This window comes from Brevibacillus sp., from assembly GCF_003521185.1.
Taxonomy (GTDB): Bacteria; Bacillota; Bacilli; order Brevibacillales; family Brevibacillaceae; genus Brevibacillus; species Brevibacillus parabrevis.
Genome location: NZ_DOTK01000060.1, coordinates 55,420 through 113,090, shown reverse-complemented (window position 1 = coordinate 113,090; position 57,671 = coordinate 55,420). Strand labels below are relative to the sequence as shown.

Here is a 57,671-nt window from a genome sequence, read left to right as displayed (position 1 = left end):
TCTCGTGAATGACTTGCACCGCTTCTCCGCCGATGTCGGTGAAAGTCGTGCGCAAGCTTTCGTGCCGCTCGATGATCGTTTGCAGACTGCGCTCCCATGCCCGGATGTTGAGCTGCCCTTGAATCCGTACGGCAGACGGGATGTTGTACAAGGCGCTGTCCGGCATCAGGCGATCCAGGAACCACAGCCTTTGCTGGGCGAAAGACAGCGGCAACTGTTTGTCCCGCGGTACAGGAACGAGCGGAATGCTGGTGACGCCTGATTGCTCCTCTAGCAGCCCGGCAAGCTTTTCGCTCATTCCGGCCACATCTGGATGTTCGAACAGCGTGCGCAGCGGGACATTGACGCCAAATGCTTCTTTTAAACGGGAGACGGCTTGCGTAGCCAAAAGCGAGTGTCCGCCCAGTTCAAAGAAATCATCGTAAACGCCGACGCGCTCTACAGAAAGCACTTGTGCCCAAATGTTCGCCACGATTTCTTCGATCGGCTTGCGCGGCGCCACGTACGCTTTGCCTGTCTCGGCATGTCCGTAGTCAGGAGCTGGAAGGGCGCGGCGATCCACTTTTCCGTTGACCGTGAGCGGAATTTTTTCCAGCCAGACGTAGCCTGCTGGCACCATGTATTCCGGCAAGGTCGACTTCAAGTAGCGGACAAGCTCTGCTTCATCCGGCTGCTGCCCGGTCGCGGCGACCAGATAAGCCGCCAGACGTTTGTCTCCCGCTCCCTCCTGCCGTGCGATCACGACGACATTTTGCACCGCTGGATGCTGTCTGAGCGCATTTTCGATTTCCCCCAGCTCGATGCGATAGCCGCGGATTTTCACCTGGTCGTCGATCCGGCCGAGAAATTCCAGCTCGCCGTTTTCCAAGTAACGCACCAGGTCGCCCGTCCGGTACAGTCGCTCGTCTGCTTGGCCGAACGGGTCCGCGATAAAGCGCTCTGCTGTAAGCTCGGGACGGTTCCAGTAACCTCTCGCTACCCCTTTTCCGCCGATGTACAGCTCACCTGGCACGCCGATTGGCACAGGTTGCAGATGAGCGTCCAGCACGTAGACCGTCGTATTGGCGATCGGGCGGCCGATTGGCGGATTTTTGCCGTCGTCCTGGCAATGCTTGAGCGTAGCCGTGACGGTTGTTTCGGTCGGTCCGTAGCAGTTGATGAATTGACGGCCTGTTGCGTAGCGGGCGACAAGCTCCCGGCTTGGCGCTTCCCCGCCGACAATGATCGTCCGCAAGTCTGGCAAATCTGCTTCTGGCAAGGCAGCCAGCACAGAGGAAACCATCGCGAAGGTCGTAATTCGTTGCTCCTGGAGCACCCGGATCAGCTCTGGCCCCGGCAAAAGCGACTCGCGATCCTCGATCACGAGTGTCGCTCCGGCGAGCAGGCTCATGACGATCTCCGAGACCGACACGTCGAAGCTGAACGAGATGAATTGCAGGACGCGGCTGGTCGCATCGATCTGGAAATGGCGGATCAAGTCATAGGCCAAATTGATCACGCTACGATGCTCGATCATTACGCCTTTTGGCAATCCGGTCGAGCCGGACGTATAGATCACGTAAGCGAGATTGTGCTCGCCGACGCTCGTTTCCGCGTTTGTGACAGGCTCGTTCGCCAATTCGTCGCTGTCCAGGCAAATGACCTGACGGGACGAAGCTGGCAGTCTGTCTGTAAGTGAAGCCTGCGTCAACAAAACGCTCGCCTGCGAATCCTCGATCATGTAGGCAATCCGTTCTTGCGGGTGCGCCGGGTCGAGCGGAACGTAAGCTGCCCCTGCTTTCATCACGCCGAGGAAAGCGACGATCATTTCCGGAGAACGCTCGACGCAAATGCCTACCAGCTCATCCGGTTTTACCCCTTCAGCAAGCAATCGGTGGGCCAACTGGTTTGCCCGCTCGTTCAACTCGGCATAGGTCAGTTCCACGTCCTTGTAGACGAGAGCAACGGCATCCGGCGTCTTTTCCACTTGCTGTTCAAACGCCTGATGGACGCATAGCTGCTGCGGGTAGGCCACGCTCGTCTCGTTCCAGTCGACCAAAACTTGCTGGCGCTCGCGCTCACTGATCATCGACACGTCCTGGAGACGTTGTTCCGGCTTTGCTGTCATGTCCTGAAGCAACTGAGACATCTGCTGCAACACGCGCTCGATTTGCTCAGGCGCAAAGCGGTTTTGCTCGTACTTGATTTTTACAATCAACTCTTCGCCCGGGCCGCAGACGACCGTAAGCGGATAGTTCGTCTGCTCGATCGTCTCCACGTCAGACAAGCGCAGCTGGTGCTGTTCGTCTTTCACCGACTCCCCGATCGGGTAATTTTCAAAAATGAAAATGCTTTCGAACAAGGCGGTGTTGCGCGTCATTTCACTCCAGCCCTGGATGTCGACCAATGGCGTGTACTCATACTGGCGAAGCTCCACTTGCTGCTCCTGCATGCCGCGCAGCCATTCCCGAACGGATTGGTTCGCATCCAAAGCAACGCGAATCGGCAAAGTGTTGATGAAAAGTCCCACCATGCTCTCTACGCCAGGCAGATCGGCGGGACGCCCGGACCCTGTCGCACCGAAGACGACGTCATCCGTTCCGCCGTAGCGGCCAAGCATCAGCGCCCACGCCCCTTGCACCAACGTATTCAGCGTCAACTGGTGCGTACGGACAAAAGCTTGCAAGCGGGCGGTCGCGTCTTTCGCCAGACGAATTTCTTGCTCCTCGTACCCTTTTGGCAAATCAGCCCGGCCGCCAGTGCTGTTGCCCATCGCCAGTGGAGTTGGCTCGTAAAAGCCTGCAAGCTGCTCACGCCAAAATTGTTCGGCGGCTTGCAAGTCTTGCCGCTGTACCCACTCTACGTAATGAGCGAACGGTTGAACAAAGCTGTGCGCGACTTCTTTTCCTTCTGCCAGAGACAAATAAGCGCTAAACCAGTCTTTCAGCACAATCGGGATGCTCCAGCCATCGAGCAAGACGTGGTGGAAGCTCCATGTGAAGCGATACGCACTCTCGCTCAACCGGAACAGCGTCCAGCGCATGAGTGGTGCCACAGCGATCTCGAAGCTGCGTCGGCGGTCAGCCGCCAAGTATTCGCTCAGCTCCGCTTTTTGCTGGTCAGGCGTCAGATGGCGCAGGTCGATTTTTTCCACGCACGCCTTCACTTGCTTGCGGACGACTTGATGCGGTTCCGTCAAGCCTTCCCATATAAACGAGGTGCGCAAAATCGAATGGCGATCCACGACTTTTTGCCACGCCTGCTCAAACGCTTCGACATCCAGTCCTTCCACCGTCATCGCCAGTTGAACGACGTAGTCTCCTCCCTCCTGCTCGTACAGAGAGTGGAACAACATGCCGCCTTGCAACGGACTTAGCGGATAGACGTTTTCGATCGAGCGATTTTGTCCCAAATACTTGTCGAGCGCGCGCTGATCCATCCGTGCAAGCGGGAAGTCAGATGGCGTATAGCCGCCTGCCGCTTCGGACTGGCCGTGCGCAATGATTTCACGCAGCGCTTCCAAATAGTTGTGGGCAAGCTGCTGGATCGTGGCTTCCTCGTGAATGTTTTCGCTGTACATCCACGTGACGTGGAGCTGCTCCCCTGCAATCACGCTGTTTACGTCGAGCAGGTGCTGGCGAATCGCCTGCTGCCCCACATTGGCGCCTCTCGCTTCTTGCGCCATCCCGAATTTCGACTCGGGTACAACTGCCTGATCAAACTGTCCGAGGTAGTTGAAGCTGATTTCTGCCTGCGCCTTTTCTGCCAGACGTTTTTGCAGTTCCGCATCCTCGCTCAAATAACGCAAAATGCCGTAACCGACGCCTTTGTTCGGAATGCTGCGCAACTGTTCCTTGACCGCTTTCAGCGTGTCTCCCCACGGCTTCGTCGGGTCGACCGAAAGCTGTACCGGGTACAGGCTCGTAAACCAGCCAACCGTCCGGGACAAGTCTGCGCCCTCGATCAACTCCTCGCGCCCATGCCCTTCCAGATGAATCGCGACTGTCTGCTCGCCTGTCCAGCGATGGAGCGCTTTGGTCAAAGCGGCAAGCAACACGTCATTGATTTGCAGACGATATGGCGAGAGCGTATCTTGCAGCAAGGCGCGAGTCTCTTCCGCGTTCAAGGAAAGCATGACTTGTTTAACGGTCGCTTCCGTGTTTTCGCTTGGCTCGAAGATGCGGTCAATCGGCAGCGGTTTTACCTCGTCCATTTGTTCCAGCCAAAATGCTTTTTCCTGACGAAGCGCTTCGGACGTCGCGTACAATCGCAATTGCTCGGCCCACGTCTTGAACGAGGTCGTCTTCGCCGCAAGCTGCACCGCTTGTCCTTTTGCCAATTGCTCGTAAGCGGTTTGCAAGTCTTCGAGCAAAATGCGCCAAGATACACCGTCTACCACAAGATGGTGAGCGACGATCAACAGACGGCCCGGCTGTTCGGCCCCTAGCTGGAAGTAAACCGCTTGGACAACAGGCCCCTCAGTCAGATCGAGGCTCGCTTGCACTTCGCTGGCTATTTCCTCCAGTCGCATCTCTTGCTCCGCCGTCGTCGGGAAGGCGGAAAGGTCGACGCTGCGGAAAGGAATTGTCTCGGGAAGTCCTTCAATCCGCTGTGTCCAGCCTTGCTCTGTCCGGCTATAGCGCATGCGCAATGCGTCATGATGAGCGAGCAGGCACTCGATGGTGCGCTCCAAAACAGCCAAATCCACAGGCTGCTGCACCGTCAAAAGCAAGGATTGATTCCAATGGTGCACAGACGGCTGTTCGGAGGCGAAGAACCACGTTTGAATCGGCGTGAGCGGCACGTCACCTGTCACGATGCCCTGTTCATTCGGCAGTTTTGTTGCTTCGCTTTCGTCCGTCACTGTAGCGACGCTTGCCAATTCCGCAATCGTCTGGTTTGCCAAAAGCTGTTTCGGCGTCAGGCGAATCCCCGCCTGGTTGGCCCGGGACACGATCTGGATGCTCAGAATCGAGTCGCCACCCAGTTCGAAAAAGTTATCGTGTATCCCAACATCCGCTAATCCAAGAACATTTTTCCATATATGCGCAAGCTTGATCTCCAGCTCGGTTGCCGGAGCTACATAAGTGCCGTCCGCCTCGCTATTGAACAGATCAGGCGCTGGCAATGCGCGGCGATCCACTTTGCCGTTCGGAGTCAGCGGCAGGTCAGCCATGAAGACAAAAGCCGCTGGCACCATGTACTCAGGCAACAGTTCCTTCAAGTAGCTGCGGAAGTCGCCTGCTTGAACGGCTTGTCCTTCCTGCCCTTCTCGCTGCACGATATAGGCGACAAGCCGCTTCATCCCCGGCATGTCTTCGCGAACGAGGACAATCGTTTCTTTGACCGCCGGGTGGCTGTACAGAGCCGTTTCGATTTCACCGAGTTCGACGCGGAAGCCGCGAATGCTCACCTGGTCGTCAGCGCGCCCGATGAACTCGATGTTTCCATCCGGCAAGTAGCGGACAAGGTCCCCGGTCTTGTACATGCGCGCGCCCGCTTTTTGCCCATACGGATTCGCGATGAAGCGTTCTCTGGTCAAGTCAGGGCGATGCAAATAACCGCGCGCCAGGCTGTCTCCGGCGATGTACAGCTCTCCCGCTACGCCAATCGGCACGGGTTGCAGCTTTTCATCGAGCACGTACACCTGCACATTGTCGATCGGACGGCCGATTGATGGCGCGGATACTTGGCCAGCTGCTGCCGGAACGATGCCTGCCGTGGCGACGACGGCGTTTTCCGTCGGCCCGTATTGGTTCGCCAAAACAAACGGCAGCGTTGCCGGCGGGTAGTCGTGCAGCTTGTCTCCTCCTGTCAGCATGTAGCGCAGCTTGGCATCGCTCGGCCACTCCAAGGTCAGCAACCGTTCCGCCAATGGCGTCGGCAAAAAGCTGATGGTGATGCCTGATGCGACGAGCCAATCTCGCAGCTGCTCCGGCACGAGACGGATTTCTTCGGACGGGAGGTACAGCGTCGCTCCCTTTGTCAAATACGGCCAGATTTCCCAGACAGAAGCGTCAAAAGCTGTCCCGGCAATTTGCGTCGCCCGGTCTTCTGCGCCCACCTCGTACGCGCGCTGGTGCCAAGAGACGAGATTTAACAAGGCAGCATGCTCGATCTCTACCCCTTTTGGCGTTCCGGTCGAACCAGACGTGTAAATGACGTAGGCCAAATTGTCGCGGTTTGTAGCGATCACCGGAGCCACGTCGCTCTCTTCTGCAATGAGACTCCAATCGCGATCCAGGCAAAGGAACGTCGCTCTCGCCTCTGGCAATTGCGCAAGCAGATGCTCCTGGGTCAATACGACTGGCATCTCGGCATCTTGCATCATGAACGCGAGCCGCTCTTGCGGATACGCCGGGTCCATCGGGACATAGGCACCGCCCGCCTTGAGTATCCCCAGCTGGGCGACGAGCATGTCGATGGAGCGATCCAGGCAAACTCCGACAAGCGTTTCGGAGATAATTCCCTGCTTGTGCAAGTAATTCGCTACTTGATTCGCTTTGGCATCCAGCTCGGCATAGGTGATCTGTCCTTCGTCCGAGACGACTGCCAGCTGATTCGGCAGCTGCTGCGCGATTCGGGCAACCTGCTCATGCACGCACGTATCGCGTTCTGACGGCACGCTCGTATCGTTCCATTGGAAAAGCACTTGCTTACGCTCCTGGTCGCTGACAAGCGGAATGGCAGTGATCGGTTGCAGCGGATTGACCGACACAGCTGCAAGCAGGTTGGCGTAATGGCCCGCCATGCGCTCAATCGTCGCCGGATCAAACAGATCGGTATTGTATTCAAAGGTCGCCATCAGCCCTGCAGGCAATTCGACCGTGGTCAAGGTGATGTCAAACTTCGCGCTGACTCCCTCTTGACCGATGTGGAACGGCTCAAGACGAATGTGCGACAGCGCTTGGGCGTCCATCGGGATGTTTTGCAAAACGAACATCACCTGGAACAGCGGCGAGTAGCTGAGGCTTCGTTCCAGCTCCAGTTCATCGACCAGCTTTTCAAACGGCAGGTCTTGATGGGCATACGCTTCCAGCGCCGTCTCGCGCACTTTTCCGAGCAAATCGCGGAAGGTCGGTTCACCGGACAGGTCCGTGCGCATCGCCAGTGTATTAATGAAGAAGCCGATCAGCGACTCGGTTTCCTGTCTGTTGCGTCCCGCGACCGGACTGCCGACGACGATGTCGCTTTGGCCGCTGTAGCGATAAAGCAAGGTCTGGAAGGCAGCGAGCAAGGTCATGAACAAAGTCGAGCCTTCTTCCCGGCTGAGTGTTTTCAAAGCCGCAAGCCGCTCTGCCGGAAGCGTGATCGTATGCATGGCTCCCTTGTGGCTTTGCACGGCCGGACGCGGACGGTCTGTCGGCAGGGCAAGCAGCGGTTCTGCGCCACCGACTTTTGCTTTCCAATACGCAAGCTGCTGCTCCAGCACGTCGCCTTGCAGCCAATCGCGCTGCCATGCGGCATAGTCAGCGTATTGCAGCGGCAGTTCGGCAAGCTGTGGCGTTTCTCCGGCAGACAATGCTTCGTATATGGTCACAAGCTCTTCCATGAATACGTTCATCGACCAGCCATCCGCAACGATATGGTGCAGGTTGAGCAAAAAGACGTACTCCTGCTGAGCCATGACGAGCAAGCTCGCCCGCAGCAACGGGCCGCGCTCCAGGTCAAACGGTCGCTTGGCATCTTCTATCGCGAGCTGCAATGCCTTCGCTTCGCGCTCAGCTTCGGCCCATTCGCGCAAATCCACTCGGCCCAGGCTCCACTCGATTGCCGGGTGAATGATTTGCACCGCTTCCCCGTCTCGATCCGAAAAAGTCGTCCGCAAGCTCTCGTGACGCTGGATCAGCAGCTTGAGACTGCGTTCCCACGCCTCGACATCCAGTTCCCCGTGCAGACGGGCAGCGGACGGGATGTTGTACAGGAAGCTGTTCGGGATCAGCCTGTCCAGGAACCACAACCGTTGTTGCGCAAACGAAAGCGGTACATGCTGGTCGCGCGGCACTGGCACGATTGGCTGGCTGCGAAGAGCGGTTTCCCCTTGCAAAAGGGACGCAATCTGTGTACTGATCGCCGCCGTCGTCGGGTGATCGAACAGCATGCGCAGCGGCAATTCTACGCCAAATGCTTGTCGCAAGCGGGAAATCGCTTGTGTCGCCAGGAGCGAATGTCCGCCCCGCTCAAAGAAATCGTCATGCACGCCGATTTTCTCGACGGAAAGCAGCTGCGCCCATATATTCGCTACCATTTCCTCCGTCGGCGTCCGCGGCGCGACATACTCTTGACGTGTCGCCAAAATCCCCCAATCCGGTGCGGGCAATGCTCTGCGGTCGACTTTTCCGTTCACCGTGAGCGGAATCGCGTCCATAAAGACAAAGCCTGCCGGGATCATGTAGTCGGGCAATGTCTCTTTCAAATAACGGGCAAGCTCCTCTGCCGCTGGTTGTGCTTCGCCCGCTGCCACCATATACGCAGCCAGACGCTGCTCCCACGCGATGACAACCGCTTCCTGAATCGCCGGGTGCTGGCTGAGCGCACTTTCGATTTCGCCCAGCTCGATACGGTACCCGCGAATTTTCACTTGGGTATCGATGCGTCCGAGGAACTCAAGGTTGCCGTCTGGCAAATAGCGAACGAGGTCGCCCGTGCGATACAGACGCTCTCCTTTTGCTCCGAACGGATGCGCGATAAAGCGCTCTGCGGTAAGCTCCGGGCGGTTCCAGTAGCCGCGCGCCAGTCCTTTTCCACCGATGTACAGCTCGCCGGGCACCCCTACAGGTACAGGCTTTTGATTCGCATCCAGCACGTACAAGGTCGCGTTGGCGAGCGGACGACCGATCGGCGCGCTCTTCATCCCCGCGTTGCAAAGCATCATCGTGGAGCAAACCGTTGCCTCTGTCGGCCCGTAGCAGTTGAAAAACTGACGACGATCCGCATAGCGGGCGACAAGCTCGCGGCTCGGTGCTTCTCCGCCCACGATCAGCGTCTGCAAATCAGGCAGATCGGCGGCGGGCAGTGCCGCCAGAACCGAAGACACCATCGAGACTGTCGTGATGCGCTTTTGTTGCAAAACCGAGATTAATTCCGGGCCAGGCAAAAGCACTTCGCGATCCTCGATCACCAAGGCCGCACCTGCGAGCAACGCCATGACGATCTCGGACACAGACACGTCAAAACTGAACGACGTAAACTGCAAGACGCGGCTGGATGGCTGAATCCGGAACGCCTCGATCAAGGCATGAGCCAGATTCACCACGCTGTGATGCTCCACCATGACCCCTTTTGGCAATCCGGTTGAACCAGATGTGTACATGACATAAGCCAGATTTTGCTCCGTTACCTCGCTTGCCGGATTGGCAACAGGCTCATTTGCCAGCGAATCACCGTCCAGGCAAATCACGCGAGCCTGCGTTTTTGGCAAAAGCTCAGCCAAAGATTGCTGCGTCAGCAAAATGCTCGCCTGCGAATCTTCGACCATGTAGGCGATGCGCTCTTGCGGCAAAGCCGGGTCGATTGGCACGTAGGCAGCTCCTGCTTTCATCACCCCGAAAATTCCGATGATCATTTCCGGGGAGCGTTCGACGCAGATGCCGACCAAGGTGTCCGGCTTCACTTCTTGCGCGAGCAGCCGATGCGCCAGTTGGTTTGCCCGCTGGTTCAGATCGGCGTACGTCAGCTCCACGTCTTTGTAGATGAGCGCCACGGCATCCGGCGTCTTTTCCACTTGCTGTTCAAAGGCTTGCTGCACGCAAAGCCCGGTCGGATAGTCCACCTTCGTCTCGTTCCACTCGATCAAAACCTGCTTTTGTTCACTCTGACTAATCATGTTCACGTCAGCCAACAGCTGATCCGGGTTGGCGGTCATCGATTGGAGCAAAAGCGTCATTTGCTCCAGCACGCGTTCGATGCGTCCACCGTCAAATCGGCTTTGGTCGAACTTGATTTTCACGAGAAACTCGGCGCCAGGGCCGCAAACAACCGTAAGCGGGTAGTTCGTCTGCTCGACCGAGTCCACATCCGCGATCTGGAAGCTGTGATCGACTTCTTTGACCGACTCGTCAATCGGGTAGTTCTCGAAGATGAAAATGCTCTCGAACAGCGGAGCGTTGCGGGCCATTTCACTCCAGCCGTGGATGTCGACCAGCGGCGTGTATTCGTACTGGCGCAGCTCCACTTGCAGCTCTTGCAGTTCGCGCAGCCACTCCCGGACTTTTTTGCCGGGGTCCAGCGTCACGCGAATCGGTAACGTATTGATGAACAGCCCCACCATGTTTTCTACGCCAGGCAAATCGGCAGGACGACCTGATCCGGTTGCTCCGAATACGACATCTGCTTCTTTGCTGTACGTGCCGAGGATCATCGCCCAGGCACTTTGCACCAATGTGTTCAGCGTCACCTGATGCTGGCGGGCAAAAGCTTGCAGCTCTCGCGTCCGCTCTGCGGAGAAGCGGATGCTGCGCTCATCGTAGCTTTTCGTCTCCCCGACAGGTTGCACAGTCTGCCCGAAGTTCACTTGCGTCGGTGCGTAGATCCCTTTCAGATGGTTGCGCCAGAAGCGTTCAGCCGCTTGCAAGTCCTGGCGCTGAATCCACGCGACATACTGGGAAAACGGATGGACAGCGCCGAACTGAATGTCTTTTCCGTCAGCCAGAGCCATATAGGCAGCGAACCAGTCTTTCATGACCAGCGGCACGCTCCAGCCGTCAAGCAAGACGTGGTGGAAGCTCCAAATAAACCGATAGGCCGTATCGCTGATGCGAAGCAACGTCCAGCGCATGAGCGGCGGTTCTGTGATCGCGAAGCTGCGCTTGCGATCCTCCTCCAAAAAGGCGTCCCACTCCGCTTTCTGCTGATCGGCGGGCACATGCCGCCAATCTTGTTCATCCACGACAACCTGGACGTGCTTGCGAACGATCTGATGCGGTGTGGACACCCCGTCCCAAATAAACGATGTACGCAAAATGGAGTGGCGATCCACGACTTTTTGCCACGCTTGCTGGAAAACGTCGACCTCGACATGGTGCATCGTCATGGAAAACTGAACCACGTAGTCTCCGCCCGCATGTTCGTACAAGGAATGGAAAAGCATTCCTTCCTGCAATGGCGTCAGCGGATAGACGTTCTCGATAGAGCGATCCCGGCCCACGTAGTTGTCGATAGCGCGCTGATCCAGTCGCGCTAACGGGAAATCGGATGGGGTGTAGCCCCCTGCCTCTTCTGATCGGCAATGTTCCATAATCTCGCGCAAAGACTCCATGTAATCACGGGCAAGCGCTTCGATTGTTTCTTGGTTATGGATGTTCGCGTTGTACATCCAGGTGATATGCAATTGCTCCCCGGAAATGGCGCTGTTTACATCAATCAAATGAGCGCGAATCGCGTCTGCGGCGATATTCGCCCCTCGCGACTCCTCGGCCATGGCAAACTTCGCGCCAGCCGATACTACCTGGTCAAACTGCCCGAGGTAGTTGAAGCTGATCTCCGGCTTCGTATAGGCTTGCAACTGCTCTTTCCACTCGTCATCATTGCTGAGGTATTGCAGGATGCCGTAGCCGATGCCTTTTTGCGGAATGTGGCGCAGCTGCTCCTTGACTGCTTTCAGCACATGCCCCCATGGCTTCGACTGGTCAAAGTCAAGCTGTACCGGATACATGCTCGTGAACCAGCCAACCGTCCGGGACAAATCCGCGCCTTCGATGATTTCCTCGCGTCCGTGCCCTTCCAGATGGACATGCAACGTCTTTTGCCCTGTCCAACGCTGCATCGCTTTCGCCAAAGCGGCCAGCAATACATCGTTGATTTGCAGGCGGTAAGCGGTAAGCGTCTCATGCAGCAAGGCGCGCGTCTCGTCTGCCCGAAGCGAAAGCGTCACTTGCTTCGCAGCCGCTTCTGTATTCTCGTTCGGCTCGTACGGATGATCGACCGGAAGCGGGCTTCCGCCGCTGCTTTGTTGCAGCCAGTACGCTTTTTCCTGCTCTAGCGCATCCGAGTCGGCATAGTCAGCCAATTTTTCCGCCCACATTTTGAACGAAGTCGTTTTCGCCGGGAACGACACGTCTGCATGGTTCGCCAATTGCTCGTAGGCATGCTGCAAATCTTCGAGCAAAATGCGCCACGAGACGCCGTCGACGACCAGGTGGTGAACGACGAGCAGCAATCGGCCCGCTTTCTGTTCACCCAGATTGAAATACACGGCTTGAACGACATTGCCTTCCGCAATATTCAGGCTCGCTTGCACCTCGCTGGCGATTTCCTCCAGGCGGGCTGCCTGCTCTTGTTCTTGTGTCGAAAGGTCGGACAAATCCACGCAACGGAACGGGGTGTGGTCGCCAAGTCCGTTCATTTGCTGCGTCCACGCGCCATCCACGAAAGAAAAGCTCATGCGCAACGCATCGTGGTGGGACAGCAAGCTTGCGATGGCACGCTCCAGCACGGATACGTCAACCGGTTGCTGAACGGTCAGCAGCAAAGATTGATTCCAATGGTGCAACGACGGTTGGTCGGCTGCAAAAAACCACTTCTGAATCGGGGTAAGCGGCACATTTCCCGTCACGATGCCCTGTTCGTTTTCCCATTTCGTATGGGGCAACTGGCTGGAATCCGCCACGACGCGCAGCAATTCGGCAATCGTCTGGTTTTCGAACAGTTGCTTTGGCGTGAGCCGAATCCCGAGCTGGTTGGCCCGGGCCACGATCTGGATGCTGAGAATCGAATCGCCGCCCAGTTCAAAAAAGTTGTCGTGGATGCCCACATCAGCGACACCCAGCACCGTTTTCCATATATCCGCAAGCTTCACTTCCAGCTCCGTTGCAGGAGCGACATAACCGCTGGCGGCCTCGCTGCGCGCATACTCGGGAGTCGGCAGCGCCCGGCGATCCACTTTTCCGTTCGGAGTCAACGGGAAGCTGTCCATCTGCACGAAAGCGGACGGGATCATGTACTCAGGCAGCTTATCTTTCAAATACGAACGCATCTCGACAGGCTCGACGGTTTGGCCGCCTGCAAAAACGAGGTAAGCGGCAAGCCGTTTGTCGCCAGGGGCATCCTCGCGCACCATGAGAAACGCTTCTTGCACAGCCGGATGGCGAAGCAGTGCCGTCTCGATCTCGCCCAATTCGATGCGGAAACCGCGGATTTTCACCTGGTTGTCGATCCGCCCGATAAACTCGATCGCGCCGTCTGGCAAATAACGCACCAGATCGCCCGTCCGGTACAGACGCGAAGCTTTTTGCGGGTCGAACGGATTGTCGACGAACCGCTCTGCGGTCAGTTCCGGGTTGTTCAAGTAACCGCTGGCAAGCCCATCGCCGCCTATATACAATTCGCCAGCCACGCCCAGCGGAACGGGCTGTCTGTTTTTGTCCAAGACGTACACGGTTGTGTTGCTGATCGGTCGGCCAATCGGGAAGGAAGTAATCTCTTCCGCCAGCTCTGTGACAGGATAGCAGCACGTAAAAGTCGTGTTTTCCGTCGGGCCGTAGCCGTTGATCACCGTCACTCCGTCCAGCGCCAGCACTTTGCGCACGTGCGGAACAGAGACGACATCGCCGCCGACGAGCAGTTGGCGCACCCCGCGCAAATAGTCTGCGTTATGGTCGACCATGATCGAGAACAAACCTGCCGTCAGCCAAAGCGTCGTTACTTTGTGCTGCACAATCGCTTCGCCCAGTTCATCGAGGGATGGCAAATCCGGCGGCATCAGCACCAGCTTGGCTCCGTTCAACAATGCGCCCCAGATTTCAAAAGTAGCCGCGTCAAACGAAACCGTAGACGCTTGCAGGAATACATCCTCTTCGGTGATCGTGACGTAGTTTGTGTTTTTGACCAGGCGGACGATGCCGCGATGAGCGACGAGAACCCCTTTTGGCGTGCCTGTCGAACCGGACGTGTAAATGACGTAGGCGAGACTGTCTTTTGTCGCATCCACGGCAGGCGCAAGCGGACTTTCCGCTGTCCACTTTTTCGCATCGCGGTCGAGATAGACCGTGCGGCGCTTGCGTCCTTTCCATTGCTTGCCTAAATGTTTTTGCGTCAGCAAAATCGATACGTTGGCATCTGCCAGCATGAAGGCGAGGCGCTCTTCGGGATAAGCCGGATCAAGCGGCACATACGCTCCGCCTGCTTTCAAAATCGCAAGCAGACCGACGAGCATGTCCAGCGAACGGTCGACGCACAGCCCGACGAGAGTGCCTGCTTCCACGCCTTGCTTTTGCAAGTAGTTGGCGAGCTGATTCGCTTTTGTATCCAGTTCGGCGTAGGTCAATTGCTGGTCACCCGCAACTGCGGCGATGCGCTCCGGGTACCGGGCTGCCGTTTCCGCAAACAGTTGGTGCGCCGTTTTGTCACGCGGATAGTCGGTGGCTGTCTCGTTTTGCTCCACCACCAGCCTATTCCATTCGCTCTCGCCGAGGAGGGCAAGCTGATCGAGCGACGCTTCCGGTTGCGTGACGATCGACGCCAACAAATGTTGCAAATGCTCAGCCATTCGCTCAATCGTCGTGCGGTCGAACAAGTCCGTGCTGTACTCAAATGCAGCGACGAGGGTGTCTTCCTTCTCTCGCATCGTCAAAGTCAGGTCGAACTTGGAAGTCGTCAGATGGCTCTCGGTATCCACTGGCGCAACGTGAAGACCTGCTGTCTCGACGTCCTCCAGCGGGAAGTTTTGCAGAACGAACATGACCTGGAACAGCTGCGAGTAGCTGAGGCTGCGCTCCAGTTGCAGTTCATCGACCAGCTTTTCAAACGGCACATCTTGATGCGCATAAGCTGCCAGCGCTGTTTCGCGTACTCGTGCCAGCAATTCGGTAAAGGGCAAATCTCCTGACAAGCTCGTGCGCAAAGCAAGCGTGTTGACGAAGAAGCCGATCAATTTCTCGGTTTCCTGACGATTGCGTCCAGCTACCGGACTGCCCACGACGATGTCTTCCTGACCGCTGTAGCGATACAGCAACGTTTGGAAAGCGGCGAGCAATGTCATGAACAAGGTCGTGTTGGCTTCCTTGCTGAGCTTTTTCAATTTAGCGAGCAAATCGTGCGAAAAGCTCGTCGTGTAAGTCGCCCCTTCGTAGCTTTGCAAGGCAGGACGCGGTCGGTCTGTCGGCAAAGCGAGCAGCGGTTCCGCCCCGCCGAGCTTCTCTTTCCAGTAGGCGACTTGCTGCTCCAATACTTCGCCCTCCAGCCACTCGCGCTGCCAGGCGGCAAAATCGGCATACTGAATCGGCATTGGCGCGAGCTGCGGCACTTCGCCTTTGCTGTACGCTTCGTAATGGGCAAACAACTCGCGCAGGAAGACACCCACTGACCAGCCGTCAGAAACAATGTGATGCATGTTGATCAAAAAGACGTGCGCTTGCTCCTCTGTCCGGATCATCGTCGCGCGCATCAACGGACCTTGGCGCAGATCGAACGGCCGGGCGGCATCGTCAGCAGCCAGACGCGCGCTTGCTTGCTGCTTTTCCTCGCTGGAACGGTCGCGCAAGTCCACGGTATCCAGTTTCCAGTCCAGCTGCGGATGAATCACCTGTACGGCTTGTCCGTCTATGTCAGTGAACGTCGTACGCAAGCTTTCGTGACGGGCGATAATCGCTTGCAAGCTTTTCTCCCATGCTGCGACGTCGAGTTCCCCCTGCAAACGCAGCGCAAACGGAATGTTGTACATCGGGTTGTCCGGCATCAACTGATCGAAGAACCACAAGCGTTGCTGGGCAAAAGACAGCGGCAAAGCGCCATCTCTTGGCACAGGCTGAATCTGAGTCGAGCTGCCATCCGTGCCCGGCCCTCCCAGCTGAAGAGCGGCCGTTTGTTCACTCCACGCGTCAATCGTCGGGTGCTCAAAAATCGAGCGCACAGACTGCTCGACTCCAAACACTTCGCGCAGCCGGGAAATGACCCGTGTCGCCAAAAGGGAGTGACCGCCAAGCTCGAAAAAGTTATCGTGAATCCCCACTTTTTCGACTCCAAGCACCTGCGACCATATGCTTGCGATCAGCTCTTCCGCCTGATTGCGCGGCTCTGTGTATGCTTTTGTCTCTGAACGGTTCCCCCACTCCGGCTCCGGCAAGCGCCTGCGGTCGATCTTGCCGTTTGCTGTCAGCGGCATCGCGTCTAGGAACACATAAGCAGAAGGCACCATGTATTCAGGCAGTTTCGTTTTGAGCCATGCCTGCAAATCGGCAACTTCTGGCGCATCGTCTTTGGCAACCGTCACATACGCTGTCAAATGCTTCTCGCCACGGTCGTTTTCCCGCGCCATCACGACCGTTTCACTCACTTCCGGGTGCAAGGCAAGCGCTGCTTCCACTTCCCCCAATTCGATGCGGAAACCGCGGATTTTCACCTGGTTGTCGATCCGCCCGATAAATTCAATCGTGCCGTTCGGCAAGTAGCGCACCAGATCGCCCGTCCGGTACAGACGCGATCCTTTTTGCGGATCGAACGGATTCTCCACGAACCGCTCTGCGGTCAGCTCCGCATTGTTCAAGTAACCAAGAGCAAGGCCGTCTCCCCCTATGTATAACTCGCCTGCTGCTCCATACGGGACAGGCTGCTTGTGTTTGTCCAATACGTATACGGTCGTATTGCTGATCGGTCGGCCAATCGGGAAGGAAGTAATATCTTCAGACAACTCCGTGACAGGATAGCAGCACGTAAAAGTCGTATTCTCCGTCGGGCCGTAGCCGTTGATTACCGTCACTCCGCCCAGCGCCAGCACTTTGCGCACGTGCGGAACAGAGACGACATCGCCGCCGACGAGCAGTTGGCGCACCCCGCGCAAATAGTCCGCGTTATGGTCGACCATGATCGAGAACAAGCCTGCCGTCAGCCAAAGCGTCGTTACTTTGTGCTGCACAATCGCCTCTCCGAGTTCATCGAGGGATGGCAAATCCGGCGGCATCAGCACCAGCTTGGCTCCGTTCAACAATGCGCCCCAGATTTCAAAAGTAGCCGCGTCAAACGAAACCGTAGACGCTTGCAGGAATACGTCCGCTTCGCTAATCGTGACGTAGTTCGTGTTTTTGACCAGGCGAACGACGCCGCGATGCACGGCGAGAACCCCTTTTGGCGTACCTGTCGAGCCGGACGTGTAAATGACGTAGGCGAGACTGTCTTTTGTCGTATCCACATCAGGCGCAAGCGGGCTTTCCTCTGCCCACTTTTTCGCGTCGCGGTCGAGATAGACCGTGCGGCGCTTGCGTCCTTTCCATTGCTTGCCTAGATGCTTTTGCGTCAGCAAAATAGAAATTTTCGCATCTGCCAGCATGAAAGCAAGGCGCTCTTCGGGATAAGCCGGATCGATCGGCACATACGCTCCGCCTGCTTTCAAAATCGCAAGCAGACCGATGAGCATATCCAGCGAACGGTCGACGCACAGCCCGACGAGAGTGCCTGCTTCCACGCCTTGCTTTTGCAAGTAGTTGGCAAGCTGATTCGCTCTCGCTTCCAGCTCGGCATAGGTCAATTGCTGATCACCCGCAACTGCGGCAATGCGCTCCGGGTGCCGGGCTGCCGTTTCCGCAAACAACTGGTGCACCGTTTTGTCGCTCGGATAGTTGGTTGCCGTGTCGTTCAGCCCGACAAGCAGATGCTGTCTTTCTTCGGGACGGAGCAATGACAGCGCAGACAGGGACCGCTCCGGATTGTCGACGATAGCTTCCAAAATAAGCGCCAGCTGGTCGAGTGTTCGTTCGATCGCCGCTTGTTCAAAACGGTCTGTCGCATACATCATTTTGATGCTGAACGGATCACCCGGAATCCCGACAACCGTAAGCGGATTATCCACCTCCTGGAAGTGCTGCACAGCGGAGATGGTAAAGCCGACTTCTTTCTCGTCCTCTTCGCCAAGCGGATAGTTCTCGAATACGAAAATGCTCTCGAACAGCGGTGTCCCGCGCGGAACGTCCGTCCAGCCTTGAATGTCGACCAACGACGTGTATTCATACTGGCGCACTTTGGATTGCTGTTCCTGCAAAGCTTTGAACCAGTCAGCCAATGATTGCTCCGGTTCGATCTTCGCTTTCATCGGCAACGTGTTGATAAACATCCCGACCATTTGCTCGACGCCAGGCAGGTCGCTCGGACGGCCGGAGCCGGTTACTCCGTACACGACGTTTTCCTCGCCGCTCAACCGGCTGAGCAAAATCGCCCATGCCCCTTGCACGATCGTGTTGACCGTGACTTTATTCGTTCGCGCCAGTTTGGCAAGCGCTTTGGTCACTTGCCCAGTCAGAGCGCGGGTCGCTTCCCCGATCTGCTTTTCCAGTCCCTCATGGCCCGCGGTGCGCTTGGCGTGCGTTTCGAACGGAATCGGCGTAGGATTTTCCATCGGCCCCAAAAACTCGCGCCAAAACTGCTCGGACGCCGTCTTGTCCTGACGGCGGAGCCAGGAGACGTAGTCTTTGAATGGCCTTGCCTGCGGCAGTCGCAAGTCTTTGCCTTGGCGGTACGCTTCATAAAAATCGAGAACTTCCTGAAACACGATCGGGCTGCTCCAACCGTCCAGCAGCAGGTGGTGGAAGCTCCAGATCAGTCGGTGTACGGCTTCGCCCAGCTTGATGATCGTCACGCGCATGAGCGGGGCTTCGCTCAAGTCGAAGCCCGCCGCTTTTTCATTTTGCAAAAACGCCGCCAGCATGCTCTCCTGCTCGTCACTTCCGTATGACGACCAGTCTTTTTGCCGGATAGAAAAAGGAACGCTTTCGAAGACCGCCTGCAGCGGCTTCTCCGTCTCTTCCCAGATGAATCCGGTACGCAAGATCGAGTGGCGCTGAATCACTTTCTTCCACGCTTTTTCAAAGGGAACGATGTCAAGCTCGCCTGTAAGAATCGCCGTAGTTTGAATCATGTAAGCCGATCCTTCCGAGTACAGCGAGTGGAACAGCATGCCTTCTTGCAGTGGGGTTAGCGTATATAGATCAGTGAGATCCCCCATGGAGTTCATTCCCCTTTCTATTTTTTAACCTTGCGAGCACCTTGTTCAAAGCGCTCTGACTCAAGTCTGCATCCTCGAAGTCTTCCGCTCTGTAGCTTTGTTTCTCCGCCTGGATCAATGATTGCAAAGCGTCCGTGTAGTGACGGGCAAATGTTTCGATATGCGATTCGCTGTACAGTCTTCCGTTGTAGAGGAAGCTGAGACCGAGCTTGCCTTCGGTGACGGCCCCCACGACATCGATCAGGTGAGTCCGTCTGTTGTCCGGGCCGCTGTTTGCGCCCCGCTCGCCTTCTGCGTATGCCAGAAGCGCTTTCGCATCTGCCGCCTGGTGGAATTGTCCCAAATAGTTGAAGCTGAGCGGTGCTTGCGGAATCGCCTTTAGCTTTTCGACCAGTTCAGGGTCTTGCGCCATGTAGCGCAGCAGGCCGTAGCCGAGACCTTTGTGCGGAATTTGTTGCAGCTTTTCTTTGACTCGCGCAAGCGCATCCTCGGAAGACGTGTTTGGCTCCAGTTGAATCAGGAGCGGGTACATCGACGTAAACCAGCCGACGGTGCGGGAAAGGTCGACGTCCTCGAACAACTCTTCGCGACCGTGTCCTTCGAGATTGACCAAAAGCGCGGACTCGCCCGTCCATTTGCCGTATGCCAACGCCAGCGCCGTCAACAAAATATCGTTGATTTGCACGCGGTAGCGGGATGGAACTTTTTGCAGAAGGGCGTCCGTCTCTTCTTCTTCCAGGTGGATCGTCCACATCCGGCCGTTTGCTTCTGTGTTTTCCGCCCAGTCATGCACGGGCAGTGGGTGACCCGACAGTTCGTCTGCCGCCTTGAGCCAGTAATCCTGATCAACCAGCATCCGCTCAGAGGACGCGTATTTATGCAATTTTTCTGCCCATGCCTTGTAAGAGGTCGTTTTCGGCGGCAGTTGAATCTTGTTGCCTTTTTCCGCTTGCCCGTACGCTGTTTGCAAGTCTTCGATCAGGATGCGCCACGAGACACCGTCGACTGCCAGGTGATGAATGACCATCAAAAGACGGCCTGGTCGGTCGTACCCGAGATCGAAGTAGACGACTTTCAGCAGCGGCCCGTTCTGCAAATCCAGGCTTGCTTGGGCCTGCTGTGCGAGCTTTTCGATCTTCCGCGCCTGCTGGGCTGGCGGACTCATGGACAAATCCTCCACTTGCAGCGGCACTTCCGAATCGACGTCGGCATACGTCTGCTTCCACTGTCCGTCTGCGAAGGTGTAGCGCAAGCGGAGCGCGTCGTGATGAGCAAGCAGTTGGGCAACGGCTTGGCTCAAACACTCTTCCTCCAACGGCTCGTTCACTTGCAGCAGCATGGATTGGTTCCAATGGTGCGGCGTCGGTTGCTTTTGCTCGAAAAACCATGTCTGGATCGGCAAAAGCGGCACCTCGCCCGTCACGTTCCCTTGTTCTGCGTCCACCTTTGTACTTTGGCCTGCAACTTTTGCCAGCTCGGCAATGGTTTGCTGATCGAACAATTGCTTGGGAGTCAAATGGATGCCGGCCTTGTTCGCGCGGGCGACGATTTGAATGCTGAGAATCGAGTCTCCTCCAAGCTCAAAAAAGTTATCGTGAATGCCGATGCGGTCCATGCGCAGTACAGCGCACCAAATGTCTGCCAGCGTTTGTTCGACATGGCTTGTAGCCGCTGCAAATGCGTCCTCTTCCCGGCTGCGTTCCAAAACAGGGGCTGGCAGCGCTTTGCGGTCCACTTTTCCGTTCGGAGTAAGCGGCAAAGCATCCAGCATGACAAAGGCGGCAGGCACCATGTAGTCCGGCACGTGTGCTTTGAAGTGCTGGCGCAGCTCGGCTGTCCCAAGCTCTTGCTCGGCGTCCTTGACTGCGTAGGCGACGAGCTGCTTCATGCCCGCCTCATTTTCGTGGACGATCACCACCGAAGCCGTAATCGCCGGGTGTTTGGCCAAGACCGCTTCCACTTCGCTCAACTCGATGCGGAACCCGCGAATTTTTACCTGGTTGTCAAGCCGCCCGATGAACTCGATCAGACCGTCCGGCAGGTAGCGCACCAGGTCGCCTGTGCGATAAAGACGTGCCGCCTGATCAGTTGCAAACGGATTGGGCACAAACCGCTCTGCCGTCAAATCTGGGCGGTTCAAGTAGCCTTCCGCCAGACCGTCGCCGCCGATGTACAGCTCGCCAGTCACGCCAATCGGAACGGGCTGCATGTGACGATCGAGCACGTATGCCGTCGTGTTTTTGATCGGACGGCCGATCGGGAAAGTGTGGGCCGATTCGGGCATGACCGTGACCGGATTGCAGCAGGTGAATGTCGTGTTTTCGGTCGGGCCGTATCCGTTGATCACCGTCAGCCCTGCGATTTCCAGCGCTTTTTTCACATGCGGAACGGATACGATATCTCCGCCGACGAGCAGTTGGCGAACCCCGGACAAATATTCCTTGTGATGGTCGACCATCAGCGTGAACAGCCCGGCTGTCAGCCAAAGTGTCGTCACGTGGTGCGACTGGATCGCCTGCCCGATTTCTGCGAGCGACGGCAGTTCTGGCGGCAGCAGGACGAGCTTCGCCCCGTTCAAAAGGCTGCCCCATATCTCGAAAGTCGCCGCATCGAACGACACGGTGGACGCTTGCAGGAACACGTCTTGCTCCGTGATCGTCACATAATCCGTTTCCTTGACGAGGCGGACGATGCCGCGATGAACGACAAGCGTTCCTTTTGGCAGTCCGGTCGAGCCGGATGTGTAGATGACGTAAGCGAGACTTTCCGCTGTCGTGTCCACGTCAGGCGCCTGCTCGCTCTCCTTGGCAATCAGCGGCCAATCGCGATCCAGGGCAATCGTAGTCCGTTCCCCTGACGGCAAGCCGGGCATGAGCTGCTCCTGCGTCAGCAAGACCGTGATTCCGGCGTCGCCCATCATGTAGGCCAGACGCTCCTCTGGATAATCAGGATCGAGCGGCACATAGGCTCCGCCAGCCTTGAGTATGCCGAGCATCCCGATCAGCATTTCCAGCGAACGTTTGACGCAGAGGCCGACGAGCGCACCCGGCCGCACTCCTTTTTGTTGCAAGTAGTTGGCTGTCTGGTTGGCCCGGCGCTCCAATTCCGCGTACGTAAGCGTCTGATTTCCCGCAACGACCGCCAGTCGCTCAGGATAAAGCAGCGCCGTTTCCCGGAACAATTGATCCACCCGTTTGTTTCGCGGATAAGCGGTCGTCGTGTCGTTCCACTCCACCAGCAATTGCGCTCGCTCGCTCTGGTTCAGCAGCGGCAATCGGGCAATACCCTGATCCGGCATATGAACGATAGCTTCCAGCAGCTGAATAAAATGCTGCGACAGTCGCTCCATCGTCGCCTCATGGAACAGCGCTGTGTTGTATTCAAACGTGGCGAACAGTCCGTTTTGTTTTTCCGCCATCGTCAGCGTCAGATCGTATTTGGAAGTGACCAGATGCTTGTCCATCTCAAAATCAGCCACACGGATACCAGCTTTTTCGTCCAAGTTCAGCTGGAAGTTTTGCAGGACAAACATCACCTGGAACAGCGGCGAGTAGCTGAGACTGCGCTCCAGCTCCAACTCGTCGACCAGCTTTTCAAACGGCAAATCTTGATGGGCGTATGCTTCGAACGCCGTCTCCCGCACTCGTGCCAGCAACTCGCGGAAGGTCGGTTCTCCTGACAAGTCCGTCCGCAGTACCAATGTGTTGATGAAAAAGCCGATCAGCGGCTCCGTCTCTTGTCTGTTCCGTCCCGCGACAGGGCTGCCGACGAGGATGTCCTCCTGCCCGCTATAGCGGTAGAGCAAGACTTGGAAGGCAGCGAGCAAGGTCATGAACAAGGTCGCGCCTTCTTCCTGGCTGAGCTTGTTCAGCTTTGCGTACAGCTCGCCTGAAAGCTTGATCGTATGCATCGCGCCATCATGCGTCTGGACGGCAGGACGCGGCTGATCTGTCGGCAAAGCCAGCAGCGGTTCGGCTCCGCTCAGCTTTTCTTTCCAGTACGCAAGCTGCTCGGCAAGCACTTCCCCTTCCAGCCACTTCCGCTGCCAGACGGCGTAATCTGCGTATTGCACCGTAATCTCGGCCAATTCAGGCGCTTCTTCCCGCACAAACGCTTCGTACAGCGCCCGCATTTCTTTGAGGAAAATGCCGATCGACCAGCCGTCGAAAATGATATGGTGCAGGTTGAATAAGAAGACGCACTCTTGCTCCGCCAGACGAATCAGGGTGGTGCGCAGCAAAGGACCTTGGCTCAGGTCAAACGGCGTCGCCGCTTCCAATCCGGCCAAGCGATGAGCTTCCGCTTCCCGCTCGTCTGCTGGCATCCCGCGCAAGTCGATCACGTTCAGCTTTCCATCCAGCCGGGAGTGAATCACTTGCACCGCTTCCCCATCCACATCGCCAAAAGTCGTCCGCAAGCTTTCGTGGCGCTGGATCAGCACTTGCAGGCTCTTTTCCCAAGCGGCGATATCCAAATCTCCCAACAAGCGCACGGCTGACGGAATGTTGTACAACGTGCTGTCCGGCATCAGGCGATCCAGAAACCAGAGGCGCTGTTGCGCGAACGACAGCGGCAAATGAGCTTCCCGTGAGACAGGCAGCATCTGCGCTTCCGTTTCGTTCTGCCCAATCGCTCCAAGTGTCTCGGACAGCTCTGCAACAGTCGGCCGCTCAAAAATCGCGCGGATCGGCACTTCTTTCGCAAACGTTTCGCGCAGACGGGAAGCTACTCGTGTCGCCAGGAGAGAATGTCCGCCCAGTTCGAAAAAGTTGTCGTGCACCCCTACTTGCTCGATTCCGAGCACATCCGCCCAGATGCTGGCGACCAACACTTCCGTCTGATTGCGCGGCGCTACGTAGCCAGCGGCAGAAGCGACTTGCCCCCACTCCGGTTCCGGCAGTTGCTTGCGGTCGATCTTGCCGTTCGGTGTCAGCGGCATCGCGTCCAGCCAGACAAAGAAGGAGGGAACCATAAACTCGGGCAATTTTGCCTTGGCCCAGCTCGTCAAGACGGCACGATCGCCGCACTCCCCGTCTTTTGTCGTGATGTAGGCAACGAGACGCTTTTCGCCCAGCTTGTCTTCTTTGGCCACGACCACTGCTTCCTTGATCTGTGGATGGCTGCGCAGGACAGCCTCCAGCTCGCCCAATTCGATCCGGTAGCCGCGAATTTTGACCTGGTGGTCGATGCGGCCCAAATACTCCAGCTGTCCATCGGGCAAGTAACGAACGAGATCGCCCGTGCTGTACATCCGCGCATCCGGGTCGGGATGGAACGGATTGGGCAAAAAGCGTTCTGCCGTCATTTTCGGACGCTTCAAGTAACCGCGCGCCAAGCCGTCACCGCCCAAATACAGCTCCCCAGGCAAGCCCAACGGCACAGGCTGCAGCTTGGCATCGAGAACATACGCTTGCGTGTTGGCCAAAGGACGGCCAATCGTCGGCTCTGTCTTTGCCCCTTTTGTCACCTGGACATAAGTGGAGTACGTCGTATCTTCCGATGGGCCATACAAGTTGAAAACTTTTTGCACATGCCCAAGCGCGTACAAACTTTGCGCCAGCGTGTTCGGCAGCGGCTCTCCGGCGAGATTGACGACCCGCACGCTCGGCGGTATCGCGTTCATCCGCACCAGCTCCTTGGCCGCAGATGGCACGGTATTGATCAAAGTCACCTCTTTTGCCGCTGGCAGGCTTGGCAAATGCAAGGCGTTGTCCGCCAAAATCACTTTGCCGCCGCAACTCAAGGTCACGAATATTTCATACACAGACAAGTCGAAGCAAATCGAAGTGGACGCGAGCACGCCGCTCATTTCTTCAGCCGAGAAGACGGTTTTCGCCCAGAAAATGAAGGCAATGACGCTGCTGTGCTGAATCGCCACCCCTTTTGGCAGACCTGTTGAGCCGGATGTGTAAATCACGTAAGAAAGGTTGGTTGGCGCAGCCAGATTCGGCACATTTGCTTCCGGCTGAACCGCCATGCACGCCCAGTCGCGATCCAGGCAAATCACTTGTGCTGTATGCTCAGGCAACATCGGAAGCAAGCGTTCTTGCGTCAACACGATCGCCGCCTGCGAATCATCCAGCGTGTAGCCAATCCTGTCTTGTGGATAAGCGGGATCAATCGGCACGTACGCACCGCCCGCCTTGATAATTCCCAGCAAGGCGACAATCATCTCGGTCGTCCGCTCCATCAGGACAGCGACCAATACTTCCGGCCCGACGCCCTGCGCCCGCAGGTAATGTGCCAGCTGGTTCGCCCGTTTGTTCAGTTCCGCATATGTCAACCGCTCGGTTCCGACGACCAGAGCTTGCGCGTCCGGCGTTGCCTCCACTTGCGCCTCGAACAGCTGGTGCATCACCAGGTTGCGCTCGTACGGCATGTCGGTCGCATTCCATTCCACCAACAGCTTGTGGCGCTCCGCTTCCGTGATGATGGACAAGTCTGCGAGCTGTTCGTGCGGCTCACGCATGATTGCTTCCAGCACACTGCTCAACTGGGCCAGCACCTTGTCCATGGCTGGCTGCTCGAATCGGCCCGTTTCATAAATCAGTTTGAGCATCAGTTCTTCGCCGGGCGCTACCACGAGCGTCAGCGGATAGCTCGTCTGCTCGACCGCTTTGACTTCCCCGAGCAACATGCCGGATTCGGAATCCACACTTGTGCCGGACAAGTAGTTCTCAAAGACGAAAATGCTGTCAAACAACGACTGGCCGCGCGGCACCTCGCTCCAGCTCTGGATGTCCACGAGCGGCGTAAACTCGTACTGGCGCATCTCGCTTTGGGCCTGCTGCAAGCTTTGCAGCCAGTCGATGACCGTCGTCTGTTCCGGGAAAAGCACACGGACAGGCAACGTGTTGATAAACAGCCCCACCATCGCTTCTGCGTCAGGCAAGTCGGTTGGCCGTCCCAGATTGGTCGTGCCAAAAACGACTTCCGCTTCGCCTGCATAACGCGCCAGGATCAGCGCCCAAGCCCCTTGCACAACCGTATTCAGCGTCAACTGGTGCTTGCGGGCAAAAGCGAGCAAGTTCGCTGTCGCCCGTTCGGACAAAAGCAGCTTGTGGTCTGCGTATTCTTTTGGCTGACCCGCGCTGCCACCCGATTTCCCCATGCCAAGCGGCGTCGGCACGCCAAAGCCCTGCAAATAGTCGCGCCAATACTGCTGCGCTTCTTCCAGGTTTTGTCGTTTCAGCCAGGCAATATAGGCTGAAAACGGAGGAATGGCGGGCAAGCTCGCTTCCTTGCCATGCGAGGCTGCGGCATAAAACGCCTGCCAGTCCTGGAACACGATCGGCGTGCTCCAGCCATCGAGCAACATGTGATGGAAGCTCCATACAAACTGGAACGTGCTCGCATCCAGGCGAATCAACGTCCAGCGCATCAGCGGCGGACGGGCGAGATCAAAACCCCGCTTGCGATCTTGTTCCAAATACGTCTGCAAGCCTGCTTCCTGCTCAGCCGCTGTCAGATGGCGCCAGTCCAGTCGCTCGACAAACGTTTTGACTTTCGCGTGCACGACCTGATGCGGCTTCTCCAATCCGCTCCACAGGAAGGACGTTCGCAAAATCGCGTGGCGCTCGACGACTTTTTGCCAGGCTGCCGAAAATGCCTCTACATTCACATGCTCCAGTTTCAAAGCGAGCTGCACCACGTAATCCCCGCCTGCTTGCTCATACAAGGAATGGAACAGCATCCCTTCCTGCAACGGCGTAAGCGTATAAACGTTCTCGATCAGGCGATTGTGACCGATAAACTTGTCGAGACTGTTTTGATCCAGTTCCGCGAGCGGGAAGTCGGAAGGCGTATAGCCCCCTGCTTGCTCCGTGCGGCAATGGGCAATAATCGCTCGCAACGCTTGCACATAGTCATGAGCGAGCTTTTCAATCGTGCCCGGCTCGTACAGATCGCGGCTGAATGTCCAGCTCATCTCCAGCTGGTCTTGCGCCACCATGCTCATGACATCGAGTTTGTAAAGACGCGTCTCATCCTCGCTCACATTGGATGCCGACCAGTTCGGAATGATTTGGAACAACGCCGCGTCAGTCGTTTGACCTTGGCCGAATTGTCCCAAGTAGTTGAAGCTGATCTCCGGCTGCGGCTTGGCTCGCAGCATTTCGGCCGTTTGCCCATCCCGGCTCAAATAGCGGTGAATACCGTAGCCAATCCCTTTGTCCGGGATCGCCCGCACTTGTTCTTTGATCGACTTCAGCAAGTCACCCCAGGCCAAATCCGGCTCCGTTTCCAGCAAGACCGGATACAGGCTCGTGAACCAGCCCACCGTACGCGACACGTCCACGCCATCCACGATCGGCTCGCGACCGTGTCCCTCTACCGAGACATACAATGCCCGCTTGTTCGTCCAATCCGTAATCGTGCGCGTCAAGGCACTGAGCAGCACATCGTTGATCTGCGTGCGATAAGCGGCTGGCACTTCTTGCAGCAGCGCCCGAGTCTCGTCCGCGCTCAGCTTTGCCTTTACTTGCACGGCCAGACCTTCCGTGTTCTTGCCTTGTGGATGATCAACAGGCAGCCCGCATGCCTGTTCGCTGTCCATGCCAGTCCAATACTCATCGACAGCGCTTTGCTCCGCGTACGTTGTCAGCTCCTCCGCCCAGCTTTTGAACGAAGTCGTCTTTTGCGGCCATGCAATCTTTTGCCCGGCTTTAACCTGTTCGTAAGCGGTTTGCAGGTCTTCCAAAATAATGCGCCAGGAGACGCCATCGACCACGAGATGGTGAATCACAATGAACAGACGCTGTTCCGCTCCGAGTTGGAAATAGGCGGCACGGTGCAAAGGTCCTTTTTCGATATCCAGGCTTGCTTGCAGTTCGTCTGTGATGTGCCGCATCCGTGCTTCTCTCTCCGCCTCAGGAACGGACGACAAATCGGCGACCAGCAGCACATCTTCATCCGCAATCTCACCATGCGCTGCCTGCCATGTTCCGTTGACCTGCTGAAAGCGCAGGCGCAGGGCATCATGCTGGCGAGGCAGCGCGGCAAAAGCTTGCGTCAGCGCCGTCATATCGAGTTCTTCCCGCACTGCGAGCATGACCGACTGGTTCCAGTGATGAACGTGGCGGACATCCTGCTCGAAAAACCACGTCTGAATCGGCGTCAAAGGCAATTCGCCTGTCACGATTCCTTGTTCGGCCTGCATTTCCGGCGCTTTTTCCAGCACCACTGCGCTTGCCGCCAGCTCTGCCAATGTTTGCGCGTCAAACAAATGCTTCGGCGTTAACTGCAAACCAGCCTGATTGGCCCGCGAAACGATCTGAATGGTCAAAATCGAGTCGCCGCCCAGTTCGAAAAAGTTGTCGTGAACCCCGATCGTCTCTACGCCCAGCACCTCTTGCCAAATTTCGGCCAGCTTGCGTTCCACATCCGATTGCGGTTCGACAAAGCTGCCTTCCCACTCTGTCTGCGCGACATCCGGCAAGGGCAAGGCGCGACGGTCTACTTTTCCGTTTGGCGTGAGCGGCAGGGCTTCCATCAGCACGATGGCAGACGGCACCATGTAATCTGGCAACATTTCTTTCAAGGACTGGCGCAACTCGCTCGTCTGTCGCTCTTCTCCTTCATGGAGCACGGCGTACGCAACAAGCCGCTTCACTCCGGGGGTCACGTCTTCGCGGACGATCACCACCGACTCTGCAACCGCGGGATGAGCGTACAAGGCCGATTCAATCTCGCCCAGCTCAACCCGGAACCCGCGAATGCTTACTTGATCGTCGGCACGTCCGATAAACTCGATGCTGCCATCTGCTGCATAGCGCACCAGGTCACCAGTCCGGTACATCCGGGCACCTTCAATCGGAGAGAACGGATTCGGCACAAAGCTCGCTTCCGTCAAGTCAGGACGGTTCCGATAGCCGCGCGCCAGACTTTTTCCCCCGATGTACAGCTCTCCGACTACCCCTACAGGTACAGGCTGTCTGTTTTCATCCAACACGTAGACAGACACATTGTCGATCGGGCGACCAATCGTCGGCGCAGACTCGCGCTCGCCCAAAACAGGCACTGCCCCTGCTGTCGCAACCACCGTATTTTCTGTCGGCCCGTACTGGTTCACGAGCGTAAACGGCACGTCCGCAGTCGGGTATTGGTGCAGCGTATCACCGCCCGTCAGCATGTAGCGCAGCGCCGCTCCCGTCGGCCATGGCAGCGGAAGCAAGTTCTCAGCCAGCGGAGTCGGCAAAAAGCTGATGGTGATGCCTGTCTCGACCAGCCAGTCCCGCAGTTTTTCCGGCGATAGGCGAATCTCTTCCCGCGGCTGGCAAATCGTCGCACCTGCGGTCAAATACGGCCAAGTCTCCCATACGGAAGCGTCAAACGCCGTACCGGCAATTTGCGAAGCACGATCTTCTGCCGACACGCTGTAGGCGCGCTGGTGCCAGTTGACCAGATTCAGGAGCGATCCGTGCTCGATCTCTACACCTTTTGGTGTCCCCGTCGAGCCTGACGTATAAATGACGTAGGCAAGTTGATCCGCATTCGTCTTGATTGCAGGCGCAGCCGTACTTTCCGCCGCAATCTCCTGCCAATCCCGATCCAGGCACAGAAGCGCCGCTGCTTCCTGCGGCAATGCGTCAAGCAAGCGCTCCTGGGTCAAAACGAGCGACATTCCCGCATCTTTGATCATGAAAGCGAGCCGTTCGCGCGGGTACGCCGGGTCCATCGGGACGTAGGCAGCACCTGCCTTGAGAATCGCCAGTTGACCGATCTGCATCTCGCTGGAACGCTCCACGCAAATGCCCACCAAATCCTCCGAACCAATCCCTCTTTTCAGCAAAGCATGCGCAAGCTGGTTGGCTTTCGCGTCGAGCTGTGCGTACGTCAGCGCCCCTTGCTCCCCGATCACGGCAAACTGTTCCGGCAGCTCCTGTGCGATGCGCGCGACCCGTTCGTGCACTAGCAGGTCGAGGGAATAGGCGACATCCGTCTGGTTCCATTCGACGAGCATCCGGCTTTGTTCCGCACCGCCCAACAGGGGAAGCTCCACAATTTTTTGCCCCGGATCGGCGGCGATGGCTTGCAGCAGATTGCCAAAATGCTCGGCCATGCGCTCGATCGTCGTACGGTCAAACAAATCGGTGCTGTATTCAAACACGCCTTTCAATCCGTTGTCCGCCGCTTCAATCATCGTCAGAGTCAGATCGAACTTGGTCGTCTGGTTGAGCGTGACTTCATCGGGCGCAATCGCCAATGTCTCGCCTTCACGCACGCCTGTCGACATACCCTGCACAGCAAAAAGCACCTGAAACAGCGGCGAGTAGCTCAGACTGCGCTCGATTTGCAGCTCATCGACCAGTTTTTCAAAAGGCACATCTTCGTTGGCAAACGCATCGAACGCCGTCTCGCGCACGCGACGCAACAGCTCGACAAACGTAGGATCATCGGACAAATCAGTGCGCAGGACGAGCATGTTGACGAAAAAGCCGATCAAGTTTTCGATCTCTTGCCGATTGCGTCCGGCGACAGGGGTGCCAATCAAAATGTCGTTCGCATGCGTATAGCGGTACAAAAAGCTTTTGAATGCCGCAAGGAGCGTCATGAACAGCGTAGCGCCCTCTTGCCGTCCCAGCTCGCGCAGCTTTTGCCCGACCTCACCCGGCACGTAAAAAGACAAATGATCTCCGCGATAACTTTGAACGACCGCGCGTGGCCGATCTGTCGGAAGCGGCAACAGCGGCTCGCTGCCATCCAGTTTGTTTTTCCAGTAACGAAGCTGTTCTTTCCATACGTCGTCTTGGGATTTCTCGCGCTGCCAGACGGCATAGTCCCGATACTGGATCGGCAAGGCGGCAAGCGGCAGCGCTTCTCCTTTGAGCAACGTTTCGTACACTTCGCTCAGTTCGTTCACCAGTACATCCATCGACCAGCCGTCGGAGATGATGTGGTGCACGTTCAGCCAAAGGACAGACTCCTGCTCCTCCAAGCGAATCAGCATCGCCCGCAGCAGCGGCCATTGATCGAGGCGGAACGGCGTTGCTGCATCTTCCTCGGCCATTTGCTTCCACTCCGCGTCTTTTGCCGCGGCTGGCTTGTCGCGAAGATCGGTGACGCCAAGCGACAGATGCACATCCGTATGAATCACCTGCAACGCTCGCCCGTCCACATCGACGAACGTGGTGCGGAGCGATTCATGCCGCTGGATGATTTCATTCAAAGCGCGTTCCAGCACAAGCTCATCGACCGTTCCGCGCAGCCGGAAGCCGACGGGGATGTTGTACATGGCGCTGTCCGGGATGAGCCGATCGAGGAACCAGAGACGCTGCTGGGCGTAAGACAGCGGCAACTCGTCGGCACGCTGGAGCGCGGACGGCTGAATCGGGCTGTGCTTGTCCGCTTCTGCTCCATGCCGCAAAGCTTGAATCCGCCGAGCCAATTCGGCTACTGTCTGATGGGTAAAAATTTCGCGCATCGGAAGCCGGACATGAAACAGCTTGGCTGTGCGGGAAAGCACCTGTGTCGCCAAAAGCGAGTGCCCGCCCAATTCAAAAAAGTTGTCGTGCACCCCGACCTGCGATACATTGAGCACTTCCTCCCAGATGCGGACGACCAGTTCCTCAACCGGATTGCGCGGCGCAAGATAGACGTTGCCTGTATGCACGCGGCCATCCGGGAGCGGCAGCGCTTTGCGATCGATTTTTCCGCTCGATGTCAGCGGGAACTCTTCCATCTGAATAAAATGGGACGGCACCATGTAGTCCGGCAATGTTTGGCGAAGCGCTTCACGCAGCGCGTTGACGGTCCACTGCTTGTCTGCGATGAAATACGCGCACAAATACGCTTGCCCGTTATGGTCTGTGCGAGCGATCACGACAGCGTCGCGAATCGAAGCTTCCTGAATCAGCTGAGCGCGAATTTCGTCCAGTTCAATCCGATAGCCGCGAATTTTTACTTGATGGTCGATCCGTCCAAGGTACTCGATGTTGCCATCCTGACGGTAGCGTGCCAAGTCGCCCGTGCGGTACATGCGTTGTCCCGCTGCAAACGGATGGGGCACAAATTTTTCGTTCGTCAATGCTTCGTTGTTCCAATAGCCTCTCGCCAAGCTCGCTCCGGCGATGCACAATTCACCAGGCACGCCGACTGGCTGCAATTGTCCATGCTTGTTCACGATATGCGTCTGAATATTGGCGAGCGGCTTGCCGATTGGCACCAGCACGTCTTGCGAATCTTTTGCCAAGGAATACTTCGTGGCATAAATCGTCGATTCGGTCGGGCCATAAATATTTTCCAGGATGACGCCTGGCAGCGCCTCGTACACTTTGCCCACCAGTTCGGACGGCATCGCTTCCCCGGCGGCAAATATATAGCGCAATGGACTTTCTTGCTGTTGATCCCGGACATAGTCGACGAACGGAATCAACATCGACGGCACAAAATTGACATGTGTCACGCCGTGATTGACCATCGTCTCCCAGATGTGGGCAGGCTCCTTCTCCGCTCCGGGATCGAGAATGACCAATCTGCCGCTCCCCAAAATCCAGCCAAAAATTTCTGCGACCGAAACGTCAAAAGTGTAGGTCGTCTTCAGCAAATACGCATCGTTTTCCAGCAGCGGATACAGTTCCTGCAAGGCAAAAATGATGTTCAACAAGCTCGCATGCTCGATCATGACGCCCTTCGGCTTGCCCGTCGAACCCGATGTGTAGATGACGTAAGCCAAATGGTTCGCATGGGAGACGCACTCCAGATTGTCCGCTGCTCCCTGGTAAATCTCAGCTGCTTCCAGATCGATGATCCGATCCGCAAAATCGACCGCTCCAAGAAAGCGATGGTTCACCAGCAACAATTCACTTCGGCTATCTTGCAAAATATATTCAATGCGTTCCTTCGGATGGGACGGATCAATCGGCAAGTACGCCCCGCCCGCCTTAAAAATGGCCAAAATCGCAATCATCATCTCTGCGGAACGCTCGGTAAGCAAACTGACCATGCTTTCCGGGCCGATTCCTCTCGCCCGCAACAGCTTCGCCAGTTGATTTGCCTTTTCGTTCAGCTCCCGATAAGTAAGGACTTGTTCTCCCATGACCAGCGCGATGCGCTCTGGCTCCCTCTCGGCGCGCTCTTCAAAAATTTGGTGGATCAGCTTATCTGTAGGATAATGGCGGTACGTATCGTTAAAGGAATGCAGTTGCAGCTGTTTCTCTGCCGGATCAACCACTTCGAGCTTTTGCAAAAGGATGTCTGGCGCATTTGTCACTTGTGTCATGATGGTGGTGAGTTGTCGACTGATGTGAAGGAGCTGTTCTTCGCTAAAAACAGCAGCATTGTATATATATTTGATGGTGATGACATCACTTGGGGTAACCATTACGTTCAGGTCGTAGTTGGTTTGTTCAAAAGCAGATAGATGAGTGAGGGTAAACTCTTCGTTGTACTGGTTCAGACGAGTCAGAAATTGCTGGCCCATCGGATAGTTCTGGAACAGCAGAATATGGTCAATCAGTTGCTGGTTGCCCTGAATGTCGGCCAAGGAAAGATAATGGTATTTGGCAAGCGAGAGCGCTTCCTGCTGCACTTGCTTCACCAGCTCGGAAAACGTTTGCTCCGCTCCCGCCTGGACGCGGATCGGCACCGTGTTGATGAACAGTCCGACCATCTGTTCGACGTTCGGCAGGTGGCTCGGACGTCCGGAGACAACCGAGCCGAACACGACGTCTTCCGTGTTGCACTGGCGTTGCAGCATCAGCCCCCAAATCGCGCGGAACAAATTGTTAAGCGTCACGTGCAATTGCTTGGCGAGCTTGTTCAAGCTGTCCGTCAACCCCTGCTCAATCGCAAACACCAATTCCGCCTGTCTGTAGCTGTTTTTGCCGCCCTGCTTGTGTATAAAGCTGGTCGGTTCATAGCCGCTTATATACTCAGCCCAGCTCGCTTTTGCCTCTTCGGCGTCCTGCTCTCCCAGCCAACTGATATACGTGCTGTAAGGGTAAACCGGGCCAAGCTCGACGGGCAGGCCGCCTTTTCGCTGTTGATAAATTTGAAAAAAGTCGTTGAGGACAATCGGAATGCACCAACCGTCCAGCAAAATATGATGGTGACTCCAGAAAAGGGTATGCGTGTCAGCCGAAGTCCGGACAAGAGTGAGACGGATCAGTACGTCTTTGGCCAAATCGAAGCTTGCTTGGCGGTCTTTCTGCGCAAAGTCTTCCAGGTAGGCAGCTTGCTCCCCTTCAGAAAGGTGGGTAATATCCAGCACCTGAACCTTTGTCTTTCTTTCCCTGAGCACGATTTGCCGGGGCTTTTGTACTTTTTCCAGGAGAAAGACCGTTCGGAGAATATCGTGTCGTTCAATCAGCGCGTTCAAGCTTTGTTCCAGGATAGCTGGATCGATGAGCCCTTTGATCGTAAAGCGCATTTGTTCAAAATAGGACTCGCTTCCTTCGTCCAGGAGGGAATGAAACAACATTCCCTCCTGCATAGGAGTTAACGGGTATATATTGTCGACCTTTTTCCTTGACACGACTACTCTCCTCCTGAGTTTCAGTTACTTACAAATCGCTAATCAAGTCCATAATGTCGTCCAGCTCACTCCGCGAAAGGTTCTTGTCCACAAAATCGCTCGGTGTCAGCTCGGTTTCTGTCTTTTGCAGGCAGTGGGCAAGCAGCGCATTCAGATGCGCTTGATAAAGCTCCAGCAGCTTGTCGATCGTCGCTTTGCGGTACTCATCGCGATGGTACTGTATGTGAATGGTCAGCTCTCCGTTGCTGATTTTGGAAAATACATCCAGTTGCTGCATGCGCTCAGCATTTGCTCCGCGCACGCTTCCCTGCGGAAGATGCGAAAGCGTGAGCCAATCGGTTTCCAGTCCGGCATCGAGCTGCTCCCATGCATGAACGACGATCTTTGGCTGGAGCGTAAAATCGTCCGGATGCTTGTGTCGAAGGTCAGTGAGCTGCTTGAGGATGGAATACCCGCTTCCTTGATGCGGAATCGCCCGCAGCATTTCTTTGACCTGCTTGATCTGCTCCCCCGGATCGCCTGACCTCGCAGCGGAGAGGACAACCGGGAACAGCGAATGGAACCAGCCCACCGTCCGCGACACATCCAAGCCTTTTGCTGCCGACTCGCGCCCGTCTTTTTCCAAAAAAACGGTGACATCGTCTGCTCTTGTCCAGTCCCGCAATGCCATGCCCAAGGCGGCCAACAAAAGCTCCTGCGCTTCCGTCTGATAGGCGTGATTGGCCTCGTGCAGCAGATTGGCTGTCTCTGCTTTCGCGAAACGAATGGCTGCTGTCGCCGTGCTTTGTTCCGTTCGGGAAAGCGGCTCCTGATCTTGTGGCAGCGGACGGGTCGGGCTGGACGCGATTTTTCTCCAATAGCCCAGTTCGCTCGTCAGCTTCTTGCTGTTGGCTGCGTTGTGCAGTTCTTCCGCCCAGCTCTGATACGAGTGGGTTTTGTTTGGCAAGGCGATTGGCTCGCCCGCAGCTTTTTGCTTGTAGGCGGTTTGGAAGTCTTCCAGAATGATCCGCCAGGAAGCTTCGTCTACAACCAGCTGATGAATCGCCAGGAGCAGATGGTCGCCTGTCCTCGTCATGAACAGCGCAGCCTGCACGAGCGGCCCTTCCTGCAAATTCATCCCGGATTGCAGTACGTTTGCTTGTTCCTCCACTTTTTTCGCTATGTCCAGCTCCTCCGTGCAATCAAACACATGGAAGCCGAACAGCTTGCCTTCGTTCCCCTGATGGAACTGGACAATCCCCTGCTCTGTCTCGCGAAAACGCATGCGCAAGGCATCGTGCTGCAAAACGAGCGCGTTCAGCGTCTCCACGACCCACTCACGCTCCAGGCCATCCCGGCAAAACAGCATCCTCGCCTGGTTCCAGTGGTGTCGATCAGCTGTGATCCGTTCAAAGAAATCGCGCTGGATCGGCGTCAGCTTGACAAGCCCCTCTACCAGTCCCTGTTCGATGACGACCTGCTCGGACGTGACGAATGGGGCAATCTGTTCAATCGTCGGGTACAGGAACAGGTGGTTGATCACCATCGTCCAATTGATCCGTTGCAGTCGGGAGGCGATTTGCAACCCTTTGATCGAATCTCCGCCCAGTTCGAAAAAGTTGTCGCGAATCCCGATCCGTTCGATTCCGAGCACTTCGCCCCAAATGTGCGCCAAAGTCGCTTCCAGTTCCGTGCGCGGCGCTGCATATTCCGCTTCCGCTTTCACACTGCCGTCCGGTTCTGGCAAAGCCTTGCGATCGAGCTTGCCATTGGCTGTGAGCGGGAACTGTTTCAGCAAAACGAAATGGGCCGGAATCATGTATTCAGGCAGTTCACGGCGAAGCAACTCGCGCAGTTGACCGACTGTCCACTCCTGTTCGGACAGCAGGTAGGCGCACAAGTACGCTTGGCCGTTTTGATCGTTTCGGGCTACGACCACCGCGTCCTGAATCGTTTCCTCCTGAATCAGCTTGCTGCGGATTTCGTCCAGTTCGATCCGGTATCCGCGAATTTTCACCTGATGGTCCATCCGTCCGAGGTATTCGATGTTGCCATCCTCGCGATAACGGGCGAGATCACCCGTGCGATAAATCCGCTCGCCTTTCTCCAGCGGATGAGGAGTGAATTTTTCTTCTGTCAGCGCTGGATTGTTCAAATACCCTCTCGCCAGACTTGCTCCTGCGATGCATAGCTCTCCTGGTACGCCGATTGGTTGCAGTTGTCCATGCCGATTGATGATATACATGCGATAGTTGGGCAGCGGCTTTCCGATTGGAACAGGACTTTCCTGCGAGCCTTTCGCGAGCGAGTAACGGGAAGCGTAAATCGTCGCTTCTGTCGGGCCGTAGATGTTTTCCAGCTTCACCTCTGGCAATACTTCGTACACTTTTGGCACGAGTTCATCCGGCATCGCTTCGCCGCAAGCCAAGATGTACCGCAAGCGATTTGCTTCTGTTCGCCCTTCCAAATACTCGACAAACGGGATCAGCATGGAGGGCACGAAGTTGATGTGGGTAATTCCCGCTCCGACTACCGCCTGCCAAATAGCCTTCGGGTTCTTTTCCGCCTCCGGTTCCAAAATCACCAGTTTGCCACGACCCGGAACCCACCCGAAAATTTCCGCGACTGAAATATCGAATATGTAGGTTGTCTTGAGCAAGAAGGCATCGTCCTGCAAAAGCGGGTACTCGTCCTGCATTCCGTGAAGCACATTGAGCAGCGCTCCGTGCTCGATCATCACGCCTTTTGGTTTTCCCGTTGAGCCGGAAGTGTACATGACATACACCAGATCGCCTGGCTGGTTGACCAGTGGCGGGTTGCTCGTATCCGCCGCATAGCTGCTCGCACTGTTCAGATCAAGGACCACTTCCGCCATGCTTGCCTTTTCCACAAACGGCGACTGTGCCAGCACCAGCTTGGCTCCGCTGTCTGCGAAAATGTAGGCGATTCGCTCCGCCGGACTGTGCGGGTCGATGGGCAAGTACGCTCCGCCCGCTTTCAACACAGCGAAAATCGCCACCATCATCTCGACCGACCGCTCTGCCATCAGCATCACGAGATCGTCAGGTTGCACCCCTTTTTCGCGCAAAGTGTGTGCCAACTGGTTGACCCGCTCGTTCAGCTCGCGATACGTCACGCGTTGTTCGCGGAAGACTAGCGCTGTTTTGTCAGGGGTAGCCGCCGCCCAATCCTCCAGCATCGACATGATCAGCTTGTTCGGATACGCCTTGGCTGTATCGTTCACCCGCAAAAACAAATCGCGTTTTTCGTCTTCCGTTACCAGTTCAAACCTTTTCACCTGTTGGTCCAGCCCGTGCACGGCTTGCAAAAGCAGGTGCTCAAACTGCGCGACCATGCGGAGGATCATTCCCTCGTCAAACAGGTGCGTATTGTATTCAAACACGATGTTCAGCCCGTTTTCCCGCTCCAGGACTTCGAGTGTCAGATCGAACTTGCTGATCCCGGCATTTATATGGTGCATGTTGCTCTCCAGCTCGGTTTCCGGTGCGCCTTGCATCATGAACATCACATCGAACAACGGGTGACGGTTCCCTTCCCGCTTGACACGGGCAGCTTCGAGAATTTTGTCAAAAGGCACGTACTGGTTTTGCAAAGCCGGCAAAAGCTTTGCCTTGACCTGTTGCAAGTTATGTAAAAAGCTTTCTTCATGATCAATGGAGAGCAAAAGCGGCAGCGTATTGACGAACATCCCCAGCAGTTCTCGCGTATCTGGATGCTGTCTGCCGTCCGTAACGGTGCCGAGAATGACTTGATTGCTGTCGCTGTTCATTTTGGACAGCCAGATGGACACGATCGTGAGCATCAGCATGTACAGAGTCAAGTCATGCTTGGCCGCTGTCGCCTTGAGCTTTCGCGTAATTTCCGGGTTCACTCGATACATCTGGATCGCTCCGTCAAACGTCAGCTGCGGCGGGCGTTTTTTCGTCGGAAGCTGGACGGCGGGAAGCTCTCCTTGCAAAAGCGTTTTCCAGTACGCTATCTGCTGTTCGTATTCGTCGCTTGCGAACCATTCATTTTGCCAGCGTGCAAACGACTTGTACGTTTTTTCCACAGGCGACAACACCTGCTGTCCGAGCAAAGCTTGCAGCTCGCGCGCCAGGATCGACTTGGACAGACCGTCCAGCAAAATGTGATGGGAATCGAACCAGAGAACCTTTTTGTCCGCCGTCTCAATGACTCCCGCCCGCAGCAACGGCGCTTTCGCCAGATCGAACGGCTTGATCTGCTCCGCAAGCAAGCTTTGTACCGACTCCTCCTCGCCAGTCTGGCGCACAAAGGACAGCTCTGCCCGAGGAACAATCCGTTTTACAATCTCGTCGCCGCGCATGTGATACGTGCTGCGCAAACCTTCGTGCCGCAGCACCAGCTGCTCCAGGGCCACCCGAATTTGCTCCGTATCGACAGTCAGGGGGAAGTTGATCGTATAGACCACGTTGTAGGCAATCGACTCCACATCTTGCTGCTGGATGATGTACATTCGCTTCTCGACGGCGGAAGTCTCGTACTCCGCTTGCTCGTCCAGCTCTCGCAAAGGCTCCAGGCTCACCTGCTTTTGCTCCGTAAGCAGACGTTTCAACTGCCGGATGGTCGGATGCGTGAAAAGCTGGTCGTATCTGAGCGAAAGCCCGATGTTTTTGAGCTGGTGAATCAGCTGCATGACTTTGATCGAGTCTCCGCCTCGCTCCAGAAAATGGTCGTCGATCCCCATTTGCGGAATCCCCAGCACGTGGCTCCACACCTGTGCCAGTTGCTGTTCAAGCTCATCAGTTGGCGCGACATAATCTTCCCCCAGCAACTCCGCATCGGCCTGCACGTCTGGCAAGGCGCGCCTGTCTACTTTCCCATTCGCGGTCAACGGGAAAGCCTTCATGTGAACAAAGTACGTGGGGATCATGTAATCGGGGAGATCGTTCCCGAGCCATTCCCGCAGCTCGCCATGCGGAATTTCTTCAGGAGCAACGTAATAGCCAACCAAGTATTTGCGCCCGTCCGCTTGCTCCTTCGCCAATACCGTTGTCAGTTCAATCAGCGGATGATTCATCAAAAATGGCTCGATTTCTCCTGGCTCGATGCGGTATCCGCGAATTTTGACCAAATTGTCCAGGCGGCCGAGAAACTCGATGTTTCCGTCAGGCAAAAAGCGTGCCCGATCGCCCGTGCGGTACATTCGCTCGCCCGTCTGCGGATGGACGATGAACTTTTCCGCCGTCAGCTCCGGACGGTTCAAATATCCGCGCCCCAGCCCTTCCCCGACAATAAACAGCTCGCCTGCCACCCCGATCGGCTGCAACGCCAGCGCTTCGTCCAAAATCAGGATGCGGGTGCGGTCAATCGGCTTGCCAATCGGAATATTCGCATACGGCTTGTCCACCTCGAACATCGTCACCATGATGGTGCACTCTGTCGGCCCGTACCCGTTGTAGAGCTTGTACGTTCCGTTCCGCTCGATTTTTTTCAGCACATCCCCGCCCGTAATCACCACGCGAAACGACTGGTTGTCCATTTGCATGAACTGTTCAGCGGCACCCGTCGGCAAATAGCTGATCGTGATCCCTTCCTGGTTGCAGTAATCGTTTAAAGCGTCCAAATCGTACTTCCGTTCGGAAGGCACGATGTGCAGCGCAGCGCCAGCGAGCAAATGCGTAAATATATCCAGTGCAGACCCGTCAAAGGAAAAACTGGAATAAACCAACGCCTTGTCCGCAGGGGTTACGCCAAAGTACGGCCGATACCACTCGCAAAAGTTGACCAGATTGTGATGCTCGATCATGACGCCTTTTGCCAAACCTGTCGATCCTGATGTGTACATGACGTACACGAGGTCATCCGGGCGATTGACGTGCGGCAAATTGTTCGTGTTCTCGCTGTAGCTGTCAGGATCGTGCACGTCGATGATGTCGCAGGCACCGTTCGCTTTCTCCTCATGCAAAGCGTTTGTCAGCAAGATCGCGGCACTGCTGTCAGCCAGCATGTAGGCAATCCGCTCTCCCGGATAATCCGGGTCGATGGGCACATACGCCCCTCCTGCTTTCATTACCGCGAGAATGCTCACGATCATGTCCAGAGACTTGTCCAGCATGATCGCTACCTGATCGTCAGGCTTGACGCCTTTGCCCCTGAGATGGTGCGCCAGCTGATTGGCCCGTTCGTTTAGTTGCTTGTATGTCAAGGATTGGCCCCGATCGACGACAGCCACGTGGTCTGGCGTCATCTCCACCTGCTGTTCGAACAGCTGATGGAACGTTTTGTCGATCGGCTTTTCGCCCCGTTTTGGCTCTGCACAAAGCCGCTTTAATGCCAACAATTCTCGTACTGTCGTCATGTTCAGGTTTTTGTAAAAATCCCGGTCTGCTTTGAAGTGGAGCGTTCCGCCAGCAGTTTGCCGATACGGAGCGATCCGTCCATGCACGATATTTTCCCACTCGCGAATGAACAGTTCCTCGATCGCCTGATTGGCTTTGTTGTAACAATCGAGCAGAGTATCTTCGTCGGCAAACGCAATCTCTTCCTGCACGAGAATGTCGCCTGTATCTACATGCTCGTCGATGAGGTGGATCGTCACGCCCTTGGGTGTCTCGTCCCAAACGCTCCAGAAAACAGGATCTCGTCCCTTGTTCCAGGGCAAAAGAGAAGGATGAAGGTTGATGATGCGCCCGCGAAACCGGGAGACGATTTCTTTGTCCAAAATATACCCGTATGCATAGCTGACAATCCAGTCGATCTCTTGCAAATTGGCCGACTGCGCGTGCACTTTTTCCTGGCAGATGACGACTTCGTGGTGTAATGATTCCAAGTACCGTACAACTTTGTTTCCTTTGCTCATAAATGTTGTTAGGAATAGTATTCTCACAAAAACACCACCAGTACTTCCTAAAATTTCGTTGACAAAAAAGTAACTTCGAATGAAAATCTTTGGTAGATACCAATTTTGGTACTTTTTTACATAACACACAAAATCATGTTAATTTGTAAACAGTTAACGGTCAAGGTCTTATATTTGACAAATGAATGCAATCAGCGATGATAAACCTGGAAAAAACTTGATTTACGTAGGGATCGCGGCGTTTTCCGTTACGGAATAATTTGGTATAAAAATCCAAAAACCTGATTTTCTGGCTGGTTCTGCGCGCCAGAAGCTGACAGGAAAATGGACAGGCCAAACGTGGCGGAATGAGAGGAAGTGATCCAGCAAGCAATATGGAATTTTCGTGAACAATCACTGTGAAAGGAGGTTTTAGAATCGACCATCAAGAAGGAATGGTATATATGTAAAATAATTACAATTTTGTGAATGTCAAGCGAGGAAAACTTCAGAAAAAGGTGATACTTTGTGGAGCATGTAATCGAAATTAAAGATCTCAAAAAATCGTTTGGCGACAAAAAAGTTCTGAACGGTATTTCTCTCTCGATTGGCAAAGGGCGAATTTTTGGTCTGCTCGGCCCGAATGGCTCGGGAAAAACGACTACCATGCGCATCTTGTCCTGCCTCATCGAGCCTACCTCTGGGGATATCACCATCCTTGGCCGCCAAATCAGCACGCACAAAGAAGAGATTCGCAAAAAAATCGGTTGTGTCACAGAATCCCCCGGTGTTTACGACAAGCTTTCCCTGTTGGACAACCTGGAGTTTTTCGCCGCCTGCTACCAGATTCCCAAAGCCAAGCGCGCTTCCCGCATCGAATATTTGCTTCGCCAGTTCGACTTGTGGGACAGAAGAAATGATCCTGCCGGGCGACTGTCCAAAGGGATGAAGCAGAAGCTTTCGATCATTTGCGCGATTTTGCACGATCCCGAAATCTTGTTCCTCGACGAGGTGACCGCGAACCTCGACCCCGTCAGCATTCGCAAGCTGAAAGATTTGATTCGTGAATGGGCCGCCTCTGGCAAGACGATCATTTTTTGCTCGCATATCTTGACCGAGGTTGACGAGCTATGCCATGAGTTCGCCATTATCAAGGGGGAAGTCATTCGTTTGACCACTCCGCAGCAGTTCCGTGAAGAATGGACCACCTACAATGTGATCCTCGATGTCGGATCGGATGTGCAAAAGTCGGAACAGATTATCAGGGAAGCGAAGGAAGTCGAAGCCTACAAGCGTTCGGAAAATCAGTTCCACCTGAGAGTAACCGATCCGGAGACAGCCAACCCGCAGCTGATCAAAAAGCTGGTCGCAGCCGATGTCACTGTCAAATACATAACGCCTCTCTCTGTTTCGCTGGAAGACTCTTACCTGAGCTTGCTCGATCAAGAAAAGGAGGCGATCTAACATGCCGACATTCGTCATTCTCCGCGAGTGGAAAGAACTGTTTGCCAACCGTTCCGTGCTGATTACGAATCTGGCCGCGCCATTCGTGATCTTGATCATGGCTTTGATCACGACTGTGTTTGCCCAAAATGGCAAGATGGAGTTCGTCCTTACCTTGATGAAATTGACTAATCCGCTGCTGAATATGGCTGGAGACGATGGCCAGATCGCGATTGCCCGCTTCTACTTCCTCCTGTTTTTGATCGTCCCGGCGATGATCCCGCTGACCTTTGCCACCACGAGCATCATCACGGAAAAAATGACAGGGACATTGGAGAGCGTGCTGGTCACTCCCATCTCGACCAAGGAGTTCTTGCTTGGCAAAATTCTTGCCTTCGCCTTGCCGTCCGTTGCGCTGACTTGGGTCATCCAGCTCATCTTTTTAGGCTTCATCTTTGCGAGCTTTGACAACGCCAGTACCCATTTTTCCATCGTTTTCATTCTCGCGATGATCCTGCTCGTCCCGTTTGTCTCGATCATCAGCTTGTCCTTGAGTGTCGTAGTTTCCTCCAAAGTGGACAACGTCGCAGCAGCGCAGCAATTCGGTGCCTTGCTTGTACTGCCGATCATCGGACTCGCCATCAGCCAGGTGATTTTCCTCTCGATGATGAGCAATCCGCTGATCTATCTGGGCCTGGTGACAGGATGTGCCGTTCTCGCCCTGATTACGTTCCAGATCAGTGTCAAGCTGTTTGACCGCGAGCATATCATCAGCAAGTGGAAATAGCGAAAAAACCGCCTCCTGCAATCGTTGCCGTCCGCGATTGCAGGAGGTTTTTTCGTGCTCCCGCTTTTTCTTGCCATGCGAAAAAGGGCTACCCGAAGGCAGCCCGCAGTCGGCTACATGATTCGTTACCTCGCGCCAATGACGGCTTTGAGCGTCTGGGTAATCGTGTGCCAGTCTTCTTCTTGCATGTGCGAATCCAAAGGTCTTTGCAATTCCGTCAGCACATCATCCACATAATGCTCCCGTCTCATGCCTACGAGGACGCTGTGTACCTCTGGCGTAGCGCGCATCGTACGGATCGCCGTCTGGCTCAGCGTATCCGTAGCCACGAGATGCGGCCGCACTCTCGACAGCTCTGTGCGGATGTCTTGCGCCCGCTGGTAGTCTTTCGGCGTATAGTAGTTCTTCAACGCCTGGGCGGCTTCCGTGAGCGCTTCCTTGTATGTATCCAACCAGCGCAGCGTCTCTTCGCCTCCCCCGCCATGCTTCTCGATCGTTTTGCGAATATCCGTAATGACCGGATCAAACAGCATCGTTTGCACGTTGTTTACGTTTGCCGAGGAGTACAGCTTCTTCCAATACTTGCGCAGCATCGCGCCAGCTGATACTTTTTTCTTCAGCTCTTTCACTTCTTCTTTTTCCATTTTCAACGCAGGCAAAATGTGATAGACGATATGATCCTCCACATCATCCACGCGATCCAGGCAAGCTTTGATTTGCTGGGTCGCTTCCTTCTCGTCGATGACTGTATTTTGATCCAGGCGAATGTCTGTCAGACGGAAAATTTTGTCCTTCGCCGTGACGTCGAGCGTCCGGTTGGTCATCACTCCGAGTGCTTTTTCCTTGGCAAACAGCAAGGCACTCTTGCCCTGCGCATGGCTTTTTTCCAGCAAGGCACCCGACTCGTACATGTTCATCGGAAACTGGATCACGCGAAAATGGTGGTTCGGCGTAATCGCCTCCGCTATCTCCCAGAGCGTATCGAGCGCAACAAAGTCAAATTCCTTTGGATTGCTGCCAAACGAGTTGGCACTGACTCCGTAGCATTGGATTCGCCCTGCCTCGACTTCTTGTTCCAAGTGGCGAAAAGCTTTCCCGATTCGCTCCAGCAGCTCTTCGTACGCTTCCTGCTGCTTGATTTTGTTCATTTTCGCCCACAACATATACCATTCCGGATTGTGCAGCATGTAACAATCGATCATGTCCAGCTGCAAACGCTCCAGGCTGCGCGTCAGCTGATCTCTCAAATACTCGGGATGGATGCAAATCGACATCCCTTCATGTACGGTCGTGAAGTCCTGGTACGGCTTGCCTTCCGCCGTCCGCTTCATCGTCTCTTCAGAGTCCTCGCCGACCACAATGCCTGCCTTGGATACGATCACAAGCTCTTCCCGCTTGATTTTTGCTTCCTCCACAAGCTGTTTCAGGACGCTGCCGATGACTTTCTCCGCGCTGCCGTTCGCGTACATGCTGCTGGTGTCGATCAGGTTGATTCCTTCGAGCAGCGCTTTGCGCAAGGCGTGCTGATACTGTTCGTCCTGTTCATCAATGCGATACGTTCCGAATCCGACCTGGCTGATCCAAACCTCGAAGCTGCCAAACGGCTTGTAAGCCAGATGCGGATTGGCTTGTGCCAGTCGCTGTGTCCCTTCCAGTGTCGCTTTTCCTGTAATCATCCGATCCCCCTGTACCCAACCAGATAGCTTTGTAATGTTGATTCGATGATCGCCAAAAGTTGTTCCTGTTCCGAATGGAGAAAGAAATGGTCGCCTTGCAGCATGTGCATCTGGAACGAAGCACTGGTGTGCTTTCTCCATGCTTCCATGTGCGCCACGGTAATGTCGGGGTCCTGCCAACCGCCAATCGCCGTCAATCCGCAACCGAGCGGCTCTTCCTCCTGGTATTGATACTGCTCGCAGATGGTGAAATCTGCCCGCAGCATCGGCAGAAGCATTTGCAAGATCTCTTCGTTTTCCTCGTTTTCAAAAAGCTCCTTCGGCGTGCCGTTCAGCGTGCGCAGCCCTTTCAGAAACTCGGCGTCAGGCAAGTGATGGATCGCTTCACCCGGATCAGGCAGATGGGGCGCATGCCGTCCTGAAGCGAACATATGCCGCGGCTTGATACCGTACTGGTTGCGCAAATATCTGGCCAGCTCGAAGCTGACCAGCGCTCCCATGCTATGTCCAAAAAAGGCAAACGGGCGATTCAGATGGGGCAAAAGCGCTTCCGCCAGCTCGCGGATCATCACGGACAAGTCGGTGTAGTACGGCTCCATAAACCGATTGCTCCTGCCTGGCAGCTGCACGGGGCACACCCCGATCTGCACAGGCAGCTTTTTTTGCCACTCGCGATAGATGCCAGCATGTCCGCCTGCATAGTGAAAGCTGAATAAAAGCACCTCTGCCTCCGCCGTCATTTTCGGGGAAAGCAGCCAACGGCTCGGGGAAACGTGTGTCTTTTGCATAAGAGATCCTCCTTGGATTGCTAGGGAACGATGTTGATTTTTGCGCCGTCTTTCAACTGGGACTGGCCTTTGATCACAACTTTGTCTCCCTGCTTCACACCAGACTCGATCAACGTCATCTCTGTTCCTTTCAGCGCGATCGAGATTTCCTGTTCAGCCACTCTTGTTTCATTCACGACGTAGACGACCGACTTCCCATTTCGCTCCACAATCGCGTCGGTTGGTACGAGAATGCCAGCCTGTCCTTTTTTCGCAGACACTTCGGCCTTCATCCCGGGAAGCAGCGTGCCTTTCGGATTCGGCACTTCAATTTCCACAGGGAATAGCCTTGATTGCTCAGAAGCGCTCAGGCCGACGTAGGAGACACTTCCCTTGACCTTGACGCCCTGGGACGGGACTTGCAAATCCAGTTGCGTGCCTTTTGGCAAGCTGGGCAACGCTTTTTCGGAAACGTTTACCTTCACAATGACCGGATCGAGGTTAATGATCGTCGCAACAGGCTTTTGCAGGGTGATCGTATCCCCTTCCTGCACGAGGATTTCCGTGACAATGCCGTCGACGGTAGCCTTGATCAGCGTGTTGTCCAAAGCATTTCGGGCGATATTCACCTCGGCTTGCCCCTGCTGGACATTGGCTTTCGTGACCCGCCCGTTTTTATCTGCCTGATTCACCTGTGTGCGGGCATTGTTCAAAGCTGTTTCCGCCTGATCCAGCTGGCTCTGGTACTGATTTTTCGCCTGCAAAAACGCATTGTGGGCGTTTTCCAGCTCGCCCTTCGACATGGCGCGCTGCTCATACAGCTTTTTGGCCCGGTCGTAGTTCGCCTGTGCCAGCTCCATTCCTTGCGCAATCGAACCTTTTGCATTCGCATACGTTTGTTCCGCCAGCTTCAACTGACTTTCGGCCAGTTGCGTGGACGTTCCCATCCGGTTTGCGCTTTCCAGATTGGCTTTGGCGACGGCCAAGCTCGCTTCTGCCTGTTGCAGCCTGAGCAGCGCCTCGGTATTGTCCAGCTTGGCGATGACTTGTCCTTTTTTGACGGCGTCCCCTTTTTTCACGAGGATTTGCGAGACGGTCCCGCTCGTTTTGCCGAGGATGCTCACATCCGTATTCGCGAAAATTTCCGCCAGCAGCTTGTCCGACTCTTTCAGCTCGCCCTCCGTCACTTCCGCTACTTTGACGTCGAGGGAATTTTCCGCTTTGATCATCTCGATCTCCGTACCGGACGGTTTTTCGCTTTGCGCCTGTCCTTTGCTGCTCTCTTCTGTTGCCGTGCTTTGTGCATTGCATCCTGTGATGATCGCAGCTCCGATCAGGCAAACCACACCTGCGTTGATTAGCTTCCTTTTCTTCATTCCCGAAAAGCCCTCCGTCTCTACCCAGACTTTTTCATATCGCGTAAACTTCGCAGCACTGAAATAAACATATCCTCACCTGGCTCCATATCTGGTTCTTGGGTATCAGGAGTAAAAAACTCTTTTTTGATCCGGTACAACAGTTCATACCCGATCGGAACGACGATCAAGGTCAGGATCGTCGAAGTAATCAGCCCGCCGATGACGACAATCGCCAAGCTTTTCGTCATCAAGGCCCCTTCTGAAAAGCCGAGGCAAAGCGGCAAAAGGGCACAGACCGTCGCAACTGCCGTCATGACAATCGGACGCAAGCGTGTCAGGCCCGCTTGGACAACCGCCTCGCGCATGGAAGCACCCGCCAGCCTCCGCTGCTGGATATTGTCCACATAGACGATCGCGTTGGTCACGACGATGCCTACGAGCATCAAAAAGCCGATGAGCGCTGTCGCATCGAGAACGGAGTCTGTCACGAACAAGCCGAACAAGCCGCCAATCGCAGCCAATGGCAGTGACAGCAAAATGGCAAGCGGCGCCGTCGCATTGCCAAACGTGATCAGCATGACGACGTACACGATGAAAATCGCAGCGCCGATGGCGAGCAGCATGTCTTTGAAGCTCTTTTCCATGTCGCTTGAGACGCCTTCGGATGACAGCGTGACGCCGTTCGGCAGCTTTTCCGCTTTGAGCATGGCAAACAGGAAACTGCTCGCGCCGCCTTTGTTATCGCTCGTAATATCAGCCGTAATCTGCACGAATTGTTGCTCATCCTTGCGATTGATCTGGGACTGCACTTTTTCCTGATCGATCTCGACGAAGTCCAGCAGACGTACTTGCTGTTTGCTCGGCGTTTGAATGTAGACGTTTTTCAGCTCATCCAGCGTTCTCGCGTGATTGTCGCTCAGTCCAAAGGACAGATCGTAGTCTTTTTCGTTGATTTTGATTTTTCCGATTTTCGTGTCTGATACTAGGAGGTTCACTTCTTGCGCCACCTGGATCGGCGAAATTCCCAGTTCTGCGGCCGCGTCCCGGTTGACCTTGATGACGATCTCCTTGTTCACATCGTTCAAATTGTCGCGCACGTTGGTCAACAGCGGACTTTCCTTCATTTTGGCCTTGACGATTTCGCGCGCCTCTTTCAACCGTTCCAGGTCCGGCCCGTGCAGGATGAGCTTGAACTGATTGCTTTCATTGCTGCCCGGCTTGGTCAATACCATCTCGGTTCCGATCGGGATATCGGGCTTGATGATGCCCTCCCATTTTTTAATGGCCTGATCGAGGTTCACGTCATCCCCTGTTTTGATCAGCAGAACGGCTTCGTTCGTCCGGCGGATGTCCGCTTCCTCTTCAGAACCAAGGCTGCTCTGTATCGAAGCAACTCCCGGCTGTTCGCGCAATTTGGCCTCGATCTGACTGACCGTTTGGTCGAGGGTGTTGAGCTGGGTCCCTTTTGGCATCGTTACTTGAACGAATATGTATTTGGCTTCCGAGTCAGGCAGCAACCCGTATTTCATATAAGGAAGCAAGGCCAGACTCGCTACGAACAGAACAAAAGACAAAAGTCCGACCGCTGGCTTGTGGTTGAGCGACCAGTGAAGCAGCTTCCGGTACAGATTCGTCCCTTTGCCCGGCTCATGTTCCTTGATATTGCGATTTTTCAGGATGATGAGCTTGGCCAGCAGCGGAACGATCGTCACGGCCACCAGCAACGAGGCGAACAACGAGCAGACGACGGTCAGGGCAAACGGCCGGAATACTTCTCCAATCATCCCGCCGACAAACACAATCGGCAAAAATACGGCAGTGGTGGTAAACGTCGATGAGGTAATCGCGTGGAGCATTTCATGGGTAGCCATCTGAATCAGGCTTTCTTTGCGTTCCTTGTTCAACTGCAAATGGCGGAAAATATTTTCGATCACGACGATGCTGTCATCCACGACCCGCCCGACAGCGACTGCCATCCCGAACAAGGTAATCATGTTGAGCGTGATCCCCATCCAGGACATGAAAATCAGGCTGACCAGGATCGAGGTCGGAATGGAAACGAGGACGATCATCGTCGCTTTCACATGGCGCAAAAACAAAAGGATGATCAGGGACGCCATCACGGCTCCGAGCAACCCTTCCTTGAGCATGCCGTTAATCGAATTTTTGATATCGAGGGACGTGTCGTAAATCGTGGTAAAGGTCAAATTTGGGTACTCGGCTTGCAACCGGGCTATTTTCGCATGGATCGCATCGCCTGTTTCTACCGCATTGGCGTCCCGTGTTTTGTAGATGTTGATGCTGATGCCATTTTGGCCGTTAAAACGGCTGATCGAGTGAGCTACCTGGTCAAAGCGGACGTCCGCGATGTCGCCAAGCCTGACGTAAGCAAGCCCGTTTTTCGGATCTCCCGGGAGAAACAGCTTGGTGTCGCGAATATCTTCTACATGGAGGTAGCGGCTTACGACGCGAATGATCCGTTCTTCGCCGTCTTCGGTGAGCGTCCCGATCGGCATCGCCACGTGGCTGTCGAGCAACAGCTGCTTCAACTGGAGCGGAGAGATTCCGTAATAGTTGAGTGCATCGACGTTCGGCAACACTTTCATTTCTTGCCCTTGCCCGCCGACTGTCGACACTTTATCGACTCCGGCAATGCCTTCCAGCTCTTTTAGCACCGACTCCTTTACTTCGCTGTCAAAGGAGTCCGATCCGCTGTTTTGCTCCTTGTCTGCCACATACAAATAGTAGACAGGCTGACTGCTGAATCCTTGGATCATGACTTGCGGTCGACCTGCTTTGGCGGGAAGCGAGATGCCGGAGACTTTTCGTTCCAGCTCATCCCGGACAGCCTGTACGTCCGAGCCGGTCTCCAAATAAATTTTTAGCACGGAGCTATTGCTGTTCGAGTAAGATTCCAACGCCTTGATGCCTGATACATGACCCAGCTCTCGTTCCAACGGTTTCGTCACATCATCCAGAACGTCTTCCGGCGATGCCTCCGGGTAAGGAGTGCTGACAAGAAGCACAGGAAAAGACACATCCGGCATGTGCTCCACCTTGAGAGACATGGCAGCAACGATTCCACTTATGACGACCAGGAGGCTGATAATGATGATTGCTGTCGAGTTTCTAAGCGAAAAATTCGTGAGAAAGCGCAAGGAATGCCCCCCTTATTGCTAATAAATTCCAATTACTATATTACGCTTAAACGATTTCCCTTTTCAATAAATTTCCATTAAAATTAAAAATTGCTTTTTATTACCTTTCAAAAAATTGTGCGTTTTGGGCAATGCTGCCCCTTCTCCCACGGCATTGCCCAAAAACAATCCCGCTCCCTTAGCTTAAAAAGCCGTGCAGCAGGATATCCCCGATCGCGTGAGCAATCATCGCATACTCCAGCCCGCGCTTCCAGTAAAGGTAGCCAAACAAAATTCCCGCCACTCCGTTAAGCGCGATAGTGCGAATGAACAACAGCGGAGTAATCTCGCCAAAATAAGTGGCGGCCGCTGGCAGATGGCCTAGCCCGAACAAAAAGGCTGCACCGACAATTCCGATCCAGTACATCCAAGCCTTGGGCGAGGAGTGACGCCCAAACAGCTTGCTCAAAATCCAGACGATCAGCGTCATCATGAACAGCCGCACCATGACTTCCTCGTACACCCCGCCCTGGATGGAGGTGAGGACACCTGCCCAAATTGGCGTATTCAAGGCTTGTGCCTTTTCCGTGAGAATCGGCAAGAGCGGTTGGAAAATCAGTCGTTCCAGCAGGTAGATCATGAACGTCCCGAGCAGCCCGAAAATGACCGCTTGCACGATGCCTTGCCTGTTAAAAGTCGCACCGCCAGTTTTGTACATCCAATTTCGCAGGATCGGAGCATCGAGTCCGACCTTTCCTGCCAGCGTCAGTCCAGCCCATGCCAGCAAAAACGCCGAGATGCTGCCCTGCACGACAAACAGCACGATCACGGCGGGCAACGGCAGCGGCACCACAGCGAGCGCATCTCCCACCATCGCTAACAAATAAGGCGTAGCCGCGATAAAACCGATCGCACTGATCCCTGCCAAGAGCAAGGCAATTTTCACATTTTTCATCGTACTCTCCCCTTCCGGATTTTTTTGGCAAAGTAGTAGCTGCTCCCGATAGTGATCACAATCGTCGCCACGACGACCAGCAGCAGCGCAAACGAGTGGATCGGCTGCGGCAAAAAGGCAGTGAGGACAATGAGAATCCCGCCGAGGAAAAATACGCGGGAACCGAAATGATGCGTCATTTTCCACACTTGTTCACTGCCCAGCGCCCATGGCGTGCGTATGCCGATCAAATAATTATGGCGAAAGCGCGGCATGAAATTGCCCATCGTGATAAACAGAACGCCCAAGATCAGCGTCACAAAAATGGATATGTTTACCATATATCCGTAACCATATGCGATGATCAAACCGTGGATGACGAGAAGCGCAAACATGAGCGTATTCAAGATCGCGTCTTTGCTGCTCTCGAACTTTTGGTAGTTCTGCCTGCGCCAGAGCGAGGACACGAAGATAACGACCATCATGATCGGAACAAACGAGACACCCAACAGTTTGGGGGCAAATCCATTCGGCTCGCCATTCATGCCCCAGTGAATGGTCATTTTGTCAGGCATGGATGGATAACAGATCAGCCCCATCGCCACGCTGATCAGAAAAAACAAAATCGTCAAACCCGAGATTTTCATGTTATGACTCCTCTTTCGCATGAAATTGGATGACCCATTTCAAGAGATCTTGAAACACGGTGGTATTCAAGGAATAATAGATGTTTTGGCCTTTTCGCTCGTCGAAAACCATCTCCGCCTGTTTCAACAGATTGAGGTGATGGGAAATGCTCGGTTTCGTCATTGCAAAATGCTCGGCGATTTCGCCAGCCGTCATGTCTTTCTCCCGCAACAAGTCAAGCATCTTTCTCCTTGTCGGATCAGACAGCGCCTTAAACGCATGATTCATGGACATAGTTCATCGATCCTACTTTCGGAACATCTTTATTAGATATTTAGAAATTTATCGAAACAACTAACCAAAAAATACCATGGAAAATATACCCAGTCAATAGGTAAAAAGATTCTCATTATCCATAAATTGTATGTTATAACTGCACAAAAACCCCGATCATCCAGCTTCCTGCGGGAACGAAGCATCGTTCCAGGAAGTTGGACGGTCGGGGTTTTACCGTTTCCTTCTGCGCTTATCGCTTATTTCACCAGATCACGCATGATCTCTTCCACTTTCACATCGGTCGTGATCAGCTTTTCTTGTTTCATCCAGTCGATCAGCGTCTGCCACGACTCGGCTGTCATCGCACCGAACTTTTTGTCGCCTGCGTCCATCAGCGGGATCAAAATATCGAGGCTTTTTGTCTCGATGTCTTTTTCCAACGGGAACTCCGCGGCTTGTTTGGCGAGCAGCAAATCGAGCGCTTTTTCCTTGTTGTTTTTCACGTAGTCTTGCCCTTTAGCAATCGCGCGCAGGAAGCCTTCTACAGCCTGTTGCTTTTTGCCCAATGTGTCGTCGCTCGTAGCCAGCACAAGCTCATAGTAGTCCGGCACACCGAAGTCGGATGGCTTGATCACATTGACAGGCACACCGTTTTTCTCCAAAATGAGCTGCTCGTGATTGATGTAGCCGCCTACTACCGCATCGACCTTCTTCGCGGTCAAAGCCGGAACGATGTCAAAGCCAATATCGGTGAAGGACAGGCCGGAATCGTCCGCGCCAGCATGCTTGACGACTTGGCGAACGATCGACTCGTCGAGTGGAATGGACGGATAGCCGATATTTTTGCCCGCCAGCTTTTGCGGACTGTCGATCTCGCCGTCTTTGCGCGTCATGATTACATTCAATGGATGGCGAACGAGCGCCGCTACAGAAACGACAGGAATGCCTTCCGCGCGCGCCTGAATGAGCTGCGGCTGGTAGCTGATCGCCAAATCTACTTTTCCTGCTGCCGCCATTTTCAGCGGATCGTTGCTGTCAGAAGGCATTTGCAGGTTGACCTTGAGGTTTTCTTCCTTGAAAAAGCCTTGTTCCTCTGCGGCGTACAAGAAAGAGTGCACGGCGTTCGGGTACCAGTCGAGAGCTACTGTCAGTTCGGCAGGCTCTGCCGCTTTTTGTCCCGGAGTAGCTGTTTCCGGCGCAGTCGTGCCTGCTCCGGACTGATTGCCGCACGCAGCAAGCCCGGTGGCAAGCGTCAGTGCCAAAAGCGTTTTGGTCCATGTACGAATTGGTTTCATCGTTGTTCTCCCTACTTTTCTCACTTGGATGATTGGTGTTTGTTTTTTGTGTGCGGGGAAAGCTGGCGCTCGATCCGGCCGACGAGCCAGAACAGGAGCATTCCCAGGACGGACAAGAGCAGCACAGAAGCGAACAAAGCTGGCGCCTGAAAATTGCCGGACGCCCGTCTGCCGAAGTAGCCAAGCCCTTCGCTCGCCCCCAGCCATTCGCCGATGGTTGCCCCCGCGACGCTGTAAGTCGCGGCTACCTTTAAGCCGCTGAAAAAATGCGGCAAGCAGGACGGCAGTTGAAGCTTCGTGAATATTTGCCAGCGGTTGGCGCCCATCGTCTTGATCAGCTGCAGCATCTCTTGATCGGTGGAGCGCAGACCATCATACGTGTTGACGACGATCGGAAAAAACGTAAACAAGATCGTCACCGCGATTTTTCCCGATAAATCGTACCCGAACCATAAAATAAATACGGGTGATAATGCTATAATTGGGATCGTTTGGGATATGACGATATACGGATAGACCAGTCGTTCGATCAGTTTGCTCATGCTCATGGCAAAAGCCAGCAGCACACCAAACACAATCGAGACGGACAGCCCGAGCAGCACTTCTTTCAAGGTCGCCCACAAGTGCACACCGAGCAGCGACTCGCGCAAATCCCAAAGCGCCACAACAACCGTGCTTGGCGGCGGCAAAATGAACGGAGGCACGGCAAATATGCGGCAAACGGCTTCCCACGCGGCGAAAAAGATCGCGATGGAGATGCCGAACCAAATTCCTCTGCTCATCTTGCCTCCCTCCCCAGCAATTGCAGCTTGGTCTGCTCAGCTCGCAGCAAGCCCCAAATTTCTTCGCGCAAAGCCAAAAAGGCTGGTTGATTCCTGCTCGTGACAGAGCGAGGACGCGGAATGGTGACATTCAACTCTACGGGTGTGCGGATCGGCTTGCCGAGCAGGACGATCACACGGTCTGCAAGCAGGATCGCTTCGTCGATGTCATGCGTAATCATCAGCATCGTGCTGCCGGTTTCCTGCCACTTGTCCATCAGCCACTCCTGCATGTCCAGGCGCGTAATTCCATCCAGCGCACTGAACGGCTCGTCGAGCAACATGAGATCGGTACCGGACAGCAAGGCACGCAAAAAGGAGACGCGCTGCCGCATGCCGCCGGAAAGCTGGGCCGGATAGGCATCCGCCCAATCCTGAAGTCCGTACCTGGGCAGCTCCTGCCGCACCCGCTGCTGCGCTTCCTTTTTGGACATCCCTTTGATTTCCAAGGGCAACGCCGCATTTTCCACAATCGTGCGCCACGGCATGAGCAAATCGCGTTGGGGCATATAGCCTACTTGCCCCAACCGCTCGTCCATCCGTGCCTCCCCTAGCCGGATTTCTCCCTGATCCGGCTGCAAAAGTCCTGCGATCAGCTGGAACAACGTGCTTTTTCCGATCCCGCTTGGCCCGATCATGCTGACGAACTCGCCTTTTTTCACCCGCAGATCAAAATCTTCGAGAATTGGCGTATGGCTGTACGAAAAGCGGACTTGGGAAAAAGCTAGTTGATCGCGCACGGCCACATTTCCTCTCTATAGGCCATATCCCAGAACATGTACTCCATCTTGGACGTATTGACGAAATACTCTTCCAGTCTCGCCAGCTCCTGCTCGTTTTTGCCCTCTGCCAGCTCGTTCATGATGTCGAGCAGCCAGATTGCCAGCTGCCCGAACTCATCGGAGCTGTACATGCGCACCCACTCGCCATAAAGCTCGTGATCGACTGCCCCTTCGACCTGGGCCAATCGCTTGCCGATCTCCCAATAGCTCCACGTGCACGGCAGCAGCGAGCTGACCAGTTCTGCCAGCGAGCCTTGATGCGCGACACGCAGCATGTAGCTGGTATAGCCGAGCATGACAAAAGACGGCTCTGTCGCTTCCAGCTCCTCGCGGGAAATTCCGAAGCGCGCTGCGTATTGGCGGTGCAGCTCCATCTCCGTGTTCAGCGTCGACTCCTGCAAAGCGGCAAAGCGCGCGCTTGTTTCCAGATCGTATGCTTTCACGCTTGCGAGCGCAAACATTTTGGCGTAGTCGATCAGGTAGATGTAGTCTTGCTTCATGTAAAATTTGAATGCGTCCACTGGCAATGTCCCGTCACCAAGTCCGGTAACAAACGGATGCTGGTGAACCTGCTCCCAGATCGGAGCCACACTGCGCAACAAACGGTCTGTAAAAGTCGCCATGCTTCCTCACTCCTTTGCTTCCTTCGGCGTATTGCACCAACTGGCGATGAAGCGGGCCATGATCTGGGCAAACTGGACGAGCTGGTCAGGATCGATCGATTCGTCTACGGCGTGCGCATGCTTCAGTTCGCCTGGCCCGAACAGGACAGCGGGGATTCCGGCATGGGCGAACCAGCCAGCGTCCGTGACCGTTGGAGACATGTCCACGACGGGGGCCGCGTGCAGCTCGCGCTCATAAGCCGCTTGCAACTGGGCGAGTGCCGGATGATTGGCGTCCAGCTCCAGGGAAGGGAAAATTTCTCCCCGCTCCTCGATCATGGAGCGACCGCCCCAGCGAAACACGGGTGGATGTTCCCGCAGCCACACATCGGCCGCCGCCGCTCTTCTAATATGATCCTCGATCTCGCCAATCATTTGCTCATATGATTCGTTCGGATAAAAGTGAACCGTAATCCACAAGGCGCAACGGTCGGCGATAAAAGCCGCGTGTCGGCCTCCTTCGATGACGGCCGGGTTGATGGTGTTGCTGCCGGCAGGAAAACCGGGATACGCTTTCATCACAGCCCAGTCGCGCTCCAGCTCTTGCAGAGCCGAGATTACCTTCATCATTTTCTCAATCGCAGAAGCTCCGCGCACTCGTCCTCCGGCATGGATCGTCTGTGCCCGCATGCCGTCGTGCAACGTAGTCGGGCTTTCAATCGTAATCCAGCCAGTGATGACGCCGCCCTGCCCTTGCATATGCAGGTTGCTCGTGTCGACGACGACTGCGTAGTCAGCCTGGTAGCCGCGTTCAATGGCAACGAGCGTCCCCGCCTCTCCGGCTTCCTCTCCGATCACGGATTGGAACAGCAGATCGCCTGCCAGCTCGACGCCATGCTCGCGAAGCATTTGGATGGCGAACAAACTCGCAGCGAGCCCGCCCTTCATGTCCGCGACCCCGCGTCCGTACAAGCGACCGTCTGCGCCGAGCGTCAGCGAAAAGGGCGGATACGTCCAGCCCGTTTCGTCTCCAACCTCGGCCACATCGATATGCCCATTGACAATCAGGCTGTTTGCCCGCGCCGAATCACGGCCCGAAAGACGACCTACCACGTTGTCGTCGCCGGGGTAAACCTGGAAGCGATCCACCGCAAAGCCCATGTCTGCAAGCTGGCTTGCGATGACGGATTGCGCCTCGTCGCTGTTTCGCGCGGGCGGACTGACGGTCGGCTGGGAAACGAGCTTTGCCAACAGGGCGAACAGCTCGTCCTTGCGATTGGCGATCGACTCTACCGCTTCTGTCAGACGATCCACGCTACTCAATCATCCCTTCCACCGGGCTGCTCGCTTGCGCGTAACGTTTTTTCGGGATGCGTCCTGCCAAAAAGCCTTTGCGTCCCGCTTCTACGCCCAGCTTCATCGCTTCTGCCATCAAAACCGGATTGTCCGCGAGAGCAACAGCCGTATTCAACAAGACACCGTCTGCGCCCAGCTCCATTGCTTTCGCGCAATCTGCCGGAGAACCGATTCCCGCATCGACGATGATCGGCACTTTGGCGTCCTCGATGATGAAGCGCAAGTTGTTTTCGTTGACGATTCCCTGGCCAGAACCGATCGGCGACGCTCCTGGCATGACGGCATGAACGCCTACATCCTGCAAGCGCTTGGCGAGAATCGGATCGTCGTTCGTGTAAGTCAACACGATGAAGCCTTCCTCGACCAAAATTTTCGACGCTTCCAATGTGCCGATCGGATCAGGCAGCAATGTTTTCGGGTCACCGATGACCTCTACCTTGATCATGTCGCACAAGCCGGACGCTTTCGCCAGGCGGGCGATGCGCACCGCTTCCTCGGCTGTATAGGCTCCTGCTGTATTTGGCAGCAGAGTGAATTTTTTCAGATCGAGCTGTTCCAAAAAGTTCGGTTCTTGCGGATTTTCCAAATTCAGTCGGCGAATGGCGAACGTCAAAATTTCCGCTTCCGAC

18 protein-coding genes and 1 pseudogene (2 of these 19 only partly in view) are annotated in these 57,671 nt (G+C 55.2%); 2 read left to right on the top strand and 17 right to left on the bottom strand.

The genetic code is table 11. The features are described 5' to 3' along the window. From DEP07_RS18650 to lgrA, 4 genes and pseudogenes are all read right to left on the bottom strand, one after another. Positions 1 to 17,437, bottom strand: the 5' portion of a protein-coding gene (locus DEP07_RS18650) for a non-ribosomal peptide synthase/polyketide synthase (RefSeq protein ID WP_429827564.1). Its footprint begins 4,352 nt before the window's first position; 17,437 of the gene's 21,789 nt are visible here — the first part of the coding sequence; its start codon is at positions 17,435 to 17,437; the stop codon falls past the left edge of the window. Between the two features lie 21 nt (positions 17,438 to 17,458). Next, positions 17,459 to 18,859 (bottom strand): annotated as a pseudogene (locus DEP07_RS27820) (condensation domain-containing protein); the annotation flags it as partial. 31 nt (positions 18,860 to 18,890) lie between these two features. Further along, positions 18,891 to 34,379 (bottom strand): non-ribosomal peptide synthetase, encoded by a 15,489-nt coding sequence (locus DEP07_RS18645; RefSeq protein ID WP_287102869.1) that lies wholly within the window; start codon positions 34,377 to 34,379, stop codon positions 18,891 to 18,893. Positions 34,380 to 34,407: 28 nt separating this feature from the next. Further along, the gene (gene lgrA / locus DEP07_RS18640; RefSeq protein WP_287102868.1) at positions 34,408 to 41,229 is read right to left on the bottom strand and encodes a linear gramicidin non-ribosomal peptide synthetase LgrA; all 6,822 of its coding nucleotides are present in this window, start codon (positions 41,227 to 41,229) and stop codon (positions 34,408 to 34,410) included. A gap of 480 nt (positions 41,230 to 41,709) precedes the next feature. Between lgrA and DEP07_RS18635 the strand changes: the two genes are divergently transcribed. Next, on the top strand, positions 41,710 to 42,645 hold the full coding sequence (locus DEP07_RS18635) for an ABC transporter ATP-binding protein (protein WP_122963284.1): 936 nt from the start codon (positions 41,710 to 41,712) through the stop codon (positions 42,643 to 42,645). A 1-nt stretch (position 42,646) separates the two neighbouring features. Further along, on the top strand, positions 42,647 to 43,411 hold the full coding sequence (locus DEP07_RS18630) for an ABC transporter permease (protein ID WP_122963285.1): 765 nt from the start codon (positions 42,647 to 42,649) through the stop codon (positions 43,409 to 43,411). Between the two features lie 125 nt (positions 43,412 to 43,536). Here DEP07_RS18630 and DEP07_RS18625 read toward each other — a convergent pair whose 3' ends face one another. The 13 genes from DEP07_RS18625 to DEP07_RS18565 form a co-directional block, all read right to left on the bottom strand. Then, the gene (locus tag DEP07_RS18625; RefSeq protein WP_122963286.1) at positions 43,537 to 45,087 is read right to left on the bottom strand and encodes an aldo/keto reductase; all 1,551 of its coding nucleotides are present in this window, start codon (positions 45,085 to 45,087) and stop codon (positions 43,537 to 43,539) included. Beyond that, on the bottom strand, positions 45,084 to 45,875 hold the full coding sequence (lgrE, locus tag DEP07_RS18620) for a linear gramicidin aldoreductase LgrE (RefSeq protein ID WP_173595968.1): 792 nt from the start codon (positions 45,873 to 45,875) through the stop codon (positions 45,084 to 45,086). Before lgrE ends, DEP07_RS18625 begins: the two co-directional genes overlap by 4 nt. Before the next feature lie 20 nt (positions 45,876 to 45,895). Then, a complete protein-coding gene (locus tag DEP07_RS18615) occupies positions 45,896 to 47,230 on the bottom strand; it encodes an efflux RND transporter periplasmic adaptor subunit (RefSeq protein WP_173595967.1) in 1,335 nt (444 codons plus the stop codon). A gap of 20 nt (positions 47,231 to 47,250) precedes the next feature. Continuing rightward, positions 47,251 to 50,370: an efflux RND transporter permease subunit gene (locus tag DEP07_RS18610; protein ID WP_173598772.1), complete on the bottom strand. Its 3,120-nt coding sequence runs from the start codon at positions 50,368 to 50,370 to the stop codon at positions 47,251 to 47,253. A 178-nt stretch (positions 50,371 to 50,548) separates the two neighbouring features. Next, a complete protein-coding gene (locus tag DEP07_RS18605; protein WP_122963290.1) occupies positions 50,549 to 51,304 on the bottom strand; it encodes a CPBP family intramembrane glutamic endopeptidase in 756 nt (251 codons plus the stop codon). After that, the gene (locus tag DEP07_RS18600; RefSeq protein ID WP_122963291.1) at positions 51,301 to 51,930 is read right to left on the bottom strand and encodes an SdpI family protein; all 630 of its coding nucleotides are present in this window, start codon (positions 51,928 to 51,930) and stop codon (positions 51,301 to 51,303) included. Before DEP07_RS18600 ends, DEP07_RS18605 begins: the two co-directional genes overlap by 4 nt. A gap of 1 nt (position 51,931) precedes the next feature. Continuing rightward, positions 51,932 to 52,198 (bottom strand): autorepressor SdpR family transcription factor, encoded by a 267-nt coding sequence (locus DEP07_RS18595; RefSeq protein ID WP_173596005.1) that lies wholly within the window; start codon positions 52,196 to 52,198, stop codon positions 51,932 to 51,934. A 245-nt stretch (positions 52,199 to 52,443) separates the two neighbouring features. After that, a complete protein-coding gene (locus tag DEP07_RS18590; RefSeq protein WP_281868533.1) occupies positions 52,444 to 53,481 on the bottom strand; it encodes an ABC transporter substrate-binding protein in 1,038 nt (345 codons plus the stop codon). A 20-nt stretch (positions 53,482 to 53,501) separates the two neighbouring features. Beyond that, positions 53,502 to 54,263, bottom strand: coding sequence for an ABC transporter permease (locus DEP07_RS18585; protein WP_122963294.1), 762 nt, complete (start codon positions 54,261 to 54,263; stop codon positions 53,502 to 53,504). Next, positions 54,260 to 55,042: an ABC transporter ATP-binding protein gene (locus DEP07_RS18580; protein WP_122963295.1), complete on the bottom strand. Its 783-nt coding sequence runs from the start codon at positions 55,040 to 55,042 to the stop codon at positions 54,260 to 54,262. Before DEP07_RS18580 ends, DEP07_RS18585 begins: the two co-directional genes overlap by 4 nt. Continuing rightward, positions 55,027 to 55,707 (bottom strand): thiaminase II, encoded by a 681-nt coding sequence (gene tenA, locus DEP07_RS18575; protein WP_173598770.1) that lies wholly within the window; start codon positions 55,705 to 55,707, stop codon positions 55,027 to 55,029. Before tenA ends, DEP07_RS18580 begins: the two co-directional genes overlap by 16 nt. Before the next feature lie 6 nt (positions 55,708 to 55,713). After that, positions 55,714 to 57,009 carry an acetylornithine deacetylase gene (locus DEP07_RS18570; RefSeq protein WP_122963297.1) on the bottom strand — a complete coding sequence of 432 codons (1,296 nt, stop codon included), beginning with the start codon at positions 57,007 to 57,009 and terminating at the stop codon, positions 55,714 to 55,716. Next, a protein-coding gene (locus tag DEP07_RS18565; protein WP_122963637.1) for a thiazole synthase crosses the window boundary here: on the bottom strand, positions 57,002 to 57,671 show its 3' portion. It continues 101 nt past the right edge of the window; the window shows 670 of its 771 coding nt (coding positions 102-771); the start codon falls outside the window, past its right edge; it ends in the stop codon at positions 57,002 to 57,004. The genes DEP07_RS18570 and DEP07_RS18565 overlap by 8 nt, the downstream gene beginning before the upstream one ends.

Coding starts and splice junctions, on each gene's coding strand:
- DEP07_RS18585 (WP_122963294.1), bottom strand. CDS start 54,263: ATGAGCAGAGGAATTTGGTTCGGCATCTCCATCGCGATCTTTTTCGCC.
- tenA (WP_173598770.1), bottom strand. CDS start 55,707: ATGGCGACTTTTACAGACCGTTTGTTGCGCAGTGTGGCTCCGATCTGG.
- DEP07_RS18630 (WP_122963285.1), top strand. CDS start 42,647: ATGCCGACATTCGTCATTCTCCGCGAGTGGAAAGAACTGTTTGCCAAC.
- lgrE (WP_173595968.1), bottom strand. CDS start 45,875: ATGCAAAAGACACACGTTTCCCCGAGCCGTTGGCTGCTTTCCCCGAAA.
- DEP07_RS18600 (WP_122963291.1), bottom strand. CDS start 51,930: ATGAAAATCTCGGGTTTGACGATTTTGTTTTTTCTGATCAGCGTGGCG.
- DEP07_RS18595 (WP_173596005.1), bottom strand. CDS start 52,198: ATGAATCATGCGTTTAAGGCGCTGTCTGATCCGACAAGGAGAAAGATG.
- DEP07_RS18625 (WP_122963286.1), bottom strand. CDS start 45,087: ATGATTACAGGAAAAGCGACACTGGAAGGGACACAGCGACTGGCACAA.
- DEP07_RS18590 (WP_281868533.1), bottom strand. CDS start 53,481: ATGAAACCAATTCGTACATGGACCAAAACGCTTTTGGCACTGACGCTT.
- DEP07_RS18615 (WP_173595967.1), bottom strand. CDS start 47,230: ATGAAGAAAAGGAAGCTAATCAACGCAGGTGTGGTTTGCCTGATCGGA.
- DEP07_RS18605 (WP_122963290.1), bottom strand. CDS start 51,304: ATGAAAAATGTGAAAATTGCCTTGCTCTTGGCAGGGATCAGTGCGATC.